Source organism: Seonamhaeicola marinus (assembly GCF_008085455.1).
The window spans coordinates 173,222-230,892 of the sequence record NZ_VSDQ01000409.1 but is presented as its reverse complement, the minus strand read 5'-3'; the positions used below and the strand labels follow the sequence as shown (position 1 = coordinate 230,892).

37 protein-coding genes and 1 tRNA gene (2 of these 38 running past the window's edge) are annotated in these 57,671 nt (G+C 35.3%); 21 read left to right on the top strand and 17 right to left on the bottom strand.

From position 1 onward, the window contains the following. The 3 genes from ftsZ to FUA24_RS06090 form a co-directional block, all read left to right on the top strand. Nucleotides 1-66, top strand: the 3' portion of a protein-coding gene (gene ftsZ, locus FUA24_RS06100; RefSeq protein ID WP_148540606.1) for a cell division protein FtsZ. 1,908 nt of this gene lie to the left of the window's left edge; 66 of the gene's 1,974 nt are visible here — the last part of the coding sequence; the start codon falls outside the window, past its left edge; the stop codon is at nt 64-66. 116 nt (nt 67-182) lie between these two features. After that, nucleotides 183-632 (top strand): GatB/YqeY domain-containing protein, encoded by a 450-nt coding sequence (locus tag FUA24_RS06095; RefSeq protein WP_148540604.1) that lies wholly within the window; start codon nt 183-185, stop codon nt 630-632. A 9-nt stretch (nt 633-641) separates the two neighbouring features. Next, a tRNA-Arg gene (locus tag FUA24_RS06090) sits at nt 642-715 on the top strand. A 66-nt stretch (nt 716-781) separates the two neighbouring features. Here FUA24_RS06090 and FUA24_RS06085 read toward each other — a convergent pair. The 4 genes from FUA24_RS06085 to FUA24_RS06070 all read right to left on the bottom strand — a co-directional run bounded on the left by FUA24_RS06085 (nt 782) and on the right by FUA24_RS06070 (nt 8,692). Beyond that, nucleotides 782-3,145, bottom strand: a complete 2,364-nt coding sequence (locus FUA24_RS06085) for a glycoside hydrolase family 95 protein (protein WP_222861323.1) — start codon at nt 3,143-3,145, stop codon at nt 782-784. A 150-nt stretch (nt 3,146-3,295) separates the two neighbouring features. After that, nucleotides 3,296-6,049, bottom strand: a complete 2,754-nt coding sequence (locus tag FUA24_RS06080) for a glycoside hydrolase family 2 protein (RefSeq protein WP_222861322.1) — start codon at nt 6,047-6,049, stop codon at nt 3,296-3,298. A gap of 856 nt (nt 6,050-6,905) precedes the next feature. After that, complete coding sequence (locus FUA24_RS06075) at nt 6,906-8,141, bottom strand: glycoside hydrolase family 117 protein (RefSeq protein WP_148540601.1); 1,236 nt, start codon at nt 8,139-8,141, stop codon at nt 6,906-6,908. 14 nt (nt 8,142-8,155) lie between these two features. Beyond that, nucleotides 8,156-8,692, bottom strand: coding sequence for a VOC family protein (locus FUA24_RS06070; RefSeq protein ID WP_148540599.1), 537 nt, complete (start codon nt 8,690-8,692; stop codon nt 8,156-8,158). Between the two features lie 286 nt (nt 8,693-8,978). Between FUA24_RS06070 and FUA24_RS06065 the strand changes: the two genes are divergently transcribed. Next, on the top strand, nt 8,979-10,211 hold the full coding sequence (locus FUA24_RS06065; RefSeq protein WP_187388187.1) for an Ig-like domain-containing protein: 1,233 nt from the start codon (nt 8,979-8,981) through the stop codon (nt 10,209-10,211). A 285-nt stretch (nt 10,212-10,496) separates the two neighbouring features. Here FUA24_RS06065 and FUA24_RS06060 read toward each other — a convergent pair whose 3' ends face one another. Then, nucleotides 10,497-11,708, bottom strand: coding sequence for a glycoside hydrolase family 117 protein (locus FUA24_RS06060; protein ID WP_148540596.1), 1,212 nt, complete (start codon nt 11,706-11,708; stop codon nt 10,497-10,499). 367 nt (nt 11,709-12,075) lie between these two features. Here FUA24_RS06060 and FUA24_RS06055 point away from each other — a divergent pair, with 367 nt between their 5' ends. After that, nucleotides 12,076-13,644 (top strand): tetratricopeptide repeat protein, encoded by a 1,569-nt coding sequence (locus FUA24_RS06055; protein ID WP_148540595.1) that lies wholly within the window; start codon nt 12,076-12,078, stop codon nt 13,642-13,644. 71 nt (nt 13,645-13,715) lie between these two features. On the opposite strand, the gene FUA24_RS06050 is transcribed toward FUA24_RS06055, so the two are convergent. The 10 genes from FUA24_RS06050 to FUA24_RS06005 form a co-directional block, all read right to left on the bottom strand. Then, nucleotides 13,716-15,296 (bottom strand): carbohydrate binding domain-containing protein, encoded by a 1,581-nt coding sequence (locus tag FUA24_RS06050; RefSeq protein ID WP_148540593.1) that lies wholly within the window; start codon nt 15,294-15,296, stop codon nt 13,716-13,718. Between the two features lie 12 nt (nt 15,297-15,308). Next, a complete protein-coding gene (locus tag FUA24_RS06045) occupies nt 15,309-17,051 on the bottom strand; it encodes a RagB/SusD family nutrient uptake outer membrane protein (RefSeq protein ID WP_148540591.1) in 1,743 nt (580 codons plus the stop codon). A 13-nt stretch (nt 17,052-17,064) separates the two neighbouring features. Next, nucleotides 17,065-20,151, bottom strand: coding sequence for a SusC/RagA family TonB-linked outer membrane protein (locus FUA24_RS06040; protein WP_148540589.1), 3,087 nt, complete (start codon nt 20,149-20,151; stop codon nt 17,065-17,067). A gap of 529 nt (nt 20,152-20,680) precedes the next feature. Further along, on the bottom strand, nt 20,681-22,057 hold the full coding sequence (locus FUA24_RS06035; protein WP_148540587.1) for an alpha-L-fucosidase: 1,377 nt from the start codon (nt 22,055-22,057) through the stop codon (nt 20,681-20,683). A 47-nt stretch (nt 22,058-22,104) separates the two neighbouring features. Then, entirely contained in the window at nt 22,105-23,541 is a 1,437-nt protein-coding gene (locus tag FUA24_RS06030; RefSeq protein WP_148540584.1) for an alpha-L-fucosidase, read from the bottom strand. Between the two features lie 14 nt (nt 23,542-23,555). Then, nucleotides 23,556-25,100, bottom strand: a complete 1,545-nt coding sequence (locus tag FUA24_RS06025; RefSeq protein ID WP_187388185.1) for an alpha-L-fucosidase — start codon at nt 25,098-25,100, stop codon at nt 23,556-23,558. A 9-nt stretch (nt 25,101-25,109) separates the two neighbouring features. After that, on the bottom strand, nt 25,110-26,477 hold the full coding sequence (locus tag FUA24_RS06020; RefSeq protein WP_148540580.1) for a glycoside hydrolase family 28 protein: 1,368 nt from the start codon (nt 26,475-26,477) through the stop codon (nt 25,110-25,112). Nucleotides 26,478-26,479: 2 nt separating this feature from the next. After that, a complete protein-coding gene (locus FUA24_RS06015; protein WP_148540578.1) occupies nt 26,480-28,150 on the bottom strand; it encodes a sulfatase-like hydrolase/transferase in 1,671 nt (556 codons plus the stop codon). Next, nucleotides 28,151-29,587, bottom strand: coding sequence for a sulfatase-like hydrolase/transferase (locus FUA24_RS06010; protein WP_246146965.1), 1,437 nt, complete (start codon nt 29,585-29,587; stop codon nt 28,151-28,153). A gap of 138 nt (nt 29,588-29,725) precedes the next feature. Beyond that, nucleotides 29,726-30,595, bottom strand: a complete 870-nt coding sequence (locus FUA24_RS06005; RefSeq protein WP_148540576.1) for a helix-turn-helix domain-containing protein — start codon at nt 30,593-30,595, stop codon at nt 29,726-29,728. A 175-nt stretch (nt 30,596-30,770) separates the two neighbouring features. On the opposite strand from FUA24_RS06005, the gene FUA24_RS06000 reads away from it, so the two are divergent. From FUA24_RS06000 to FUA24_RS05925, 16 genes are all read left to right on the top strand, one after another. Next, complete coding sequence (locus FUA24_RS06000; RefSeq protein WP_246146964.1) at nt 30,771-34,010, top strand: PSD1 and planctomycete cytochrome C domain-containing protein; 3,240 nt, start codon at nt 30,771-30,773, stop codon at nt 34,008-34,010. An 11-nt stretch (nt 34,011-34,021) separates the two neighbouring features. Continuing rightward, nucleotides 34,022-35,524, top strand: coding sequence for a DUF1501 domain-containing protein (locus tag FUA24_RS05995; protein WP_148540572.1), 1,503 nt, complete (start codon nt 34,022-34,024; stop codon nt 35,522-35,524). A gap of 10 nt (nt 35,525-35,534) precedes the next feature. Further along, entirely contained in the window at nt 35,535-36,665 is a 1,131-nt protein-coding gene (locus FUA24_RS05990) for a twin-arginine translocation signal domain-containing protein (protein ID WP_148540570.1), read from the top strand. A 19-nt stretch (nt 36,666-36,684) separates the two neighbouring features. Next, nucleotides 36,685-38,070, top strand: coding sequence for a DUF2231 domain-containing protein (locus tag FUA24_RS05985; protein WP_148540568.1), 1,386 nt, complete (start codon nt 36,685-36,687; stop codon nt 38,068-38,070). Nucleotides 38,071-38,361: 291 nt separating this feature from the next. Further along, nucleotides 38,362-39,492 carry a glycoside hydrolase family 117 protein gene (locus FUA24_RS05980; RefSeq protein ID WP_394344191.1) on the top strand — a complete coding sequence of 377 codons (1,131 nt, stop codon included), beginning with the start codon at nt 38,362-38,364 and terminating at the stop codon, nt 39,490-39,492. A 95-nt stretch (nt 39,493-39,587) separates the two neighbouring features. Next, nucleotides 39,588-40,382 (top strand): IclR family transcriptional regulator, encoded by a 795-nt coding sequence (locus tag FUA24_RS05975; RefSeq protein WP_148540564.1) that lies wholly within the window; start codon nt 39,588-39,590, stop codon nt 40,380-40,382. A gap of 358 nt (nt 40,383-40,740) precedes the next feature. Then, nucleotides 40,741-41,757, top strand: coding sequence for a zinc-dependent alcohol dehydrogenase (locus FUA24_RS05970; RefSeq protein WP_148540562.1), 1,017 nt, complete (start codon nt 40,741-40,743; stop codon nt 41,755-41,757). A gap of 42 nt (nt 41,758-41,799) precedes the next feature. Beyond that, nucleotides 41,800-42,564: an SDR family NAD(P)-dependent oxidoreductase gene (locus FUA24_RS05965; protein ID WP_187388203.1), complete on the top strand. Its 765-nt coding sequence runs from the start codon at nt 41,800-41,802 to the stop codon at nt 42,562-42,564. Between the two features lie 14 nt (nt 42,565-42,578). Then, nucleotides 42,579-44,012, top strand: coding sequence for a sulfatase (locus tag FUA24_RS05960; protein WP_148540558.1), 1,434 nt, complete (start codon nt 42,579-42,581; stop codon nt 44,010-44,012). Nucleotides 44,013-44,026: 14 nt separating this feature from the next. After that, a complete protein-coding gene (gene aldA / locus FUA24_RS05955) occupies nt 44,027-45,481 on the top strand; it encodes an aldehyde dehydrogenase (protein WP_148540556.1) in 1,455 nt (484 codons plus the stop codon). Nucleotides 45,482-45,539: 58 nt separating this feature from the next. Next, entirely contained in the window at nt 45,540-47,726 is a 2,187-nt protein-coding gene (locus FUA24_RS05950; protein ID WP_148540553.1) for a glycoside hydrolase family 3 C-terminal domain-containing protein, read from the top strand. Nucleotides 47,727-47,728: 2 nt separating this feature from the next. After that, on the top strand, nt 47,729-48,820 hold the full coding sequence (locus FUA24_RS05945; RefSeq protein ID WP_148540551.1) for a mandelate racemase/muconate lactonizing enzyme family protein: 1,092 nt from the start codon (nt 47,729-47,731) through the stop codon (nt 48,818-48,820). 22 nt (nt 48,821-48,842) lie between these two features. Then, entirely contained in the window at nt 48,843-49,886 is a 1,044-nt protein-coding gene (locus FUA24_RS05940) for an aldose epimerase family protein (protein WP_148540549.1), read from the top strand. A gap of 35 nt (nt 49,887-49,921) precedes the next feature. Further along, nucleotides 49,922-50,941 (top strand): L-rhamnose/proton symporter RhaT, encoded by a 1,020-nt coding sequence (locus FUA24_RS05935; RefSeq protein ID WP_148540547.1) that lies wholly within the window; start codon nt 49,922-49,924, stop codon nt 50,939-50,941. A 257-nt stretch (nt 50,942-51,198) separates the two neighbouring features. Beyond that, nucleotides 51,199-53,394: a DUF7133 domain-containing protein gene (locus FUA24_RS05930; RefSeq protein ID WP_148540545.1), complete on the top strand. Its 2,196-nt coding sequence runs from the start codon at nt 51,199-51,201 to the stop codon at nt 53,392-53,394. Between the two features lie 3 nt (nt 53,395-53,397). Beyond that, nucleotides 53,398-55,209, top strand: coding sequence for a DUF5060 domain-containing protein (locus FUA24_RS05925; RefSeq protein ID WP_148540543.1), 1,812 nt, complete (start codon nt 53,398-53,400; stop codon nt 55,207-55,209). Nucleotides 55,210-55,273: 64 nt separating this feature from the next. Here the strand turns inward: FUA24_RS05925 and FUA24_RS05920 are convergent, their stop codons facing one another. Next, on the bottom strand, nt 55,274-57,388 hold the full coding sequence (locus FUA24_RS05920) for a hypothetical protein (protein WP_148540541.1): 2,115 nt from the start codon (nt 57,386-57,388) through the stop codon (nt 55,274-55,276). Between the two features lie 76 nt (nt 57,389-57,464). Next, nucleotides 57,465-57,671 carry the final stretch of a DUF1593 domain-containing protein gene (locus FUA24_RS05915; protein WP_148540540.1) on the bottom strand. Its footprint extends 1,305 nt past the window's final position, so only the last 207 of its 1,512 coding nucleotides appear in the window; its start codon lies beyond the right edge, outside the window; its stop codon occupies nt 57,465-57,467.

Here is a 57,671-nt window from a genome sequence, read left to right as displayed (position 1 = left end):
ACTGATGATAATGATGATATTCAGTTAAGAAGTAATAATTCTTTTTTACATGATAATGTAGATTAAGACATAAATCAAATTAATTAAAATTTACCCGAAAAGTTTAACTAAGCTTTTCGGGTTTTTTATTCCAAAAAAGTATGTTCTTTGTTATCTTCGCATACTATTAAAATTATAAGATTATGAGTTTACAGCAAGATGTAATGACAGCTTTAAAAGAAGCTATGAAAGCCAAAGATCAAACAGCATTAACGGCTCTAAGAGCTGTAAAATCGGCTATTTTATTGGCAAAAACTGAAAGTGGAGCAGGAGATGAGTTAACAGAGGAACAAGAGCTTAAATTACTTCAGAAACAAGTTAAACAACGTAAAGATAGTGCTGCTGTTTTTATTGAACAAGGAAGAGAAGACTTAGCAGAGCCAGAGTTAGCGGAGGCAGAGGTTATTAGTCAGTTTTTACCTGAGGCTTTGTCTGAAGAAGAAATAGAAAAAGTTGTTGTAGCCACTATTGAACAAACTGGAGCTGAAGGCATGAAGGATATGGGTAAAGTTATGGGAATAGTAAGCAAACAATTGGCAGGACAGGCAGATGGAAAAACAATTTCTAGCATTGTAAAAGCTAAATTAGCTTAAACATAAAAGGGCTGCGTAGTTCAACTGGATAGAATATCAGATTTCGGCTCTGAGGGTTGGGGGTTCGAATCCCTCCGCGGTCACTAAACGGGAATTTTCAAATATCGATTGAAAATTCCCGTTTTTCTGTTTGTAGCCGATTGGGTTATTTATTCTTTTAAATGATGCGCTTGTAAAGGAAAATAATCTTGTCCCTGTTGTGTTTCAAAATAGATGGTTTTGCCTTTGTAGCCAATTTTGCATGTGCCCCCACTTTTAGAGTGCACTTTTACTTCTGTAAGTTCGGCATCCTTCCATTCCATATCTATAACAAAACCGCCTCGTGCACAAAGTCCTTTTACCTCACCTGTTGCCCAAGCATCTGGTAATGCATGGAGCAATCTAATGGTTCCAGACTGGCTCTGAAGCAACATTTCAGAAATACCTTCGGTAGTTCCAAAGTTGGCATCCATTTGAAAAGGTGGATGTAGACCAAATAGATTAGAGGTGGTGCTTTTTGCTAAAACAGTCTGTAAACTTTTATAGGCCTTTTCCGCTTCTCCCAGACGTGCGTACTGGCTTATAAGCCATGCAGCACTCCAACCCGTATGTCCGCCGCCATTCTTTATTCTGAAATCCAATGATTTCTTGGCCGCCATTGCCAATTTTGGTGTTTGTTCTATATCAATTTGATAGCCCGGATGTAGGGCAAACAAATGTGAAATATGTCTATGCCCTGGCTCTACTTCTTCAAAAGCTTGAGCCCACTCCATTAAACGTCCATCATCTCCAATTTTTGGTTTTGCCAGTTGCGCTTGTGCACGCTTTATTGAAGCAACATAGTCATCATCAATTCCCAAAACTACGGAAGCATCGATAAAATTCTTGAACAGTTGCCATATGACCTGTTGATCATGTGCAGGTCCCATGGATATTTGGCAATTACTACCATCTGGGGCTATAAAAGTGTTCTCTGGCGATACTGAAGGCCCTGAGACCAATTCTCCTGTTTTATGATCGGGCACTAACCAATCCATATAAAATTGTGTAGATGCTTTTAAAACAGGATAATTTTGCCTTAAGAAAGTTTTGTCCAAATTAAAGTAATAATGCTCCATAATATGTGTGGTCAACCATGCACCACCACCAACATGCATTCCCCATGAAGCCTTTTCTCCCGGTGCGGTATATCCCCAAATATTGGTTATAGGGTGCACCACCCATCCGTTGGCGTTATAATGTGTCTTGGCTGTTATGGCTCCTGGTTCCTGTAATGAAGCCATCAAATCAAACAATGGCAAATGCATCTCGTTTAAGTTGGTTACTTCGGCCATCCAATAGTTCATTTGAACATTAACATCGGTATGGTAATCCCCATTCCAAGGCGTCTGTATTTTATTGGCCCAAATACCTTGCAAGTTGGCTGGTAAGGTTCCTGGTCTGGAGGAGGATATAAGCAAGTACCTCCCATATTGAAATAATAGTTCCTCTAAACGTAAATCCGACGATTTTGATGTTTTCAGATTTTGAAGCCTTTTATTTGTAGGAACGGTATCCGGTACTTGATCTAGTTTAAGGCTAACGCGTTTAAAATAGCTTTGATAGTCTTTTGTGTGGGCTTCTAAAAGTTGTGCATAGGTTTTTTGTTTTCCGTTCTCTAAACGCTTTGCTGTTAGTTTTTCGTAATCACGCCCTTTATAGCTGGGATAATCTAAAACATAATTGGTAGACGCCGATAATAATAGTAGTACTTCGTCTGCTTGCTGCACTACAATACCATCATCACTATAACTTACCGTGCCATTTTTGTTCAAAGCAGTCAACCGCGCCATATATTCTAGGCCGTTGCCTCCTTTTCCATTATCTAATGCGCCGAACATGACTAATTGATCGTCTTCTACCTTTGTTGTAAAACGTTCTGGTCTGCTTAATGAACTTGTAAAAGAGATGGCTCCTGGTGCATTGGCAGTTAACCTTACTACCATCAATTGGTCTGGTTCGCTAACAAATACGTCCCGTTTGTATTGCACGTTGTTTTTTGTATAACTCACACGAACTATGGCGTCTTCCAGATCCAATTCACGGTAGTAATCCTCATAGTTCCCTTGATTCTCAAAATCTATCCATAAATCTCCTAGAGTTTGAAAACACCCAAAAGGTAATGTGGCCCCTTGGCCTCGCCCAGAGCCTTTGCCCTCACAAATCTGCGTTTCTTGGGTAAACTTTGTTGCTTCTCTATACTTCCCTTTAAAAAGTAATTCTCTAATCTTAGCTTGGGCAGGGTATGCTTTTGGGTTATTGTCATTATTTGGACTACCGGACCACATGCTTTCCTCGTTCAACTGAATTCGTTCTTTATCTACATCTCCAAAAACCATGGCTCCTAAAGCGCCGTTACCCAATGGTAAGGCCTTAAGCCATTCCGGATCGTCTTTCCAGCTATCTGTACCATCCGTAACGGTTGCTTTGGCCGGCTCATTATACCATAGCTTTAAACGACCTGTTTTTGTTTTGTCGTGGACATCTTTATCCATGCATGACATAAACATTAAACTAATAAACACTAATATTTTGCTAAATATGGACGTTGTTTTTAATTGGATCATTGGTAATATATTATTCCCTTCGTTGTATTTGCTCTAATGTTTTCTGTTTTTCAATGGATACGATGTATAGCAAAAAAGTTAGTTCCCCTCAAAATCACGTTGTTGCCTTTCTACCTCTTTTAACTTTAGATTATTAAGTTCTTTTTCTAACGTCTTTATCTTATCTTTTAATACCTGGTTAGAAACATGCTTTGAGTCTTCATTTGTTTTTCTAACGTCTTTATTTTCCTTTCCTATTTCTATATGACTATAATTATCTTTTGAAACTATACTTGAAAACGTGAGCTTTCCGGATAAAGGAATATGTTCTCCATCATGAGCTATATACGCTCTAACTGTTATTTCTCCGGGTACAGTAGTGGCCCTAATAAGAACTGGAGCTGTTCCCCAAGATATTTTACGTGGGTTCGTATATATTGATGCATCTCCAATAATACTTCCCTCTCCACTTACTTCAAAAGTAATGTGGGATTCATTTAAACGCTTAACATTTCCTTCACTGTCTGTTACAGATGCAATAACACGAACAAAATCTGATCCATCAGCAACTAGGGGGACTTCATTGTTTTCTAGTTTTAATTCTATCTTACTAGGTCTTAATGAAGGCATTTTTTTATGGGATACAACTACTTTTCCATCTATTAATCCTTCAGCTATAATGGATGCTTCCTGTTTTTTCCGTGAACGGTGTTTTTCTTTAACATCCATAAAATTAAACACGTCTTCGAATGTTATAATGGGGTGTGGCATTTTTAAATTAAAATCTTTTGCCCTTTTTACAATAGTATCTTTTTCATAGACAATTAACCTTACGGCATCACAATTCGTAAAAACATTCACATCTTTACCGGAAAACGGGGTCATCTCATGTGCAATGTATACCATGGGCGGATTTTTTTCAGAGATATCTCTTTGGCTGGCAAAAAGGTAATACGAATATTTAGGTTGACGATAAAAGTCTGCTATACCACCATAAAAAGGATCTGGATGGTACCCTCTTTGATGGTCAAATGTATGCCAAAGTGCCCCGCCAACATGTTGTGCGGGCGTATTGTATAATGCCTCCCACGAGGTATATACATAGCCTGGGTCGGCATAATGTTCAACCTGAGTTAACTGTGCTTTTTCTCCCCAGCCCCTAAAAGCTCTACTAGGGGAATTATGTGAATTCCAATCATCTACGCAGTCGCCCCATTCTCTTGTAAAAGTGCTTCTTGTTTCTTTGCTGAAATCAAAGCCCAATGCTTTAAGATTCTCTTTTGTTTTAGCATTGTTTTTATTCACGAAGTTGTTAAAAGGATGTGTATAGATTACATCAAAGTATTTTTGACCTTTTGCATGAAAATCACACACAGTAAAAGCACCTTGATATGGATATTCTTGATGAACTGTTTCATGTACTTTTTTTGCAAAATGATCGGGGTAAGATGTTTCATTTAAAATTGGCTCCCACATAAGTACAGAGGGGTGATTCCTATCCCTTCTAACCATATTTCTAATATCCGAAATCACCCTTTCTTCAAAAATGGGATCCGAGTTCCAAAATTGCCAACCTGGAGTAGCCACAATATAAAACAAACCTAAGGCATCGCAAGCCTCCATAAAAGAAGGGTCGGCCGGATAATGGGCTGCCCGTACGATATCATTACCAGATGCCTTGAATATTTTAGCATCTCTCCAATGTGCATTGTTGGGAATAGCAAAACCAACCAAGGCATGATCTTGATGTCTGTTGCCCCCAATTAACTTTCCTGGGTAAGGTTTATTATTAAGAAATAGGCCTTCTTTTCCTTTAAATTCTATAGTTCTAATTCCTATATTTAGAGCCACACCATCGGTCACTTTTCTTTTATTATTAATTAAAATAATTTCTAATCGATAAAGTGTTGGAGACCACGGAGACCATAATCTCGGCTTTTTAACATAGAGCTCTTCTTCAATTAGGTAATCTTTGTTTGCCTGTATTTTAAAAGAAACTGTTTTAGTTGAGACTATTTCTCCTGTATGATTTTTTAAAAGAACTTTTCCTTTTATCTTCTCTAAGCTATTTCCTGCATTCTGTATATCTGCCTTAACATTAATTTTAGCATCTCCGTTCGGTAACAGTGAAACATGTGAAAACACACCACCGCCTGCTAACTTATCTACATCGTTAGGATTGGTAACATAAACTGCATTTGTAGTAACCAACCATACATCTCTATAGATACCTCCAAAATAATTAAAGTCTAATACCTCTTGAGGTTTTCCAGGTGGATAAATAGGGTCATCACTATTATCGGCCAAAACTGCAACAACATTTTTTTTATCAAAATGAATGTATGGGGAGATATCTACGGAAAAAGGTAAAAAGCCACCATAATGCTCGGCAACTATTTTACCATTTATAAACACTTTACTTTTTCCCATGATAGCTTCAAAGTGTAATTTTATCACTTTGTCTTTCATTTCTTTACCAATAACAAAATGTTTCCGGTACCAAGCTTCTCCTTGATAATTATTACAGCCACTTGATTGGTCTGGTATGTATTCTAACCCGTGGGGGCAATTTATAATTCCCCAATTACTATCATTGAAATCTACAGCCTCGGCATTATCTACCGATCCCTTAAAAAAGCGCCAACCTAAATTGAAATTAAATACCTCCCTGCCACTATTTGGAACGCTTAAATAGCCTGCTTTAGAATATTCTACAGGTTCCTTATCCGTATTATTTGCAAATATTTTGTTGGTTGCTGTTGTTATTATGAACAGTAAAATCAGGTATATAGTTTTATTTTTAATCATTTTAGTTTTAGTTATTTTATGCTTTTGTTGAATTTTTTTTTCCATAGTTATTTTTATACTCAGAAGGTAAACAGTTCAATTGATTTTGAAATAATTTTATATCTATTCCTTGCTTGAAAATATAGGCGTAAACGAACTTTTTAAAAATTCCGATCTATTGTACATTCTGATAAATTTGGTCTCATAATTTTATTCTTGTACAGCAATAAAATTTAAATAGGTAAATAATACGTTTTAACATAAGTTTTTACCAAAAGCTACATGTCACTTAATTAAAGTATAATGTCTGCACTTTTCAAATAAAGAGAAGTATGTATAGGCTTCTTTAGTTTAGTTTTTTTTTGATTATTGTGAATAAGTGCAATCTATTCAAATAACGTTTATTTTTTTGTAAAAAAAACAAATGTACCCCTAAGGGAAGGGGTGAGAATTCGTTTTTAATGGGTGAAAAATTCATTTAAAAAAGACTGTTGTTTTTTAGTAAAGATGAAGGGGATTGGCAGTAATAAAAGGGTAAACCAACGCGAACACTATTTTAATGAGGGATACCAACAGCTGGCTTTTGAGGTGCTTTTCCATGGAATAACTTGCACGATAAGACCATGGCACCCTCTTGCTTAGGATGCTAACGAAGGGTGGGTGCTGTTGTGAATCGGACGTAGATTATGGAACAATTGTTCGCTACTAAGATTTAGATATATTCCTTATAATTAATCTGAATCAGGCAATCATTTTGATGATAATTGCAATAGCTTTCCCTTAGAAAGTTAGAACTTTGACCTGCCATGGTCAAGAATAAACTAAAGACATACTAAGCAAAAGACCTACGCTATATAATGTGCTTACTTTTTTAACTGTTATGAATAGCCTTAATAAGCTTAATGGATTAAAAGCATAAGAGCTAGTCTAAAGTAGCTTTCATATATGTCTTAATCTTGTTGTATTGTTCATTTATACGATTACCATGTTCTATAGACAGGTCGCACTCAAAACGTACAAAATGATAATAAGGATGAAGAGCGTGCCCAACACCCCAAGTAATTCCTTGTCCCGGAGTTTTGTCAACATCTGCAAAACTACTAGGTCTAAAGCAACCACCTCCTTTTGGAACAGTTAAACCTTGAATTACGGGATGAAAGTTTATTCCATCTTCAGAAAACAGTATGCTATTTCTTTCAGGTCCTTCTGGCAGTGTAGCACATACCCCATTTCTATATGCCCAAACCATACTCCCATGGCCTCCAATTAAAACAGGATTGTATTTAGATTTAATATAAGGCCCCTCTGGGTGGTTTGAAATAGCAACACCTGTAGCAAGAGGCATATCTGCTTGTTCTTTGTTAAAATCTCCAGGACTAATATTTGGTTGCCATGGTAATCTGCCATTGCTTTTATAATATAAATAATATTGTCCGCCTTTTACAAAGAAAGTAGGCTCATGTATAACCTCGCCATCCCAAGAAGTTTGAGATCCTGGTTCTAAAATAGGAGTATCTAGGGCTTTCCATGGGCCCGTAGGAGCATCTGATACGGACATTCCTAAGACATTAGGGACAAAATCCCCTGAGGTTTTAAATAGTTTAGACCATCTGGCATGGTTTAAACTTTCGGCTGCTTGATAGACTAAATAGTATTTGCCATTAGCTACCAAGATATCTGGGTTAAAAACACTTCTGTGGTCATAGCGTCCTTTGGGGCCTCTAATTACAGCTTTGCCCTGTTCTTCCCACTTATAGCCATCTTTAGACGTTGCAAACCAAATATCACATAAATCCCAATGAAAGGCTCTTGTTGTACTGTTGGCATCAAGAGGGCCAACAACCTGTGCGTTACTCATAGGCTTAGAATACCACATGTAATACAGGCTATCAACTTTTATAATGCTGGAGGGATAATAACGTTCAATACCCTTTTCAAATTCAAAACCTTCAAGCTTAGAATATTTAAAATTAGTATTAAACTCATTATACATTTCATATCTAATTTTTCCTTCTCGAAATCGCTTATAGGATGTGCTTTCAAATGTTTCGGCATGTCCATTAGAACTCGTTTGTTTGTTAGTGTTTTGTGCCGAAAAGGTTGTGCTAAAACTCAAAAGAATAAGGAGCAACGAGATGTTTGTCTTAAATGTCTTCATTTGCCTTTATGTTTTTAATCCCAAGCTGATAACCCTATAATTTCACCATTTGGACCAACAAAAAATGTGTATTTATCTTTTGCATAGTTTTCATTTTCTAATGCATAACCTTCAGCTTTTAACTTATTACCAATAGGAACTATATCGTCCACTTTTAGCATAAAATGATTGTGGTTCGTATTGCCAACAGCCCCAACGGTATGCCAAAATTCTGGAGCTGTTAAAGAGAGTCCAATAGTTAAATCATTAGCTTTTAACTTCAATACTAACATGCCTTCAAGACCGGGACCATGAAGAACTTCGGCTTCACTTAATTTAAAACCCAGAATTTCTCGGTACAGTTTTAAGGTTTTTTCTAGTTCAAGGACATGAACGCATATATATTTTAAATCGGTAACCTTTCCTTTTAGGACTTCGTTGTTCAAACTTTCTTTTTTAAGGGAGTTTTGTCCAGTACTCACGTTCATAACAAAGATGGTTATTAAGGCAAGGAGCAGTTGTTTAAAAATATTTTTTTTTCTAATTAATGGTGTCTTTTGTGTTGGTATCATAATAAATGTGTTTACCCGAAAGTATTACTATTCCTAAATAATCTAATGGTTACCAGCCTATATAAAAACTGAACAGAGTGCTAAAAGAAGAAGGACTAAAGTAACTGAGTTTTGAAATGCTCAAGAAAAACTAAACAAATGGTTTTAGGTGAAAGATTAGAACTGTTTAACCATGATTGTTTTGTAATATTACTTGAATTGATACACAAGGATATTTAAATATTTCACTGCAAAATATCCCCAAAAGCAATTACTAAACACATTTTAAATACTAAAACAATAATTTATGAAAGTTAACTTATTCATTATGTCTACTATGATAAGTATGATGGTTTCATGTTCATCAAGTTCTGGAGATGAACCCTCTGGGCCCACAGCTAACGATGATGTTCTTACTGTTAATGAGAATAGTAGTTCGGGACCAGAAAATCAGGTAGATGTTTCTTTAAATGATCAAATAGGAAGTAACGGAGGAGATACCAACAATTATAGTTTAGTAGGTAATCCTTCTAACGGAAATGTTTCGGAAGTAAGTGATGGTGTATTTGAATATATTCCAAATTCTGGATTCTTTGGTAGTGATAGTTTTAGCTACAGAATTGTTGACAAAGATACTAACGAAGATATGGCAAATGTGGAGGTTACAGTGAATGAAGTTCCTGGTCCTTCTACCGAAGATTTTGAAAACATGGATCCCAATTTACCTTCTTTTGTTTCAATAGATGATACTACCCCGGCAGGAATGCAATGGGTAAAAGTAGAAGCAATGTCTGATGAATTTGATGCTTGGGATTCTGATAAATGGTTTAACTCCTTCTGGAATTACGGGAATACACCTGTTTGGATGCGTGAAGAGAATTCATTTGTAGAAGATGGCAAATTATGTATTAAAGCTACGTTAAGAAATGATCCAGTAAATTGGTTTCAAACGGCACGTGTACATTCTAAAACAAAAATTAGTTATCCCATGTATACAGAATGTAGTATGAAAACGGCTCATATTTCTGCATTTAATACATTTTGGATGAATAATGGTGATATTGATAATAGAGATGAAATAGATATTGTTGAGAACAATTCTAACCCAACACAGGGTTGTATAGATACGTCTTTAAATACTACCAATTTTCCATGGACCACACATTTGTTTCCAACACAAATGAATTCCCAATATTTTATAGCCAAATCTGGTGTAACAGAAAGGCATGAAGATAATTATGATACACGTTGGTTACTACCCGAAAATCCAAAAAAGGATAAGACTTGGAATGAAGATTATCATATAGTCGGTGCTTGGTGGATAGATGCGCGTACAGTGCAATTTTATTTAGATGGAGAAGAAGCGGGAAGAGTGGTGACTAATCAGGATTTTACCAGAGACCTTGAGTTGATTTTTGACTTATGGACTTCTGAAGAATGTTATTTGGGTGGACTGCCAGAACAGAACGAATTAAACGATGATACTAAAAATACGATGCGTATTGATTGGGTTAGAACCTGGAAATTAGAGGCGCAATAGACTGTTTAGTCTGTAATACATCAAACATGAATTTTATCTAGTTAATTGGAAAATTTAGTTTAGTTCAAATTAGTTTTGTTTCAGTTTGGGGGGTATGAATGATTTCATACCCTTTTTTTTTGGTATAATCTCATCCCTATAAATTTTATTCCGAATAAATTAAACCTATTATAACAACCCTTTCAAAGAGTTCTTAAATCAAAAAACTCCCAGATTAAAACTGCTTTTAATCTGGGAGTTTAGTTTAAACCTTTTTGTTTTATATTAAAGGCTATTGAAGCTTTATTATGGAGCTTTTGTTACTCTTCTTGAGGTAAATTTCATTATACTTTGGTAGTTCCAGCTGTTGTAAACATGAGTTAACCCCCAGCGTAGAATTTCGGTAGGTTCTTTTTCAATATTAGCTGTTCTATTTAGTCCAATGGCATGTGCATTAACACTTTGTAATACAGACATTACTTTAAAATTAATACCATCTGGCGACCACTGAATAGTGTTTTTTTCTGGGCCATCAGTTGTAATTAACGAAGCAATTCCTCCATTATATGGCCATACACAAATCTCATGACCACTGTTACTTATAGGGTTATAAGGCGACTTAACATAAGGGCCTAATGGGTTATCTGCAATAGCTACCCCATGGCGAATTTGACGACCTCCAAACGTAATCTCTTCTCCCATCTGCTCACCTTTATAATACAAGTAGAATTTCCCCTTGTATGGAAGAATGCATGGATCATGTACTTTGTGACTATCAAAATCCCCTTTTTTCTCTACCATACTTCTATCTTGTAAGTTATCACCTTTCCAAACACCATTATCAGCTGGACTCAAAATTGGTTCATCTAACTTAGTCCAAGGACCATCGGGAGAGTTTGCCCAAGATAATCCAACTTGATTTTTAACTCTTACGTTATAAGGTGATTTAACTGTTTGATAGCATAAATAATACTTTCCATCATGTTCCATAATTTCTACTGTAAACACAGATCTATCATCATAAGATCCTTTTTCTCCTCTTTTTACAGCAATACCTTCTTCTTTCCAAGTTTCGCCGTCTTCTGATGTAGCATACCAAATATCACATCTATCCCAAGGGAATACTTTTTCATTTTCTATATCGCCTCCAAACCCTTGCGTTTCTCCTGTGCTTTTTGAATACCATACATAGTATTTACCATTATGTTTTATCATAGCAGAAGGATCTCTTCTTACCACGCCATCTTCATATGCTAAATCGCCTTTTAGAGGTTGTAATTGCCCAAATTGTATGAACCACTCGTTACCTAAGTCTGTTGGCCATTTAAGAGCACGTTTAGATGCTGCACTTAGGTGGTTAATATCTGTTATTCCTAAGTGGTCAATTTGTTCCTTAGATATTTGCGCATATTCTAGGTTTTCAGGATTGCTTTTTTTGTCTACCTGTGCCCTGGAGCTACCAGTAGCTAATAAAGCTATAACAGAAAGTGTAATTAATAATTTTGTTTTTGTCATCATTTTAATTAGCGTTTAAATTATAGAAAAATGGTAAAGCGTTACAGCTTTACGTCTCAATTTTTGAGCATTCTATACCATCAAGAATGCCTATATGTCTTGTAAATATTACTGTTGATTATCTCAATTTAGATTCTTGGTTTTTAGGGTGATATAATCACAAATATCAATTTTAAAGTGTAAGAATGGGCTCTTTTTTCATCAACAAAAACTGAACAGGAGGAAAAAAAGCCTCAATTTTAATACACTCTAAAATTTCAAGTAGTATCTTGAAATAGATTAGAATAATTTACTAGCTGTTCAGAATAAGTTCGTAAAGTGTTTAGACTAAAACTATTTAAGATTAAAGAAAATGAAGTGTTGTTTAAGTTTGAAAAGCGTATTAGGTATTATTACTTTTTTTGCATTTTTTGTAATGCATGGGCAAAAGCCCTATGATACAAATAGATTTATTGACAAGTCCAATTTGCATACTACTAAAAAGTTGGATAGTGCGGTGTATTATCTTAATAAAGGTGTAACATATTATAGGGAGCAAAAAGACACTATTAATTTAATTAATACACTTTGCCACCTTTCGTCATTGTACGATAATGTGTTAGATTATGGGAAATCTTACGATGGTTATTGGGATGCTTTAATACTGGCAGATTTATCAAAAGATGAGGTGTCAAAGGCACGAGTTTATCAGGAATTAGGATGGCTGTATAATTCTTATAGGAGGGAAGAAGAGTCGCTCAGATATTTTAACTTGTCTCTTAAGTTGAAGAAAAAATTACTAGAGGAAGGGAAAATAAATAGAGGCTATTTAATCAGTAATTACTTTGCTATTGTTAATTGTTATAGAGTTAATAATGATTTAAGAATGTCTAAGGTATATTTAGATAGTTGTGAGATTCATAGAAATAAGATTGAGCCAAAACAAAAATCATTTTATGTAGAATCGGAGAAGGCCTATTATAAAGCTGCAGTTGGAGGTAACTATAAAGATGCTCATTTTATGCTGAATGAAGCGAAAACATTTTTTCAAGAGGCAGATCCTTCCTATTTAACAGTAATTTATTATTTAATTGCCGAGGTTTATAGGATGGAGAATAAGTTTGATCAGGCTATTAAGTATTACAAAGAATCTCTTAAGTTCTCTGAAATTTATAACAGACATTTAGGGTATAAACAATTTAATTATGAAATTCTATCTGATTTGTATTACAAGAAAGCAAATTATAAGGAAGCATTTTATTTTAAGGAAAAAGGGCAGGAGTTAAACGAGAAAATATTTGGAAGAAGTAGTAGGAATAACAAGCATTTAATAGAAATTAAGGATAAATTTAGATTGCAAAAAGAAAAGGAGAAGACACTTCTTAAAGAAGCCAGAATCGAAAAGCTAGAAAATCAAAAGAGGATAGCTTTTCTACAGAATATTTTAATGGGAGTGGTTGTTGTCTTTTTGTTGCTTTATGGAATTCTCTTTGTTAGAAATTTAAGAAGAAAACATAAGTTAGAAAAGGAAAAAACTAATGAGGTTATGGCTTTAAAGAATAGAGAATTAACAGCCTCTGCCTTACAGTTAATAGAAAAGGAGGAGTTTATTGTAAAACTAAAGGAGAGTATAACCAAAAAAAATGGAGTAGATGTTAATGCTATAAATAGAATGATTAGTAGTTTCCAAAATGCTCCAGGAGGAAATTGGGATGAATTTGATGCTAGGTTTACGTCTATTAATCAGAGTTTTTACAATAACATAAGAAAAAAGTACCCTAAACTAGGACCAACAGATTTAAAAATGTGCGCTTTAATTAAACTAGGATTTTCTTGTAAAGAAATGTCGTCATTAATGGGAATTACAATAGAAAGTGTACATACATCAAGGTATAGACTTAGAAAGAAGTTAGGTATAGATAAGGGTACAAATTTGGTAGATTTTATGTCGGCATTTTAAGTTTGAGTTAAGTCTAAAAAAAAAGAGCTTGTCTATTTAACAAGCTCTTTTCTTATTCAAAACTAACGGGTTTAAGGTCTTAGCTCTACTTCTGCTAAGAACATATCATCTAAATATAATCTGATGGGATCAGCATTATTTTCGTTATTTCCTCTAATCAACCATGTTATTTCTGCATCTGTAGTAGACTTGAAATAGAATTTTTGATATACCCATTGACCGGTTGGGAATGAAGGGTTTAAATTGCTTATGCCTAAATCAGCCATTGACCAGTTAGAGGCATAGAATCGGATATCTGAAGTGGCAGTGCCAGTTGGTGAGTTGCTTAAATCTGCATCAACATACACCCAATAACCTAACTCGTATTCTTGACCAACTATAAGTTGGAAATTTCCACTACCGCCTATAATCATACCTCCATTGGATCTAAATGTAATATCCATACTTTGACTACCGGTTCTTGGGTTATTTGAGTTAATATCTATATCGTATTCACCCCAGTTGCCTCCCCAACCTTGATACGGCCAATCTCCTCCAGAAGATGCCGCCGTAGTTGATTCGAACCCACCGTCAAACGCTGAAGAATCATAAATATTAGTATTGAATGGTATAGATTCAATGTCCGTAAAGGCGTCAGCCGCTACTTGATCAGCAGTTTTAAGATTTCCAGGAGCATAAGAAACAAACGCTAAGTCGTTGTCATACATTCGTTCTGCATCAAGTTCTAATAATACAATGTTGTTTTCATTTTCGTCTAAAATAACATTTGAAATTGCAGGGTTAATGGTATTTCCGTTGTTTTCTAATCTTAAAGAGAAATTATTTCTGTTTAAACTAGTAGGATCCATATCTCTACTAAACTCTAGGGCGACCATTCCTGCTTTTTCATATACACGTTCTAAAACAACAGGATCGGTAGAAGGAATAACCTTTATGATCTTTTTAAAAGAGATTGTATCGGCATCTCGAGGGCGAAATCTTGAAGCTAAGAAATCTAAGTCCCAAGACCCTAGCTTGTTAAATCTCATATCAACCTCATTTAAAGTAGTGTTAATCATTTCTGGCTTACCTCCATTTGAGGTCCAAACAACGTTGTCTTCTTCTCCAACAGCAGTATAAGTAAGCCTAACAGATTTACTTGCCGTAACTTCGTTTTCAGCACCATCTGCCAAAACTAACTCATCTCCAGTAGTATTATCATCATTTATATAGTATAACTTTAAACTAGCTCTTAGAGAATCTAGAACTGTAACTACTATAGTTGTGTCTAATACTCTGCTGTTTATAGGCTCTGTACTGTCATCATTAGGATAAACGTCACCTCCAAAAGTTTGGTTCAATGTAACATCATAAACACCTGGCTTATAAAAGATACCTTTAATAACTTGTTTTGTTGAAGTGCTCATTCCGTTTTCAGCAATAACAGATACGTCTGTGCCTCCTGGCATAGTCCATTTTCTTGATATTACACCTCTGGAAATATCTCCAAAGTCTATGTGTCCATTTACTGAAACGGTATTGTCAAAATCCATTTCAGAGGTAACAATAATTCTGTGATTTGTGTCCATTGTTTCAACAGACAAGTCTTCTCCACAGCCTACAAAAAACAGGCTTACGGCAAAAAGAATACTTAAATATTTTAAATTTTTCATGATAAGCAATTTTTATTGATTATAAATTTCATTAGACTGTATCTCCGTACTTGGTATTGGAAAATAGTCATGCTGTGCGGGATCATAGATACTTTGAGCTACAGTAAAATCTGGTCTAACTTGACCATTTATTACAAATGGTTGCTCAGTTGGGTCTTGAATTGAAGCTAAGTTATTTTGACGCCAAATTTCATCAGCTCTAAGGTCATCAAAAACTTCTTGAACAATACCCCAACGTACTAAATCTTTCCACCTGTGTCCTTCATAACAAAGCTCTAATGGCCTTTCAACACGGCGAATGTGTGTCATTACAGTTTCTGCACTTGGTGCAACAAACGGACGGTCTCCATTAACTTGATTAGGCACAACCTGTTTGCTTACATGTAACTGAGGAAATGTTCCACTATTCATATCCATGTACTGTTGTAAGGTGTAAACTCCAGCTCTGCTTCTTACCATATCTACATATTCTATAGCGGTCATGTAATCTCCACTAGATTCAATAATGGCCTCCGCGTACATTAAAAGTACATCGGCATATCGTATTTGTCTAAAATTAATACCACTACGTCCTTGTGCTGGTTCTGCAGGCAAATGATACCAGTTAGAGTGTTTTTTTACATAAGCACTTTGGCCGCCGCCCCATCCGCCGATTGTGCCGTAAGGTTCAAGATACCAAAGGCCTTCTCCATTTTGTGGGGCAATGGTTCCATACATCCTTCTAGATTGAAGGTTTTCGTCATTGATTGGGTTATCTGGATCTACCTCATCATCAACTAACATTTCATGAAGATTGTACGTAGGAAGTACGGTGTTAAAACCACCAGCACCTAAACGACCTACTTCTGTAGACAACGTAGTTGATTCAGAACCTGTATTAAATGGTGTGTCATCTACAGGGAACCCCGAGTTTCCAGAGTTGATATCAAAAGAGTAATTCACCTCAAGAATTGATTCTTCATTGAATTCATTTTCATGCCAAAAGTTATCCGTGATATCTCTTGTAAGCGCATAAATACCGGAATCAATAACTTGTTTAAATAAACTAGCAGCTTCTGGCCAGTTTTCTTCAAACAAATGCACCTTCCCTAACATAGATGTGGCAGCTCCCCAAGTAATTCTACCAACATTCTCTCCTTGCCATGTTTCTGGTAGATTGTCTACTGCAAACTCTAAGTCCGGTAAGATAATAGTGTTTGTAACCTCTTCAATGCTTGAAAGTGGTTTATTGAAATCTTCTGTAGCACGTGCAATATCCGTATGTATCATTGCACCTCCGTAAGAATGCGCTAATTGCCAATAAAAAAACGCTCTTAAAAAACGAGCCTGTCCTTCAATTACTGCTTTTGTGTCATCGTCCATCACATCTTCACCTACTGTTTCTAGATTTACAATAACTTGATTTGCTCTAAAAATACCAACGTAACATTCTTCCCACTTATCAACTACATGAATACTAGTGTTATTAAATGCAAGGTTTCTAAACGCAAAAGGTCTGTACCAAGATTCTGTACCTCCTATATCTCCTAAAACAAATTCCTGTACTAATTCGGCACCACTAATGGAACGATATTGCAAAGCACCATATACACTACCTAGAGCAGCTTGAAATTGTCCTTCAGTCTTCCAAAACGTCTCAGGTGTTATAAAATTTGGGTTTTGTTCGTCTAAGAAACTGCTTTCGTTACAGCTACTTGTAATAACAAGTAAAAAAAGCAGTGTAAGTTTAAATAAATTGTTTTGTATTTTTTTCATAATATTCATTTTTTTAGAAACTTAATTGTAGTCCCATCATAAACTGACGTGATACAGGGTAATTACCGAAATCTATCCCTCTATTTGATATACCATTACCTCCTACTTCAGGGTCATATCCATTGTATTCGGTAAAAGTGAATGGGTTTAATGAGTTTACATACACTCTAAGTTTCTCAATTCCGATTTTTTGAGTTCCTGGAACCGTATAGCCAATAGAAAGTGTTCTAACTCTTAGATACGTGCCATCTTCTAACCAATAGTCTGATGACGGCTTAATATTGGAATGGCCAGATGTTTGTCTGTATGTTGGAATATTAGAATCCGGATTTTGAGGAGTCCATTGAAATACTTGATCTTGATGACGTCCAAAAGTATACGCAATATTCTTACCTCCATTATAAATTTTGGCACCATTAGAATAAAACATTTGACATGCTAAATCCCAGTTTTTATACTCTAGATTAAAGTTTAATCCGACATCAAAATTAGGAATACCTGATCCCGAATACACCCTGTCATCTTCAGTTAAAGCACCATCTCCGTTAGTGTCTTTATAACGCAAATCTCCTAGTTGAGGCGTACTAATAACACCAGCAGAATTATCTAACAATTGGTATTCTGCCAATTCTTCGGTAGTTTTAATTACCCCATCATTTTGAAACAGGAAAAAAGCATAAGCCTCACGACCTACCTCAAGAAAGGTGGTTGCTTCTCCAGTAGGAACATTTACATTGATAAAGCCATTTGCAAAACCTCTAGTTACACCGTCTAGTTCTGTAACCTCATTTGAATTCTTAGAGAATGCACCAGATATGCTGTATTTAAAATCATCACCAATTTGATCTCTATAGTTTATTCCTATTTCAATCCCTTTATTAACCATGTTTCCAGCATTAACTGGGATTGTATTGTAGGCGCCTTCGGCAAATGGTTGCCACGTACCTGTAGATGGTGCTAAACGTTGATTAATCAACATATCTTCCTTATCATTTTGATATACGTCTGCAGTGATATTTAATTTATTGTTAAAAAGACCTATTTCAATACCGATATTTTTAGAAATGGTAGTTTCCCAAGCCACATCTGGATTACTGTATTGTCTTTGAACTTGACCGAATACAACATCTTCATCAGGGCCAAAAGGATAATTAACTCCAGTTTCAATAATCTGTTGGAATCTATAATCTCCAATATTATTAAACCCTGTTTCAGCCATACTTCCTCTAAGCTTTAAAGAGTTAATACCTTCAATGTTAAACCATTTTTCATCACTTACATTCCAACCGGCAGATACTCCAAAGAAATCAGCATACCTGTTATTTTCTGGAAATCTAGAAGAACCATCTCTTCTATAACTTGCGGTGAGCAGGTATTTGCCATCATAATTATACTGAACCCTTGCTAGCTTACCAGCTATAGTATTTTGAAAATTGTTACCTGTAGGTTTAATTGCTTCCGCTCCATTAGATAATACTTGTACATCATTGGATGCGATATCGTCATATAATACGCCTACGGAAATATTTTTATTTTTGAATTTTTCATAAGAAATAACACCTAAAAGTTCTAAGTTATGCTTACCAAATGATTTCTTATAATTTAGGATGTTTTCAATGGTTTCTCTTGTAGCGAAATTGTAAAATTCCTGTAAAGACGCATTTAGTCTGGATGCAGACTCATTTAATCTTCCAGCTCTATCGATAGCTAAATATTGTGGCTGAAAGAACTTTCTAAAAAAGTTAAATTGATTACGCCCCATATTTAATTTATACTTTAACCCATTTGCAATTTCATATTCAAGGTTAAGAGCCAAACTATAATTATTGTTTTCTCTTTCGTCTACATTGTCTAATTGCCTGGATAGGAAACTGAAAAATACTTCATTATCAACATCCAATACTACCGCATTACCTTGAGACTGTATTTGATTAAATGGTCTGTTATGAGGTGCTTGACCTACGCCATACTGATAAAAATTGAAGGGTTCTTGGTTTCTATTTTCTTGGGTCATACTTATAGATGCAAAAGCTTTGAATTTTCCTTTGTTAAATTGACCCGTTATTCTATTGGTTAACCTATCAAAGTCTGACCCTTTAATTACACCATCTTGTTTAAAGTAATTGGTATTAAAGTTAAAAGTAAGGCTCTCAGTTCCACCAGAAATATTAGCAGAGACATTTTGTACTAGAGCATTATTGCTTGTTACTTCTTCAACAAAATTTGTATCCCAATCTAGTGCATTGGCATCTAAGAAAAATGTGTTTGGTTCACCTCCAGCTGCTTCAGCCGTAGTTTCTCTATTGTAAAGGTAACCTGCTGTATTGGACAACGCTGGTCCTGAAGTAATGTTTTGGATACCAGTATAGGTACTAATATCTACTTTCATTTTACCGGCTTTACCTTTTTTAGTTGTAATTAAAATAACGCCACCAGCTGCTCGTACACCATAAACAGAAGCCGACGCGCCATCCTTCAAGATATCAATAGACTCAATTTGCTCTGGAGCAATATTGGGATTGCTTTCTTGAGGAATATTATCTACAACATACAAAGGCTCCCCTCCATTAAGAGATACCAATCCTCGAATTTGAATATTAGATGCTTCACCAGGACGACCACTGGCAGCCTGAACATTAACACCTGCTACTTTACCTTGTAGCGATGCAAGAATGTCTGGTACTGGAGCTTCCAAAATCTCCTCAGCACTAATTTGGGCAACTGCACCTGTTACCTCTTTCTTTTTTTGACTACCGTAACCAACAACTATAACCTCATCTAATTGCGATAAATTTTCAGCAAGTGAAACGTTAATGGTTGTTTGGTTACCTACAGTGATTTCCTTTGAGCTGTAGCCAATAAAACTAAAAACCAACACGTCATTGACGTTTGCGTTTAGTTGATAGTTACCATCAAAATCTGTAGCTGTTCCAGAGGATGATCCTTTAATGAGAATGGTTACCCCTGGCAATGGAAGACCGCTTTCTGCGGTTACTACACCTTTAATAGTTTTGTCTTGAGCATGAACCCAACCTATTCCTAAAATAAGGAAGAGAAGAAGGGTGTTTACCTTAAGTAATTTTAATTTCTGTCTTTTCATAGTGATGAATTAGTTAGTTAGTTTTTTGATCGCAATGATAATATCGCATCAAAACACATTAAATATTATATTTTTAATAATTAGACAGAGGTAAAACTATCAAATCATGAATCAAAGTAAGGTATGCGCACCCTCAATAAAAACTGAACAGCCATTTTGTAATTCTGAGCATTATTCAGTCTTTTGTTAGTTTTTTGTTGCTAAATGGATACTTTTAAAAGAAAGGCGTTTTGTTTTGGTCTTTTTTAATGTGCAGTTTGTAATAAAAGAGGTGAGCTAGTGAATTCACTAGGAATTAAAGCCCTTTTGACAAGCTTTAAGGGGCTCTTATTAGTAGGTATTTTTGCTATTGTCAATTTTTGCAACTTACTTGTTTAGGTTTTGTTCAGACTGAATGTCTGGTGAATGGCGTCTAAAAAGGGACTTGTTAAATTGAAAATAGAACAGCTAGGTAAAAAAGCCTTTAAAGTAGGAAAATTGACCTAAAAACTCTGTTTTTAGGTCAATGTAATCGTAAAATGAGGTGTGGTTAATACTTTACAAAGGTCAATTCTACAATTTCTGGGATACCTTTTTTTTCTAAAACCTTCAGTCTAAATTTTTGAGCTTTTACTTCTTTAAAAGGATATTTCTCATGAAACGTTGCGGGACCTCCCGTAAATAGATGTACCCATTTATTTTTAAGGAAAACTTCTATTTCATATTTCTGAATAGACTTCTTATACCCTGCATGCATGGAGAAATAGTTGAATGTTTCTTTTTTTCCAAAATCCAATTCAATCCAGGGGTTAGCGTCATTTTTATCGGCTTTCCATGCAGTGAAAAGGTTGAGGTCAAGCAGGTTTCTTTCTGTTATGTTTTTTTCTGATAGGGTACTAGAGGTTGTAACTTTTACATTTTTATGAGGTGGTTGTACTTTGGGTAGTGTTGTACGAGCTTCAGAAAGTTGTATTGCGTTTCCAACTTCTTGTAATCTTGTAATAACGTTTTCATCCATTAAACCTTTATCATTGGGCGCTGCGTTTAATAGGTAATTGCTGTAGTATTGATTGGTGTAGCTTAATTCGTTTACAATATCTTTTACAGGCTTTAATTCTAAGTTTTCAAAGCCTTTTTCCCAAAACCAAGACGGTTGCATTACGGGGCCTTGTTGAGATGGAAATGTGTTGTCATAAGGTATGTGCTGTCCGTGCGTGGCTTCATAATGCACAATTTGAGTATATGCCAAATCGGCTCTGCAGCTATGATTTATAACCAAACAATTAGGTTGAATAGAATGAATATGATCTGCTAAAATGTGATATGGTAATTCTTCAAAATTGGGACCGTTCCCCCAACGTGAGCCCCAACCATCAATCACTATACAATTTATTTCACCATAGTTAGTTAGTAATTCAGTAAGTTGTTCCTTAGTAAATGCTATGTTTTGTTCATTTATATTGCCATGTTGCACGCCGTGATGCCTATCCCAAACAGAAAAGTAAAGACCAACGGTTAAGCCTTCATTTCTAAAAGCATCTACATACTCTTTTACGATATCAATTTTGTTATATGGCTTTTCGGCAGAAGCAATATCATAATTACTCACTTTAGTATCCCATAAACTAAACCCATCATGATGCTTTGTAGTAAACACTCCGTATTTCATACCTGCAGATTTTGCAGCTTTCGCCCATTGGTTACAGTCTAATTCAGAGGGTTTAAACGTTTTAGGGTCATGAAACGGGTAAGCCCATTGTTCGGCATGATATGTTCCCATATTATAATGAATAAACATTCCGAATTTAAGATTTAGAAAATCTAAAACATTTTGATCTGCAGTAGATTGATTACTCTTTTGTGCCCATGAATTTGAGCTAATGATTAAGATTAAGAGCGTAATAAATAGTTGAGATATTCTTTTCATTAAATCTTGAGTTTTACCGTTTAAAGGTAGTTTATTTCAAAGAAACTTTAGTTCTTTTTTGACCGCCCAACTTCTAATTCAGAAATTATAGCACGTTCGCCCACAGCATTTAAAATTTCTAGTTTAATATATCTGGCTTTAGAGTTGTTAAAAGAAATAGTTTTATAAGTAGAATTTGCTTCCCAATGTTCATGAGCTATTTCTTTAAAAGCGTGACGGTCTTCGCTAATATAAAGTTTAGCTTCAGTAAGATTTCCTAATTCTAAAGCTGTTTCTGGTGCTGGTTTACATCTGTGATTAGGAACGATAAGAAGTGTATTGAGGTGCTCTAATTTTCCTAAATCTAAAGTTATGGTTTGTGGGAAACTAGTATTGGACTCCCAATGAAAATGGTCTGTTCCTTCCTGACGAGCGTCAAAAAGATGTTCGGCATTTCCACTGGTTGTATTTATAGACTTTATTGGGATACTTTCTAAGATTTGAGGGGCCTGTTTTGGAAGCTTAGGTCTTAAAGTATCAGGTTGCCATGTTGAACCTATATTTTTTAACAAGTCAATATAAATAGTATCCAAAAGCCCATCTCTATTAGGCATGCAATTGAGCATAAAGTTACAATAGCGTTTTTCGCAAGTGGTGAGCTTGTTCAGAATGGTTTCAATGCCATCGCCTTCAATTAATCCATTTGGAGTTTTTTCACTCCAAAACCAACCATTCCCTTTTACACTGCAGTGTCCCAGAGCTGAGGCCATCTTATTTCCTGGTTTAGGGAAGGCTCCAAATGGCCCTTCAAAATAAGGGATTTCCATATGGTAAGGAGCCTGCAGGTGTGTATGGTCGGTTATTAAACAATCTGGTTGTAGTTTTCTAATTAAAGTTCTTATCTCATGGTATGGAATTTCATGATGTCCAATTTTCCAGTACCACCCATCCATTACAAAGTAGTCTATTTTACCATAATTAGTTAAGAGCTCTGTAATCTGACCTTTTACAAAATCTAATTTATTAGAGGTTATACTGTCTTTATCTATGTTGTGGGTACTATCCCAAATAGAATAGTAGAGTCCAACACCTAAGTTTTTCTTTCTAAAGGCATCAACATATTGTTTTACTATATCTTTTTTATAGGGTGTTGAAGCTACATCATAGGTGGTAAATTTACTATCCCATAAGCAAAAACCTTCATGGTGTTTGGTGGTTAGTAAACCGAACTTCATACCTGCAGATTTTGCCGCTTCAGCCCATTGGTTACAATCTAGTTTCTGAGGATTAAATGCCTCAATTGGATAATTAGCCTCTCCCCATTTGGCACCATAAGACATAATGTTATAGCAAATAAACATTCCAAAACGTTGCGCTATAAAATCACTTTTTAATTGCTGCATGCTTTTGGATTGCTCTGTATGAATGGTGTTTTCCTTTTTTATCGGGTTTTTACATTGTATAAGGGTGCAGCAAATAGTAAAGAGTAGCAGATAGTTTTTCATTGGTTTAGGATGCTTTATTTCATTACTGGAATATTGGAATTAAATTCTAATTTAATAACATATGCAAAATCATGTTTAGGTAGTGATTCTGGTATTTCAAACTCTAAGCCTAACGTAGTCTTTTTAAATTTAAGGTCTTCTCCTGAAGATAAAAGTATTGCCTTTTTAAGATTAGAAAGCTCTAAATTAGATAGACTTTTTACTACTGGCTTCTTAGGGTATCCCAAGAAAGTAATATATAGGGTTTTATTATCCTTGCTTTTGGTAAACCTAATGTCATTGGCAGTGTATTCAACTTGATCTCCATGCATTTTTTCGTTTGGAATTGTTGGACCCTCGCCGTAAATATCCCAAGGTCTTGTGGCGTATACCGCTTCTCCATTTACTTTTAGCCATTTTCCAATTTCCTGAATGGGAATTTTTGCTTCATCAGGAATACTTCCGTCAGCCTTTGGGCCAATATTTAATAAGAGCACCCCATTTTTGGAAATAATATCCATTAGCATATCAATGACCTGATTAGCAGATCGGTATTCTTCATCTGGAGCATAACTCCAACTGCGCAAACCTAAAGAGGTGTCGTTTTGCCAAAGTAACGGTTCAATGTTTTTCATGCCTCCACGTTCTAAATCTAAGACGGCAGAACCTATTGGTAATTTCTTTCTGTTTTTATAATTAACGACTACATTAGGATTTGGAAATACACCTTTTTTCCATTCTATGGCCTTATTATAATAGTGTTCTAAAAAGTTTTTTCTATGTTGTTCGGTAAAGGCATTTAAATTCCAACCCCAATCAAAATAATACAAATCAGGCTGGTATTTATTGGCTAATTCTGTGCTTGTTTTCCACCACCTTTCAACAGCCAAAGTATCTACTTTTCCATTACCATATAGTGCTTGGTTTTCGACTTTTAGACCATCAAAACCATTACGATGATTAAATTCAAAAAATTGCCCGTTCCAAGCGGAGTGGTTTGAAACTCCAAAATGCATACCTCTAGCTTTTACTGCCTTTTTCATTTCTGCGGTAAAATCTCGTTGAGGTCCCATATTAACTGAGTTAAAGGGTTGGTTTTCGGAATCCCACATGCAAAAATTATCATGGTGCATTGCCATAAATACGAAAAATTTGGCACCACCATTAGCAAATAAATCTGCCCATTCATTGGCATCCCATTTATCGGCTTTAAACATGGGGATGAAATCTTTATATCCAAATTCAGAAGGATCGCCAAAATGTTCTTTATGGTACGCAGCAGTTTTTAGACCTCGTTTTTCAAAGCTTTCGCCTTTGTCTCTTCCAGAACCATCATCTACATTATACATCCATCGTCCATACCATTCTGCGGCATGGTCTCCAGCGAAGGAAGGAACAGAGTAAACACCCCAGTGACACCAATACCCGAGTTTAGCGTCTTTATACCATTCAGGAATTTGGTATTGCACTAAAGAAGTGTCTGTTGCTAAAAAGTATTGCGTTTTTGATTTTTTAGAGTTTCTATGTTGTGAGCAAGATGATAATAAAATTATAAGTAATAGAATAAAAGCATTTTTCATAGTCATGTTTTAATCTATTTTCTTTCTGTTAGCATAGATGTTGGATTGATATCCATCAATAACATCATCAAATAGAATTGCTGGCCTTTCATCTTTTGAGATAGTATTAATGTTTACATTATTAATAAAAAGACCTTTTACATGACGTGCATAAATACCATGAGCAGGTAATGTGCCTACCAGGTAAAACTCTGGCCACCATTCTCCTAAGGTATCTAAAGTATATTCTTTAATAGTTTTATTAGCATCTTCTTTTGTTCCTCCACCAGAAACCGTCATTTGGATGTTGTTTAAATGAACATCTCCAATATAATGGTTTGGCATTCCTGTAATAAAAAACGCCGAATTCTTATCTAAACCTCTATTGTCAACGATAAAATCTGAAAATAAAAACCCATGCATTGCCTTCATAGGAAGCATTTCTTGAGGGGCATCTACACCTGCTCTTTGCTGGCAGAAGGTCATAAAAACAGGGCGAGGAACATTTTTCATCACTAAATTAGAAAAAGCCATATTTTTCATTTCGCCACCCTCATTCATTTGGATTTTTAAACCAGAATCTTGTATATCATGAAATGTGCAATTAGATACTGTAACCGACTCAAAGTCTGCTCTAGAAGAAAGGCCAATACGCAAACCTGCCCATTTACTTGTAAATACACAATTACTTACAACAATATCTTTACACGGGTAGTCCGGGTGAGAAGTTTGCAAGCAGATTGAATCATCGCTGGTATCAAATGAGCTATTGCTTACTCTAACATTTGTACAGCCATCAAAATCTAAACCATCACCATTATTATTCACTCTGCTCACTATTTTAATACCTTCAACTACAATTTCATTGCAGTATAACCAGGCAGAGGTCCAAGCAGCAGGGTTTATTAATGAAACACCTTCAATATAAATGTCGTTACATCTTAAAAAGCGAATCATCATAGGTCTACCACCCTTTTTTTTGGTGAAGAACTTTGTATGTCCATTTCCATCAATAGTGCCTTCTCCTTTAATAGCAAAGGATTTGGCATCTTTAGCAAAGATTAGACAACGATCCATGTGCGGTTCGTTCTTGTACATGTTTTTGTGGGTGTCTAATGCATAATCTTCAATATTAGGACTGCCCAACAAAGTAGCCCCGTTTTCTATATAAAGGGTTACATAATCTTTTAAATAGATTGTGCCTATAACTACAGTTTTTCCTGCTGGAATAATAACGTTTCCACCGCCATTTTTTGTGCAGGCATTAATAGCATCCTGAACCGCCTTGGTATCCTTTGTAATGCCATCTGCCTTAGCACCATAATCTAATACGTTAAAATCTTTTGCCAGAGCAAAATATTGCAGCAACATAAAACAAATAGTTAAGACCTTTTTCATTATTATTTACTTTTATATTTTGAAACCGATTCACTGTCTACAGTATATCTGTATACCATAGGTTTACCTTCACCGCGAGCATTAGTAATTTCAGTTTTCCAGACTTTTCTTAAGTCCTTTAAGATTGAAGCATATTGTTTGTCTTTAGCTAAATTCTTTAATTCAGCTGGGTCGTTTTTTAAATTATATAGTTCTTCGTAAACGGGTTGTTCGCCTTCTAAAGATCCGTTAGAAAGGGCTCTGTAAATAGCAATGTCTGGATCATGTACTTTGTATAATAAATCATTTACTTTTAAACCTAATTCCTTAGCTGCGGCTATTTTTTTTAATGCAGGGAACATATCGTTTTTGTAATATCTAATGTATTTCCATTGTTTATCTTGCACAGCTTCAATCTTAGGATTCCCAAACTGAGTAGACCAAAGGTTTTCTGTATAAACATAATCTCTTACTTCATTTTTATCACCTTTAACTAAACCTGATATATCTTTTCCTTGAAAAGTGTTAGGCGTTTGAATGCCGGCCAATGCCAACATAGTGGGCGCTACATCTATACTTTGTACTAAGGCATCACTTTCTAAACCTCTTTGTCTCTTCTTTAAAGAAGGGTTGTAAACTATCATTGGAACATGGGTAGTTTTTTCATAGCACAGTGCCTTTCCGCCTAGTCCTTGTTCTCCCATAAATAAACCATGGTCTGAGGTAAAAATTATAATGGTGTTTTTATCTAGTTTTAAATCTTTTAATTTACTTCTTAAATTGCCAACCATTCTGTCAATACCGGTCATAGCTTGTAATTGACGGGTGTAACGTTCTTTATTATCTTCTGGGGTATCTACGTAGTTGTAACCTGTTTGTCTGTTTTCAACTTTCAATACATCTGCTGGTAATTTAGGTGTTATGATGTCCTTTTTGGCAATGTAATTTGGCGGAAGTGGAATGTCTAAATCACGGTACATGCTTTTATAAATAGCATCATCATCCTTTTTCATTTTCATTGAGCTGGTTCCAGCGCCATGAGGCAAATTGAAGTTTACAGACAGCATAAAAGGCTTGTCTGAAGGTCTACTTTCTAGAAATTTAATAGCGCCTTTTAGCTTTCTTTCGTTAGGGTCTAAAAAGTCATTTACACCCTCGTTAATAACTTCAACTTGCGTATGTGCAATGGCATCATTAAAAATGTCATGTACTTGTTTAGGGTAGAATCTAATATGGCCATGTCCAGCATACCAATAATCAAAACTCTTTTCCATTAAGCCACTGCCGTAACCGCCTTTTCCAATAGGTGCATGATTTTTTCCAATCCAACCTGTATAATAACCAGCATCTCTCATTATCACAGGATAAGACTTTGCCCAAGCCTCATCTGATACACTTGTTCCTGAATTGAAATTTACGGCATGTTTTCTTTCATACTGACTTAGTAAAATTGAAATTCTACTAGGTGTACAAATTGCGCTAGTAATGTGAGCATTGTTAAATAAAGTGCCATCATTGGCTAGCTTATCTAAGTTGGGAGTTTGTACAATATCGTTCCCTGTACATCCCATCATACCATAAGATTGGTCATCTGTTAAAATGAAAATGAAGTTAGGACGTTCTTGTGCCTGTACATTAATAAAGCCTATAGCAATGAATGCTAATACTAAAATGGACTTAAATTGTTTAGTCATTTACTTTTTATTCTTTAATGATTTTTTTCTTGTCTCTTGAAGTCTTTGCTCTTCTTTAATCACATTTTCTGGATGCGGATCCACCCAACCTGGTTCTAAGTTTTTGGCGTCCCAAGCGGCATAGGCTTTTTCTAATTTAGAAACTACTTCGGGATTAGCTTGGGCAATATCGTTTCTTTCTAAAGGATCATTCTTTAGATCAAAAAGTAATGTTTTTGCCTTGTAAGCACTTTTGTAAAGCTTGTAGTTTTCAACTCTAGCTGCATATTCGAAACCTCCAACGGAGCGCCAAAACAGTGCTTCATGTGGTTTAGAATTGCTGTTTTCAATGTGAGGTAAAAGATTAACACCATCTAATTGCGTTTCTTTAGTAATATCTCCCCCTGCTGCATTCAGAATAGTTGGGAAAAGGTCTAAAGAAATTATTGGATTATCATAAACCTGATTGGCTTCAATACCTTCTGGCCAAGAGATAAAGAATGGTACTTTAATGCCACCTTCAAACAACATGCCTTTATGCCCTCTGTTAGGTCTATTGTCGGCATGTTCTTTTCTCCCGCCATTATCACTTAAAAAGGCTATTATTGTATTGTCTTTTATACCATTGGCAACTAAAGTAGAGTCTATTTTACCAACACCAATATCTACACCATTTACCATAGCTGCGTAAACACTTCTTCCTCCGTATTCAATATGTTTAGTGTTTTCTAGGTATTCTTCTGTTGCATGATCTGGGGAGTGAGGTGCATTGTAGGCTAGGTAAATAAAGAAAGGCTTGTCTTTATCTTCGTTAATGAATTTTATAGCTTCTTCGGTAAAGTCATCGGTTAGGTAACTTAACTCGTCTTGAGAAACCTGTTCTCCATTTCTTAATATGGTTTTAATAGGACTTTGTGGATAGCCCCAAAAATTCATATTTCCCCCAGGAAAGCCGAACCAGTGGTCGAACCCTTGCGCGTTTGGTTGCAGATTTGGATGATCTCCAACATGCCATTTACCAATAGCGGCAGTTCTATATCCTTGCTCTTTAAGTGCCTCTGAAATCATTTTTTCAGATAACGGTGTTCCAATAGATTCATCATTCTCACCCTGATAAGGTAAATTACAATCATGTCCAAATCTTGCTTGATACCTTCCTGTTAAGATACCAGCTCTTGAAGGACTACAATAGGGGTGAGAAACATAGCCGTTGGAAAATATAACGCCTTCTTTTGCTAAACGGTCTAAATTATCTGTAGGTATATCTGTAGCACCATTAAAGCCAACATCTGCCCAACCTTGATCGTCGGTTAAAACAATAATAACGTTAGGTTGTTTTTTTGTGTCTGTTTGTTCTGTGCCTGGTTTTTCGGTGGATGTTGTTTTTGGGGTGTTATTGCAGTTTAAAACAAATAACGGAATAACCATTAGTAATGGTTTTTTTAGAAAGGATAGCATAGTAATGTGTTTAGTTGTAACTTAAGTTATATAGCAAATTTAGCTACACCTTAAATATAAGAAAGTTAGTAATAGACATAAGTATATCACAAATGGTTTTAATTCCCCTTTTTTGTGTTAAAAGGCGGATTAGTTTGGCTAAAGGTTTAACTGTTCCTTTCTAAATTTACCAGGGCTTTTTCCTGTGGTTTTTTTAAAAAACCTGGAGAAGTAGGATGGGTTGTGAAACCCTGTTTTTTCTGATATTTTTTGGAGAGAATCGTTGGTGGTTAAGAGGAGTAGTTGGGCTCTTTCTATTCGTTTGGTTAGTATATATTTTAAAGGTCGCATTCCAAAGTTTTGTTGGAATATTCTTGAGAAATGATCGGTGCTCAAGTGACAGTAATTTGCCAAATTTTGAACAGTAAGTTCATGGTGCAAATTCTCAGCTATGTAAATTAAAACCTTTTCTAAGTTGGTTCTTGAGCTGGTTTTAAGTTGATTTGATTTATCTTCAGTAATAAAACGTGATAGTAGAATTGATAAAATACCCTGGGTTTCAAGATAAACGCTTGAATTAACAATTCTATCTTTTTTATTTAAATTATATAATAAAGATTTATTAACATGAGCCTTTGGGTCGCTATTGGTTACAGCCATGTCGGGGTTTAGTTCTAATAGCCTTTTAAAATAATGTACATCTGTAATAGAGGCCTTCGTTTGATATTTGAAATTCTGCAAGTTGTAAATAGATAAGCCTTCTATAGTTTCTTCAAAGAAGCCAGCATAGTATTGTTCATGGTATTCGTCACACTTATATCTATTGTAGGTATAACTGGGAATTAGGTACATATAGCCCGGACGTAAATTAAATTCCATTGAGGAGTGGTATGCCTTTGCATTTCCTGTAGTTACATAAAACAACCGGGTAAATGGACTAATTACATTATTGTAATTCCAAGTTTCATCCAGTTTGGCATAGCCTATGTGCAATAAATTAAGTTTTATAGGGCTCCCGCTTATTGCCATGTTTTCTTTGTTTTAACTGTGTTTTTAAAGGTGTATGTGTTGTAAAGGTAATGATGAAATTTTTAAAAATATCGGAAATGTGCAATTTTTAACCTGATTTGAATATATAATTATTGAAAAAAGTCGTTTATATTTGAAAAAAAATTTCAAGAGCAATTTTTTTATGTTAAAAGGTATGAGAATTTTAGCCCTATTATCTGGGCTTATTTTGGTGTGTTCGTGTGGTCCAGATTTACCTGAGACCGTAGCTATTGAGTACAATAAACTTCCGAAAAAGTTAGATTTTAATCAGCATGTAAAACCAATTTTATCAGATAAATGCTATCTGTGTCATGGGCCTGATAAGAATAATATAAAGGGTGGGCTTCAGTTACATGCAGCTGAAGTAGCGTATGCTGAATTACCTGAAAATCCGGGTAAGGTTGCCATTAAACCGGGTAATCTAGAAAAAAGTGAGTTCTTTCATAGAATGATGACAGACGATCCTAAGTTAATAATGCCAGAACCGAGTTCACATTTAACCTTATCGGATTATGAAAAGGCGGTGCTTGTAAAATGGATTGAAGATGGTGCAGAATATAAAGACCATTGGGCATTTTTAAAGCCAGAAAATCATGAGATACCAAAAGTTAAAAATGAAGGGCAGGTAGCTAACGAAATTGATAATTTTATTCTAGAGGAATTAGAATATCAAAATTTGAAATTATCAGATAAAGCCGATAAAGAAACCTTGTTAAGAAGGGCTTCATTAGATTTAACTGGGTTACCTCCAACTTTAGAGGAAATAGAAGCCTTTGTTAATGATGCATCTCCAAATGCTTTTGAAAAGCAAATTGATAGACTCCTAGCTTCAGAAAAATATGGAGAACAGCGAACTTTAGATTGGATGGATTTAGCGCGGTACGCCGACACGCATGGTTACAGTAATGATAGATTTAGAGATGTATCGCCTTGGCGCGATTGGGTAATTGAGGCGTTTAATGAAAATATGCCATATGACAAATTTATCTTATGGCAAATGGCGGGAGATATGTTGCCTAATGCTACTAAAGAACAAAAATTAGCCACTACCTTTAATAGATTACATCCTCAAAACTTAGAAGGAGGTATTATTGATGAAGAATTTCGTTCTGAATACGTTTCGGATAGAACTCATGTTATGGGGCAAGGCTTTTTAGGATTAACCATGGAATGTGCCAAATGTCATGATCATAAATATGATCCTATTTCTCAGAAAAACTATTATGAAATGTACAGTTTCTTTAATAATGTTGATGAAACAGGTTTGATTCCATGGGATTTAGCAACACCCGTTCCAGCAATGCTTTTACCAACTGAAGAACAGGAGAAGGTTATTGCGTATTTAGAAACTATTGTAGATGAAACAAAAGAGAATCTTGATGTTGTAGAAACAAAAGAAAAAGCAAAAGCAGATAAATGGTTATTTAGTGAAGGCTATAAATCTATTCCTTCAAATAGAAAGCCACAAAATTTAGTTGCTGAGTTCAATTTTGATAACGGCAAACTTGTTAATGCTGTTGGCGGAAATGGTAAAAACAATGTGAGAATGCGTCAGCAATTTGCTAATAATGAACCTGCTATATTTAAAAAAGGTTCTAAAGGTAAAGGGCTTTCTATGAATGGTGATACGTGGTTAGATTTGGATAAAATTGGTATTTATCAAAGAAATCAGCCATTCTCAATAGGAATAGATGTTTTTATTCCAAAAGATTTAGAAACGGGCGTTATTTTTCATAAAATGAATAGCCCAGAACTTCATAGTTTTAGAGGGTATCATTTAAAACTTCAGGATAATAAATTGGAGGCGCTACTGGCTCATGTGTATCCAGACAATGCTATTGTAGTGGAGTCCTTAGAAGATATGCCTAAAGAAAAGTGGGTGCAATTAACCATGACATATGATGGTTCTAGTAAAGCCAGCGGTGTATCTATTTATATGGATGGTAAAAAATTAAAAACTAAAACTCAATTTGATAATTTATACAAAGACATTATTTTCCACGGATTAAGATTGTATGGTAAACAAAGTCCTAAACTTGAACCAGGTCTTCGTATTGGCGCCGTTTGGAGAGGTAAAGGTATTGGAGGTTCTGTTGTAGATAACTTATTGGTTTTTAACAAAGAACTGAGTGGTGTTGAGGTAATGCAAATTGCAGATTCTGGTACTCTAGATAAATTAAAGAAAAAATCAGTTGATGAATTATCAAAAGAAGATAAAGACAGATTTGTACAATATTATTTATCTGCTAACTCAAAAGGGTATAATAAGGCATTAAGAGATTTAGAAAAAGATAGGTTGGCCTTAGTTGATAGCATTGATAATGTTAAGCAAATTATGGTGATGAAAGAGCGAGAAACACCAAGGCAAGCTTATATACTGGATAGAGGGCAATACGATTCTCCAACAGATTCAGTATTTCCTAACACGCCAGATCATATATTTGGGTTCCCTGAAGATCTTCCTAGAAATAGAATAGGTTTAGCGCAATGGATAACTAATCCTGATAACCCCTTAACGGCCAGAGTAACCGTAAATAGGTATTGGCAGAATATTTTTGGGCGTGGAATAGTAAAAACTGCTGAAGATTTTGGTAATCAAGGGGAATTACCAACGCACCCAAAACTATTAGACTGGTTGGCAATTAAATTTGTTGAGTCAGGATGGGATGTTAAGGCGTTGCACAAATTAATTATGATGTCTAACACTTATCAGCAAAGTAGTTTAGCAAGTAATGAACTCATGGAAATTGATGGTGAGAATAAATTACTGGCAAGAGGACCTGCAAAGCGTTTATCTGGCGAAATGTTACGAGACAATGCATTGTTTGCTTCTGGTTTATTAAGTGAAACCATTGGAGGAGAAAGTGTTTATCCGTATCAACCGCCTGGTTTATGGCGTATAAGTGGTGGTACTTATACACAAGGTGAAGGAGAGGAACTGTATCGAAGAAGTATGTATACCATATGGAGACGTACAGTGCCGCATCCAACTATAGCCACTTTTGATGCACCTACAAGAGATTTGTGTACAACAAGAAGGCAAGAAACTAATACACCTTTACAAGCATTAGTACTATTAAACGATCCGACTTTTGTTGAGGCGGCCAGAGTTTTGGGTAAAAAGATGATAGCTTATGATAGCCTAGATGAAGGTATTTCAAAAACCTATAAAAAATTAACCGGAAGAAGTATAAAACCAGAAGAATTAAAGGTTCTTGCGGAATTGCAGAAATCTGAATTTGAAAAGTTTCAAACAAATAATGCTAAAGCAAAGGGGTGGATAAGTATTGGAGAGCATAAAATAGACCCAGAAGATGATGTGGCTTTAGTGGCAGCAAATGCGGTGGTGGCATCAACCATAATTAATTCTGATGCATTTATAACAAAACGATAAAATAGTTCATTATGTGTGATCATCATGATATATTAAGATCTGACAATAAAGATCTTCAAAGTATTGAAAAACAGATTGACAGAAGGCATTTTTTAAAGAAAACGTCTTTGGGTATTGGTGCGCTAGCATTAGGCAGTTTACTTAATACTGAAAAAGCTTGGAGTTCTATTGGAAACTCAAGTGAAGGTGTTAATGCCTTTACTAGAAATAAATTAGGCTTACCTCACCATTTACCAAAGGCTAAACGAATTATTTATTTGTTTCAGAGTGGCGGACCTTCTCAATTAGATTTATTTGACTATAAACCTAAATTGGTTGATATGTTTGGTAAGGATTTGCCAGAATCTGTAATAGGTGGACAGCGTTTAACAGGTATGAGTGGAAGTCAAAGTACTTTGCCAGTAGCACCTTCGTTGTTTAAATTTAAACAGTATGGCGAGTCTAGAGCATGGGTAAGTGAGATTATGCCACATCTAACCGAAGTGGTGGACGATTTGTGTTTTGTTAAATCAATGCAGACCGATCAAATTAATCATACCCCAGCTGTAACTTTCATGCAAACAGGGCATCAATTACCTGGTCGCCCTTCTATTGGATCATGGTTAAGTTATGGTTTAGGATCAGATAATGATAATTTACCAACCTTTATCACACTAATTTCTAAAAACGGAAAAGGGCAACCATTAAAAGCAGGTTTATGGGGTAATGGATTTTTACCAACAGAACATCAAGGTGTACAATTTCGATCTGGAAAAGACCCTGTACTATACTTAAATAACCCTGATAATTACGATGGTAATGACAGAAAGAAAATGTTGGATTATTTAGACAAACTAAACTCTATTCAACATGATGCTTACGGAGATCCAGAAATTCAAGCAAGAATGACCCAGTATGAAATGGCGTTTAGAATGCAAACGTCTATTCCGGAGGTTACTGATACATCTGATGAACCAGAACATATATTTGATATGTATGGAAAAGATAGTAGAGATCCGGGAACCTATGCAGCAAACTGTTTAATGGCCAGAAAACTGCTAGAAAAAGGGGTTAAGTTCGTTCAATTATATCACCAAGGTTGGGATCAACATATTGGCTGTCCAGGAGGAGTTAAAAACAAAGCAAGACAAACAGACCAAGCTACAGCTGCTTTAATTAAAGATTTAAAACAACGCGGTATGTTAGATGATACACTTGTTGTTTGGGGTGGTGAATTTGGTAGAACGGTTTACTCTCAAGGGCAGTTAACAAAAAAGAATTATGGTAGAGATCACCATCCTAAAGCTTTCACAATGTGGATGGCAGGAGCTGGAGTAAAACCTGGGTTTACGTATGGTGAGACCGATGATTTTAGTTATAACGTAACTAAAGATCCTGTTCATGTGCATGATTTTCATGCCACTTTATTACATTTATTTGGGGTAGATCATGAACGCTTAACCTTTAAACATCAAGGTAGGCGTTACAGACTAACAGATGTGCATGGTCACCTAGTTAAAGATATCCTAACCTAAAACGTAAATTATGTCTACAAGAAGAAATTTTTTAAAGAAAACAGGACTTGCAAGTGCAGCTTTGGCGGCATCTTCATCGGCTTTTGGAGCTACAATAATAACAAAAAAGGAAAGTCCAGCTCATTTACTTAATGAAACTGATACAATCTTAGGTCAAGGGGATTATAGATATAAGCTTACTAAAAATTGGGCTCAAATGAGCTCAACAAGAATTCCTTTGCTTAATTGTCATGAGATGGTTATGGATAGTAAAGGGCGCTTAATAATGATAGGAGATCATCCACAAAACAATATCTTGATTTTTGATAGGTCTGGTAAATTATTGGACTATTGGGGAACTGCTTATCAAGGAGGTCATGGTTTGACTTTGCATGATGAAGGAGGTGAAGATATGTTGTATATAGCTGATTCTGGTTGGGCACTTGGTAAAAACAATAAGATGATTAAACATAATGGGCGTGTCGCAAAAACAACTGTAGATGGAAAAGTGTTGTTTGATATTGGTCATCCCATGACTATTGGTGTGTATAAGCCAGGTGAAGATTTTTGTCCTACGGAAACAGCAATTGGACCTAATGGCGATATTTATGTAGCAGATGGTTACGGACAAAGTAGAATCATTCAATACGATTTAAACGGAAGATATATCCGTCATTGGGGAGGAAGTGATAATCCAGACCCGAACTACAGATTAAAAAGTGCTCATGGTGTGGCAATAGATTATAGAGAACCAGGAAACCCAATGGTGGTTTGTACATCGCGTTCAGAGCAGTGTTTTAAATATTTTACTCTAGATGGTAAATATGTTAAAACTATTAAGATGCCTAACATGTCTGTCTGTAGAGCGGTTTTTGATGATAATAATCTATATGCCGGCGTATGCTGGTCTCAGCCTAAGGTTGGTAAAACTAATTGGAGAGATCATACAGGTTTTGTAACGATAATGGAAGGCGATAAAGTGGTGTCTAATCCAGGAGGAACCGAACCTGTTTATAAAGATGGTGAGCTTCAAAAGTCGTTTCAAATAGATGAAAAACCTATTTTGCATGGACATGATGTGTGTATTGATGAAGATAAAAATGTATACATCTGCCAGTGGAATGCAAATCATTCGGCACCTTACAAATTAACACGTATATAAAGAATTTACCTATTATTTTATGAGTGAAACATCAGACTTTGTCTTGTTTTTAGGGAGGTTTCATCCTTTAGTTGTACATCTTCCTATCGGGTTTTTATTTTTCGCCTTTATGCTAGAACTTCTTGGAAGGAAAGAAAAGTATAAGGGATTAACAAATGCCATTCCATTTGCATTGTTAAGTGGTTTTGTATCTGCGCTTGTGGCGTGTATCCTTGGTTATATGTTGTCTTTAAGTGGCGATTATGACGAAGATATGTTGGATGGTCATTTTTGGTTCGGAGTCTTTACTACGTTTCTGGCTTTTATAGCTTGGTTGATAAGGATTGGGAAAATCAACTTACCTGAGAAAAATAAAATCAAAGCAAATATTTCTGCTCTTGCTGTCATTGTAGTATTATTAAGTGTTACTGGGCACTATGGTGGAAATCTTACCCATGGTAGTGATTACTTAACCAAGTATATGCCATTTAACAAAAAGGAAAAGAAAACATTAGCAGCGGTTGAAAAATTAGAAGATGCGGGAGTTTATGACTATTTAGTAGAGCCAATATTAGATGCAAAATGTACAAGTTGTCATAACGAAAGCAAGAAAAAAGGTGGCTTATCTCTAATAGACTCTTTGGCTATTATGAAAGGAGGTAAAGGGGGTGATGCTTTAATTGCTGGTAATTCGGCTAAATCTGAAATAGTAAAAAGGGTTTTGCTAGATCCACATCATGATGATTTTATGCCGCCTGAAGGAAAAACACCGTTAACAGATGAGGAAATTGAAATTCTAAAATATTGGATAGATGATGCTTCGGCTGGGTTTAGTACAAAAGTAGCTAGTGTAGAAACTTCAGAAAACGTCGCTAAAATTGCCTCAACTATGTTAGGCTTAGAAGGCGGTCATCATTCTACAGATAAAATTCCAACCTTAGGTAAGGTAGATGAAGCCGCTCTCCAAGAAGTCGTAAATGCCGGATTTAGGGTGTCAGAATTGGTGTTTGATTCTAATATTTATGCCGTAGAATTACCTGCAAAAACAATTACAACGTCTAATATTGCCGAATTAGATGTTAAACTACAAGCATTATCTAAGATAAAAGACAATGTATTGTGGTTGTACCTTGAGGATAATCAGGTCAAAGATGAGCAAATTAAAATCATTTCTCAGTTTAAAAATCTTAAGAAATTAAAACTCAACAAAAACTCAATTTCTGATTCTGGAGTATCTCAAATCTCAGATTTAGAATTAGAAAGTATAAATCTTTACAGTACGAATATTTCTAAAGAAAGTCTTAGTGAACTTTTAAAGATAAAGACGCTAAAGCGTGCATATATATGGGATACGGCTATTTCTAAAGAAGATGTTGAAGGGCTTAATTTAGAAAAAGGGGCGCCAGATTTTGTTGTTGGCCTATAATTGTTTTGAACATTTGTTCTGTTGTTTTAATTATATGTTCTGTTGGAGAAAAGTAACTATAGATATTTTTGGAAAGTATAGTTTTTGTCAAGTCTAGTTAAGGTTGATTTTACTTGTGTTCTACTTAGATTTGTTGCAATGGCTTTAATGTTAAATCAACTAAACTTATTTAAGAGATAAATGAAAAATGTAGTAAATTCAATAGCAATTTTATTATTAATGTTAACTATGACAGGGTGCAATTCAACGAGTACAAAAGAAAAAGCTCCTGACAATTCAAAAGAAGAATCAATGAAAATATCTGAAGAACAATTAGATCATTTAGGAATTACCGATGTAAACCATTTAAGTGCGGCCTCAAAGAGAGCATTAAAATGGCCAATGGATCTTGGTAATGAATGGTTTATTGAGTTTGGGAAACTTCAACCTTTAAAAGGGGACTTGGCATATGAAGAGGGTGTGGTAAGAAGAGATCCTTCAGCTATGATTAAGCATAATGGTAAGTATTACGTTTGGTACTCTAGAAGCACTGGAGAGACGCAAGGGTTTGGAGGCGATATAGAAAATGAAAAAGTATTCCCTTGGGATAGATGTGATATTTGGTATGCTACATCAGAAGATGGTTGGACTTGGAAAGAAGAAGGTATTGCTGTAAAGAGAGGAGAAAAGGGAGCTTATGATGATAGATCTGTGTTTACAGTAGAAATTATGGAACATGATGGAAAGTATTATTTATGCTATCAAACAGTTAAATCACCTTATAACGTAAGAGTTAAAAATCAAGTAGGATTATCTTGGGCAAACTCTCCCGATGGTCCTTGGACTAAGTTAGATAAACCAATTTTGAGTCCAGCTGATAATGGTGTTTGGAAAGGTGATAACTTACAAGATAGAAGTATGGTAGAGAAAAAAGGTGATTTTGATAGTCACAAAGTACATGATCCATGTATTATTCCATACAAAGGGAAATTCTACTTGTATTATAAAGGTGAGCAGATGGGAGAAGAGATTACGTTTGGAGGTCGTCAAATTCGTCATGGGGTAGCTATTGCAGATAACCCATTAGGACCTTATGTTAAGTCGCCTTATAATCCTATAAGTAACAGCGGTCATGAGATTTGTGTATGGCCATATAATGGAGGAATTGCTTCGTTAATTACAACTGATGGACCTGAAAAAAATACTATTCAGTGGTCGCCAGATGGAATTAATTTTGAAATAATGTCAGTATTAAAAAGTGTAGATGCTCATGCTATTGGATTAAATAGAACGGCTGATACAGAAAAGGAGCCAACCGAAATATTGCGTTGGGGACTAACACATGTTTACAATAGCTGGCATTATCAAAGTATTATGCGTTTTTCTTCTAAAAGAAGAACTGCGCATACAGCTCCTGGTGAAGTCAAAGGAAGTAAAAAATAGAAGTAATTAGTTTGTTGTTGATCGGCTGCGATGTTTCGTGGCCGATTTTTTTATTTATAAACTAATGTTATTTTTGTCTTTCTACACAAGAAGATATGAGTAAAGATACAATTGAGGTTAAGCCAAATTACAATGTTCCAAATTTGGAACGTGGATTGCTAATTATTGAATTACTTGCTAATCATACGCAAGGTTTAACAATGGCTGAAATTGTTGATGCTCTTGAGGTGTCTAAAACAAGTGCTTTTAGAATAATTAATACCTTAATTTCAAAAAACTATCTTCAGAAAAATGAGACCACCAAAAAGATAACGCTTTCCAGAAAAATGGTGACCTTGGGTATTTCATCAATGAATGAACAGAGCATTGTTGAGTTATCTATAGATGTAATGCGTGCGCTTAGAGACGAGTTAAAAGAATCTGTAATGCTAGGGGTTATTTTAGGGTCTAAAAAAGGGACAATCTTAGAGCAAGTATCGTCTTCGTATCCGGTAAAGTTATTTGTAGAAAGGGGAACGCAGTTTAATTTACACAGTTCTGTTGGAGGTAAAACGATTTTGGCTTACCTGCCAGATGAAGAGGCTGATACTATTATTAAGCAAATGAACCTTGCACAGTATACCAAAAATACCATTACTTCAAAAATTGCATTTAGAGAGCAATTAAAGGAAGTTAAGGAAAATGGGTATGCCATAGATAATGGTGAGGATATTCAAGGTATTCATTGTATAGGAGCGCCTGTATTTAATGAATATGGTTATCCAGTTGCTTCTCTATGGATTACAGCACCTCATGGTAGATTACCTCACGAGGAGTTTGATGAAAAGGGACGTATTGTTGCGAGGTATGCTCAAGAGATTTCTGCCAAATTAGGGTATGTTGAAGCCTGAATAGAGGTGTTTTAAGGTCTTTCTTATAACTTTATTTACTTTCATTTTTTTATAATTTTTAGTTAAGCTAAGTTTCTGTTTTTAAGCTCTAAAAGGTCGGTTAATAACTTTTGGGAGCTAAACTATTCCTGTGAATATATTTTATTGTATATTTGTTTCAAATATCAAACTTGTTTCTTATTTGAAACTTTTTAATCTAGTAAAATAATTCATTTGTATATGAATTAATTTTTTATATTTGAAAGTAAATGTGTTGTGTGAAAATGTATTAATCTTAATACTAATTATGTGAGCGTTAATATAGGATTGCACAATACTTTAAAAATAATTTCAAAAAACAGTTTAAATTAAATTAGAAATGATAGCAACGCAATACGAAGGAAATAAAACATTTTCAGTCGTAGAAAAAGAGATTGAAGCTCCAGCTCAGGGTGAAGTAAGGATTAAAGTAGCCTATTCAGGAGTTTGTGGAACAGATGTGCATATCTACCACGGTATGATGGATCAAAGAGTGGCAATGCCGCAAACAATTGGACATGAAATGTCTGGTGTTATTGATGCGGTTGGGCCTGGTGTTGAGGGGTTTGCAGAAGGAGATAAGGTGGTAGTTCGTCCTTTGGATGATAGAAAAGCTAAACCATCAGATAAAGGATTTAATCACATTTGTGAGGAGTTAAACTTTATAGGTATTGATAGTCCTGGTTCTATGCAACAATACTGGAATGTTCCAGCATTTACTTTGCATAAACTTAAGGAGCATACAGATTTAAAATTGGCAGCACTAATTGAGCCTTTATCTGTTGCAACACACGATGTTCGTTTAAGTGGTTTACAAGCTAACGAAACAGCTGTTGTTTTAGGAGGAGGGCCTATCGGACTTCTAGTGGCTATGGTGGCTAAAGAGGTTGGAGCACAAGTTATAATTTCAGAAGTTAATCAAACAAGAATAGATAAAGCTAAATCTATGGGGTTAGAAGCTGTTAACCCTATGGAAGTAGATTTAGTGGAATACGTGAAAAGTAAAACTGAAGGAAGGTTAGCAGATGTTGTTTTTGAAGTTGCAGGTGTACAACCAGCATTAGATATCATGACAGAAGTTGCTGGTATTAGAGGCAGAATTGTTATGGTAGCTATTCATGGACAACCTAAACCTGTGAATTTATTCAAATTCTTCTGGAAAGAGTTAAAATTAATTGGTGCGCGTGTTTATGAAAAAGAAGATTATGAAAAATCGATTTCTTTAATCACAGCAAATGAATTACCATTTGAAGACATGATAACAGACGTTCAGCCTTTATCAAACATTCAGAAAGTATTCGAAAACATTGATAACAACCCTGATGGAATGAAAGTTCTAATGGATTGTCAGCTTTAAAACAACAACAAACTATATAATTTAACACAGAACAAAATGAGTATTTTAAACAAATTCAGTTTAGAAGGAAAAACAGCTTTAGTAACAGGATGTAAACGCGGTATTGGTAAAGCAATGGCTATAGGTTTAGCTGAAGCGGGTGCAAATGTAATTGGTGTTTCAGCGTCTTTAGAATTAGAAGGAAGTGAAGTATCTAAAGAAGTAGAAGCTAGAGGGAAGAACTTTAGTGCTTACCAATGTGATTTCTCTAATAGAGAATCACTATATGAGTTTATAAAAGCTGTTAAAGCAGATCATCCACAAATAGATATTTTGGTTAATAATGCAGGTACTATATTAAGAACACCAGCAGCAGATCACCCAGATGAAATGTGGGATAAAGTGATTGAGGTTAACCAAAACGCTCAATTTATTTTAACTAGAGAAATAGGAAAAGAAATGGTGGCTAGAGAAAGTGGTAAAATCATTTTTACAGCATCATTATTAACGTTCCAAGGTGGTATTACTGTGCCAGGTTATGCTGCTAGTAAAGGAGCAATTGGTCAATTAACTATGGCGTTTGCTAATGAATGGGCAGGCAAAGGAGTTAACGTAAATGCTATTGCACCAGGATATATTTCAACAGATAATACAGAAGCGTTAAGAAATGATCCTGTTAGAGCAGAATCTATCTTATCTAGAATACCAGCAAACCGTTGGGGTAATCCAGAAGACTTTGCAGGACCAACTGTGTTTTTAGCTTCTGAAGCTGCAGCTTATATGAATGGATCTATCGTACTAGTTGACGGTGGATGGATGGGAAGATAATTTCATTACACAAAATGAACATTAAAACAACTATAAACTATTCTAAACTACTGCTATTACTTTTGGTGATTACTTTTTGTAGTCACCAAAGGCTAATGGCACAACAGCCTAATATTCTCTTTATTTTATCTGATGATGCAGGGTATGCTGATTTTGGATTTCAAGGGAGTAAAGATTTTAAAACACCCCATTTGGATGCCTTGGCTAAAAGTGGTGTAAAATTTACACAAGGCTATGTTTCTGCCGCTGTTTGCGGGCCATCTAGAGCTGGTTTCTTAACTGGAAAATATCAGCAAAAATTTGGGTTTGAGGAAAATAATGTAAAAGGTTACATGAGTTCATCTTCCAAATATATGAGTGATCAAATGGGGTTGCCTCATGATCAAGTTACAGTAGCAGATTATTTAAAAAAGCTAGGTTATAGAACGGCTATTTTTGGAAAATGGCATATGGGGCATGCAGATGAATTTCACCCTAGTAAAAGAGGTTTTGATGAATTTGTTGGTTTTAGAAGTGGAGCAAGAAGTTATTATGCATACACGGAAGACCATCCAAATGACGATGAATCTAAATTTCTGGAATATGGTTTTGGGAATTATCAGGAAAGAGAAGGAGAGTATATGACCGATGTTCTTGCTAATGAAACCATAAAATTTATAGAAAAAACGAAGAAAACAAGTGCACCCTTTTTTGCGTATTTGTCTTTTAATGCTGTTCATACACCAATGGAAGCTCGTAAAGACGATTTAGAAAAAGTACCATCTCACCTTACAGGTAGAAGAAGAACATTGGCGGCCATGACTATTGGAATGGATAGGGCTATAGGCAGAGTACTAGATAAGATAGATGAACTAGGCTTAAGAGAAAATACAATTATTGTATTTGCAAATGATAATGGAGGGCCTTCCGATACTAATCACTCTAGTAATGCCCCATTAAGTGGTACAAAGGCAAATCATCTTGAAGGTGGTATTCGCATACCTTTCTTAATGTCATGGAAAGGACATTTAAAACCAAAATCAGTATACAAAAATCCAATTTCAACACTAGATATGTTGCCAACTTTTGTAACTGCAGCAGGAGGAGATGTATCAAAAATTGAAGGATTAGATGGTGTTGACTTGATGCCTTTTGTGAAAGGAGAGAATAAAGCTAAGCCGCATGAAACCTTATACTGGAAAAAAGAGACCAGAGCAGCTATTCGTCATAATGAATGGAAGCTACTTCGTTTTCCGGATAGACCAGCGGAACTTTATAACATAGAAGAAGACATTTCAGAAGTGAACGATTTAGCAGCTGAAAAGCCAGAATTAGTTCGCGAGTTATATAAAAAGTTATTTGAGTGGGAGCTCACTTTAGACCGTCCGTTATGGCAGCTAAAACGTTTGTATGAAGGTAAAGCGGCCGTGAGAATGGACAATCATAGAAAACCAAAACTTAAAAAATAAATTAACTAAATATTATGGGGCAAGTAAAAGAATACCAATTATTTATTAACGGAGAGTGGAAAACCTCTACATCTGGAGAAACTATTGATATTATAAGTCCTTCAACTGAAGAAGTAGTAGCTAAGGTACAAAATGGTACGCCAGAAGAAGCTATTGAGGCTTTAAAAGCAGCTGAGGCGGCTCAAAAAGAATGGAAAAAATTACCAGCAAGAACTAGAGCAGATTATATGTTTGCACTTGCTGATGAAATTGATGCTAATAATGAACGTTTAGCAGTATTGTTAACAAAAGAACAAGGTAAACTTTTAAAAGTAGCACGTTTTGAAGTTCAAGTTACAGCATCATTTATAAGGTATGCAGCCGAAGGAGCACGCAGAATTGAAGGTGATATTATTCCATCGGATAATCCAAATGAGCAAATCTGGATTCAGAAAATACCAAAAGGTGTTGTTGTGGCAATTACGGCTTGGAACTTCCCATTAGCTTTAGCAGGACGTAAATTAGGACCAGCATTAGTGGCAGGTAATTCAATAGTAATTAAACCTACTTCCGAAACACCAATCGCTACTCTAGAATTAGGAGATTTAGCTAATAAAGTAGGCATACCAAAAGGTGTTATTAATATTTTAACAGGACCAGGTAGAGCAATGGGTAATGCTTTAGTGGAAAGCCCAATAACTAAAATGATAACAATGACTGGTTCTACACCAGTAGGACAATCAATTGCTCGTGCTGCAGCAGATAATTTAACTCATGTTCAATTAGAACTAGGAGGTAAAGCACCATTTATTGCATTTGCCGATGCAGATATTGATGCTGCTGTTGAATCAGCATTACATTCTCGTTTTGATAACTGCGGACAAGTTTGTACGTGTAACGAACGTATGTATATACACGAAGATATTTACGATGTATTCATGGAGAAATTCTTAGCTAAAGTTGCTGAGATCAAGGTGGGAGACCCAATGTTAGAAGAAACAGATATGGGGCCAAAAGTAAATGCTTCAGAATTAAAGCATATGGAACATCTAGTAGAGGTTTCTGTTAAAGAAGGTGCTACTATTGCTGCTGGAGGTAAAAAACCAGAAGGAAAGGAATTTGAAAAAGGTTACTGGTTTGAACCAACGGTTTTAACCAATGTTTCTCAAGATATGACTATTGTACATGAGGAATCTTTCGGACCAATATTACCGGTACTAAAGTTTAAAACTTTTGATGAAGTTATTGGGTATGCTAATGATTGTGAATACGGATTAGCAGCTATGGTATTTACCAATGATATGAATACCATCATGAAGTGTAACGATGAATTAGAGTATGGAGAAATCTATATAAATAGAGGTCATGGAGAGCAACATCAAGGGTTCCATAACGGGTATAAATTATCTGGTTCTGGAGGTGAAGATGGAAAATATGGCTTTGAGCAATATTTAGAAAAGAAAACATTTTACATAAAGCACACTGTTTAATTTAGTTTGTCAATGCAGGTTCGAGTTATAGCTATAATTCGAGCCTGTTTAGTTTTTAATGAAAAAAGTAGTAATCATTTGGGTATTGAGTATAACATGTAACATGTTCGCTCAAAAAGAGTTTAAGTGGTTTGACGAATCTATTGCTTTTGAAGCACGTGCAGATTTGTTAATTCAGGCTATGACACTAGACGAAAAGTGTAGTCAGTTTACGTCTAGCTCACCTGCTATTGAACGATTGGGCGTACCAGAATACGACTGGTGGAACGAATCGTTACATGGTGTTGCTAGAAATGGTAAGGCTACTATTTTTCCGCAAGGAATAGCTATGGGAGCCACTTTTAATCCTGGATTGATTAAACAAGTTGCTTCTGCTATAACCGATGAAGCTAGAGCTAAATTTCAGGTATCCCTATCAATAAATAATAGAGGGAAATATGCAGGTTTAACTTTTTGGTCTCCAAATGTAAACCTATTTAGAGATCCTCGCTGGGGCCGCGGGCAAGAAACCTATGGAGAAGACCCGTATTTAATGTCTAAAATAGGAGTAGCCTATGTTCAAGGAATTCAAGGAGATCATCCTAAATATTTAAAAGCCGCAGCTTGTGCTAAACATTTTGGGGTGCACTCCGGTCCAGAAGAATTACGTCATAGTTTCAACGCAATACCCTCTAAGTTAGATTTATATGAGACCTATTTCCCAGCTTTTGAAGCTCTGGTAACAGAGGGCAAAGTAGAAGGGGTCATGGGAGCTTACAATGCTGTTTTTGGTGAACCTGCAACATCAAGTATGTTCCTAATGGATGAGACCCTAAAGAAGAAATGGGGGTTTAATGGGTACATAGTATCAGATTGTGGCGCATTAGGAGATATTCTTAAAGGTCATAAAAAAGCTAAATCTGCCGAAGAAGCATCGGCTTTAGCATTGTTAGCAGGTGTAAACTTAAATTGCGGATGGGTTTATAAAAGTGGATTAAAAAAAGCTGTAGATAAAGGATTAATTAAAGAAGAATTAGTAGACCAACGTTTAAAACAATTGTATTTAACACGGTTTAAACTTGGCTTTTTTGATAAAATAGAAAGTAATCCATACAACAGTTTAGGAACGGAGGTTATTAACTCTCAAAAGCATAAAGATTTAGCTAGAAAAGTGGCACAACAATCTATTGTTTTACTTAAAAACGAAAATAATGTACTGCCACTAAAAAAAGATATTAAGTCATTGTATGTTACTGGGGCATTTTCGTCTTCAACTAATATTTTAATGGCCAACTATTATGGGATGTCTTCAGATTTAGTTACGGTTTTAGAAGGTGTAACAGAAAAGGTATCGTTAGGAACCTCTCTAAACTATAGACAAGGTGTGTTGCCCTTTACGGCAAACTTAAATCCTAAGAATTGGGCACCAAACGTTGCTAAAGAAGTAGAGGCTACAATTTTAGTGGCTGGTATTTCCAATGAAATTGAAGGAGAAGAAGTAGATGCTATAGCTTCAGAATCTAAAGGCGATAGAAAACATTTACGTTTACCACAAAGTCAGATAGACTATATTAAAGAAATAAACAAAAAGAAAAAAGGACCTTTAATTTTAGTAATAGGAACCGGTAGTGCGGTTTCTCTGGAAGAAGTGGAACCTTTGGTAGATGCTATTGTTTTAATGTGGTATCCTGGGGAGCAAGGCGGAAATGCTGTTGCAGATGTGTTGTTTGGAGATGTTTCTCCATCAGGACATTTGCCCGTAACATTTCCAAAGAATGTAGAACAATTACCTCCTTTTGTTGATTATAATATGAAAGGAAGAACCTATAAGTACATGGAAAAAGAGCCAATGTACCCATTTGGTTTTGGTTTAAGTTACGGAGAAACAAGTTTAGAAAACCCTATTGTTAATTCTAATAAACTAAAGAAGAATAAAGAAGATTTTGAGGTGTCTATAGACATTAGCAATAAAAGTAATTTGAATTTAGAAGATGTTGTACAAGCTTATTTAGTTCCAGAAGATACTAAAGGTTACCTGCCTTTTTATGCTTTGAAGGCATTCAAAAGAATTGCATTAAAGCCAGGAGAAAAGCAAAGTGTAAAATTTTTGATTTCTAATAAGAGCTTTTTTCAAACCAATTTAGACGGCGAAAAAGAATGGATAAAAGGCAACTACAAAATTGTAATTAGTAATGCCTTACCAAGTAAAAGAAGTAAAGATTTAGGAGCGGCTACACCTGTAGAGCTTCCCATAATATTAAGATAAAAATGAGTACAAAAATTTCAAAAGTAGATGCACGTTTATTTGAAGTGCCATTACCAGAGGTGATGTCTGATGCAAAACATGGAGATCATTATCATTTTGAGTTAGTCACAGTAACCATTACCCTCGAAGATGGAAGCGAGGGTACTGGTTACACGTATACTGGAGGAAAAGGAGGAAGAGCCATAAAAGCTATGGTAGATTATGATTTTGGTGTATTAGTTGGAAAGGATGGAACCGATATTGATGGTATTTATGATTTTCTAGAATGGCACATTCATTATGTTGGTAGAGGAGGTATAGCATCTTTTGCTATTTCTGCTGTAGATATAGCACTATGGGATATTAAATGTAAAAAAGCCGGTCTACCGTTATGGAAAATGGCAGGTGGTGTTGATAATACTTGTAAAGCGTATTGTGGTGGTATAGATTTAATGTATCCAATAGAAAAGTTATTGGGCAACATGCAAAACTACCTAGACAGAGGATATAAAGCTGTAAAAATTAAGATTGGAAGAGAAAATCTAGAAGAAGATTTAGAGCGAATTAAAGCAGTAAGAGAATTTGTTGGTCCAGATGTTAAGTTTATGGTAGATGCCAATTACTCCATGGATGTAGAAAAGGCTATTAAAGCAATAGAAGGATTTAAGCAATATGATATCACTTGGTTTGAAGAACCTATCATTCCTGATAATTATAAAGGTTTTGGAGAAATAGTTGATAGGACTGGTTTTCCTTTAGCTATGGGAGAAAATCTACATACTATTCATGAGTTTGAATATGCTATGGATCAGGCTAAATTATCTTTTGTACAACCAGATGCTTCAAATTGTGGAGGTGTAACGGGTTGGTTAGCTGCTGCAAGATTAGCAGATAAACATGGAGTTCCTGCATGTTCTCATGGTATGCAAGAGTTACATGTTAGCTTGGTGTCTGCACAACCAAATGCTGGTTGGCTAGAAGTACATAGTTTTCCAATAGATGAATATACAACAAGGCCTCTTGTAGTTGAAAACTACAGAGCAGTAGCGCCAGATTATCCTGGTGTTGGTGTGATTTTTAATTGGGAAAAATTAGCACCATTTGAGAAGAAATAAAAACTAAACTAAATTAAGACATATGAGTACTACTAAATCTAATTTTGGAGAATTCAATAATCAAAATATTGAGCTGTTTACCTTGTCAAATGATAAGGGTATGACTGTGAAAATAACTAATTATGGTGCAACTATTACATCCTTAAAAGTACCTGTAGATGATGAAATCCGTGAAGTGGCTTGTGGATTTGATACCCTAGAAGGTTATTTTGGAGAAGATTACAAGAATAATTCGCCTTACTTTGGATGCACGGTAGGACGTTACTGCTCGCAAATTAAGGATGCAAAATTTTCTTTAAATGGTGAGGAGTATAAGTTGGCAGATAATTGCGGACCAAACAACTTGCATGGTGGTGCCGTTGGTTATGATAAAAAAGTTTGGGTTGCTAAAGAAGTTGATGTTAATGGGGCTGCCGCTGCTCTCGAAATGACACTGGCTAGTGAAAGTTTAGAAGAAGGCTTTCCTGGAAATGTAGATGTAACGGTTGTATTTAGTATTACTAATGATAATGAATTACATATTAATTACAATGCAAAACCAGATGCCGATACGCCATTGTCTTTAACCAATCATACCTATTTTAATTTAAGTGGATTTTCTCAAAGTATAGAAAATCATACCGCTCAGGTAAATACAAATAAGCGTTTAGAAACTGATGATACTGGTGCCGCTACTGGAGTAATTTTGGATTTGGAAGGTAAAGCAGATGATTTAAGAAACCCTAAACGAATTGCCGATGTGCATCAAGCCATGGGCGATGGTTTTGAACACTTTTATGTGTTTGATAATGCAACATCAGATTTAATCCAAACAGCTTCAATTACAAACCCATCAAAAGATTTAACTTTAGATGTATTCACAACAGAACCTTGTATGTTGTTATATACAGGAAAGTATACTTCTGATGATTTAAAGCGTGAAGATGGAACACCGTTTGGAAAATACAGAGCATTTTGTTGTGAAACACACCGTTATCCAAATGGTCCGAACATTGAAAATTCACCAGGATCGATAACAAAAGCGGGTGATACTTTTGAAAGTACAACAATTTTCAAATTTAAATAAGAGAACAAATTATACTAACTAAAAACTAATTAATTATGATTACAGGTGTTTTATTTGCCATTTTAGCCGGTTTATTATTAGGGTTATATGCATTACCAGAAAAATTTACCAAAGATTATGCTTTTGAGAATACATGGAGTATGTTTTTTGCTATCAATACATTTGTAGTTCCAAACGTAGCTGCATTTTTATTAATTGATGGCTTTTCGGATATTTTAGGAGCCATACCATCAGATGTATTAATTGGTATGATTGTATCAAGTGTTGCTTGGGGTATTGGAGCCATGATGTGGGGTAAAGCAATTAATTATATTGGATTGTCTCTTGGGTTTTCAATATTTATTGGAACTATTATCTTGGTTGGTTCTCTAATACCATTCTTTGTAAACGGTGTTCCTGCAACCAATATATTCTTAACAATTCTTGCTGGTTTATTAGTCGTACTTGTTGGTGTTATGGCTAACGGTAGAGCAGGGATTATTCGTCAACAAGATGAAGAAGGAGATGAAGCCAACACTGAAAAGAAAAGTGGTTCTATGATAACAGGGATTCTTATTGCTGTTATTGGAGGATTATTGGCTACTGGATTTAGTTTTGCTAATTCTTATGGTGCTGAAATTATAGATCAAGCTTCTCAAGCACAAGGAAACCCTTCATGGAAAAGTGCCATTGCTGTAATGTATGTTATTTATATGGCAGGAGGTGTTGCCATTGCTATTTATTTTGCGCAGCAATTAACAGCTAAAAAATTATGGGGTAAGTTTAAAACACCACACTTAGGTAAAAACTTAATGTTAACAACCATTATGGGGATATTCAATTTTGCAGCTTCAGTAGTATTTGCATATGCAGCCTTCAAATTAGGAGAATTAGGAGGTAGTATTGGGTACGCAATCTTTAATACTGCTTGCGTTGTAACTGCTATTGTAAGTGGATTGATAACCAAAGAATGGGTAAAAGCTTCCGCGAAGGCTAAAAACTTTTTATACTTAGGTTTAACATGTATGGTCGTGGGTATCATTATTGTTGCCTATTCTAATAGTTTAGCAGCTTAAAGGGAGATATATTATGTCTTTAAAAGCGCGTTGATCATTTCAACGCGCTTTTTTTTGTTAAGCTTTTGTATAGTCGAAAATAAAGGCCAAAATAGGGTGTAAATAGGTCATTGCTCACTTGGTTTTGTCTTTTTTTTTAAGTTTGAAATAATGAATTTACCAGGAGTTAAAAGAATCATTTGTATTCTAATAAAAGTAAAATCTTATAAAAAGGAAGATGGGAATACTGTATTTTGCCGAAAACTAAAAAGAGTTACATGAGACTGATTAAACTATTCCCTTTAATTTTTACAATGGTTCTTTTTACAATAACCAGTTGTAAAAAAGAAACAGAAAAACAATATACAGATGTTATCTATAAGAAGCCTCCTTTGGTAAAGATTCCCAAGGTAGATTTTTTATCACCCGAAGAAAGTATCAAAACCATGTATTTACCTGAGGGGTATAGTATTGAATTGGTTGCCAGTGAACCCATGATTAATGAGCCCGTTGCTATGGAATGGGATGGTAATGGTAAGTTATATGTAGCAGAAATGCTAACATATATGCAAGATGTAGATGGTACTAATGAAAATGAACCTTGGAGTCGTGTCTCTGTATTAGAAGATACTAATGGAGATGGCAGAATGGATAAAAGTACGGTGTTTATTGATAGTTTAATATTGCCTAGAATAATTATGCCCTTAGATGATAGGGTAATTATTGGAGAAACCTATAACAGGCATATGTGGAGTTATAGAGATACAGATGGTGATAATGTGGCAGATGAAAAGATTAAACTATTGGATGCACCTAAACGAGATAATGGGAACTTAGAACATCAAACAGCAAGTATTCTTTGGAATATAGATAACTATATGTATTTGTCTAAAGGTTCTGTGCGCTATAGATTTACTCATAATAAAATTGAAACAGATACATTACTAGATGCCCCAAGTGGACAATGGGGACTTACTCAAGATGAAAGTGGACAAATGTATTATTCGAGTGCAGGAGGGGAGAATCCAGCTTTAGGATTTCAACGTCATCCGGCTTACGGAACACTTGAATTAGAAGGCCAAAAAGAAAAGAGTTTTGACTCCGTATGGCCCATTATTGGGACCCCAGATGTACAGGGAGGATTAAAACGTTTAAGAGAAGACGGTACTTTAAATCATTTTACGGCTAGTTGCGGACAAGCCATTTTTCTTGGAGATAAATTGCCTATGTACGGCGATTTATTTATCCCAGAACCCGTTGGAAGATTAATTAGACGTGCAAAAATTGATCGTGTAGACGGAAAAACAATTTTAAGTAATACTTATAAAGAAACAGAGTTTTTAGCCTCTACCGACGCTAATTTTAGACCTGTTGATATGAAAACCGGGCCAGATGGGTGTTTATACGTAGTGGATATGTATAGAGGCATTATTCAAGAGGGTAACTGGACTAGAAAAGGAAGTTTTTTAAGGCCAGTAATAGAAAAAATGGGCTTTGATAAAAATATTGGTAAAGGTAGAATTTATAGAATTGTTCATAACGAAATGACACCATCTAAACCAATTAAGCTTTTAGATAAAACGGCTGAAGAATTAATTCCGTTTTTAAGTCATGATAATGGTTGGTATCGTATCAACGCACAAAAATTAATCATATTAAAAGGAGATACATCTGTAGTTTCAAAATTAAAGGGTAGTGCTACTTCAGCTAAAAGTGCTTTAGGAAGATTACATGCGCTTTGGACTTTGGAAGGCTTAGATGCTATTACTGAAAGTATGGTTATTGAAGCTTTAAAAGATACTGACGATAGGGTTAAACAAGCTGCTTTACGATTAGGAGAACCTTTTATAAAACAAAACAATGAAACGGTTTCGGAGGCTATGGCAGCGTTAAAAGATGATGAAAATATTGATATACCACTTCAATTGATACATTCTTTTTCTACCCATAAAACACCAGAAACTAAGGCGGTAACTCAGCATATTATGGATAACCATTCAGAAAATAAAGTGATTGCTTTAGTTGGAGCAGAGGCTTTAAAAGAAGAACCTCCAATTTTAGAACAACTAAGAAAAAAGCATATTCTGCAAAGCAGTAGAGTTAAGAAAGCCATAATAGAGGGGTATAAGAATTACCAAAGTATTTGTGCGGCTTGTCACGGTAAGGATGGAAAAGGTATTGGTGATTTGGCACCGTCATTAGTGGGATCTCCTAGGGTAACTGGAAATCAGGAAATTGTTTCAAAAATTCTACTTAATGGACTTACAGGACCAATTGATGGAAAGGAATATTCTGGGGTTATGGTAGGTATGAAACATCAAGATGATAAATGGTTGGCAAGTGTATTAACTTATATAAGAACAGAACTAAATAATGCCAGACCTATTCCAGAATGGCGACTTAAAAACATCAAAAATAAAATAGGAGAAAGAGACTCGTATTGGACTATTGAAGAACTATATAAAAAGAAATAAATCATGTTTACAAAAAAGAACACCTTAGTTGTTTTACTAGCTTTAGCTTTTTTGTTTCAGCTATCTGAAGCTCAAAATGTAAAAGGCGAATTAAAAAAATGGCATAAAGTCACTTTAGATTTTGAAGGGCCAGAAACTTCAGAAGATGCTGAAGAAAATCCGTTTTTAAATTACAAATTAGATGTAACTTTTAAACATAGTAATTCTGGAAAATCATATGTTATTCCTGGGTATTTTGCAGCCGATGGAGATGCAGGAAATACAGGAGCAACCTCTGGAAATATATGGCGTGTCCATTTTTCTCCAGATGAGGTGGGTGAATGGACCTATAAAGTTCGATTTGTAAAGCATAAATGGGCGGCAGTTCGTGTATCCAAAAAGTTGAAACCTGCTGGTTTTATGGATGGTAAGGAAGGCAGCATTAATATCGCTGAAACAGATAAAACAGGACGCGATATGCGAGCTAAAGGACGTTTGGAATATGTTGGAGAACGTTATCTGAAATTTGCAGGAAATGGTGAATACTTTTTAAAGTGTGGTGCAGATGCACCTGAAAACTTTTTAGCTTATGAAGAGTTTGATGGAACCTTTCATAATGATGGTATTAAAGATGATTTGGTGAAATCTTGGGAAGCTCATGAGCAAGATTGGAAAGAAGGAGACCCAACATGGAAAGATGGTAAGGGGAAAGATTTAATTGGAGCAGTCAATTATTTAGCTTCAAAGGGCATGAATGTGTTTTCTTTTATAACCATGAATATTCAAGGTGATGATAAAAATGTATTCCCATATGTAGATTATAACACTTATGACAGATTTGATGTTTCTAAACTAGATCAATGGGAGACGGTTTTCTCTCATGGCGAAAAATTAGGAATGTTTCTTCATTTTAAGACCTTAGAAGCTGAAAATCAAGGGTTATTAGATAATGGTGGTGTTGGACTTTATACGAAGCTGTATTACCGAGAATTAATAGCGCGTTTTGGTCATCATTTGGCATTAAACTGGAATTTATGTGAGGAAACTGGAGATTGGCAAAACCCTCCAAGAACCTTTCCTGTAGATGTGCAAGGAAGGTTAACATTGGCGCATTATGTAAATGCAATAGATCCTTATAATCATCATATTGTTATCCATAATGGAAATTGGTTTACAGGTGTTTACGGGAAAAACAGCAAATTTACAGGGGCGTCTTTACAAACAAATAAGGCAGATTTTAGGAATGTACATAAAAGTGTATTAAGAATACTAAAAGAGGCTGAAGCAGAAGGGAAAACATGGGCTGTGGCTTGTGATGAACCTGGAGATGCCCAGCATTCTTTGGTTCCAGACAAAGACAACCCAGAACACAACGATGCCAGAAAGAATGGTTTATGGGGAGCAATGATGGCTGGTGCTTGGGGAACCGAGTGGTATTTTGGGTATAAACATGATCATTCAGACTTAACATGTCAAGACTATCGATCAAGAGATTTGTTTTGGGATCAAGGAAAAATATGTTTAGACTTTTTTAAGGATAATAAGGTGCCAGTTTGGGAAATGACTTCTAATGATGCCTTGGTGTCTTCTGAAGGGGATTATGTTTTAGCTAACGAAGGTAAAGATTACATTGTGTTTTTAAAGAATGGTGGCGAATCTACGCTTGATTTAAAAGATAATGCAGGAGAGTATACTGTCGTTTGGTATAACCCAAGAAAAGGAGGGAAACTTCAAAAAGGTAAGGTAAAAGCTATTAAAGGTTCAGGTAAGCAATCTTTAGGGCTACCTCCAAAAGATAAGGACAAAGATTGGGTAGTTTATGTGCAGAAGCAATAAATAAATCCAACCCAAAAAGAATCCCGTTATTAGTTTTAATAACGGGATTTTTTGTTTAGCAACACTAGTCTTTTTTAGCGACTAGAATATCATTTTCTGCATCCTTAATATGTTTTCGCCATGAAAATGCTTTATCAAATTGATTTGGCATTACAGGTACGTTGTAACGTTCCATTGCTTCGGTTAAACTTTTCCAGTGTTGTAACCCTTTTTCTAAGTGGTTAATTGCCTCGGTTTGTTGCGTTTTATCACCTTTTAATTTATACGTTTGTAAAGCAACTGCACCTTTAAGTTTAGATGCAAAATATAGTCCATAATGACCCCAAGCCTCAATATCACTTAGTTCAATCTGTAACAATTTATTTTCAGGGTGCTCTGCTTTTAACGCATTGGCTATTGCTATAGCTTCCTTGCTTTCTTTTTCTGCAATATCAGCCAATTCGATTGGAGTTATCTGAGCGTCTTCAAAATTACCGGCAACAAAATCTTTTATGTTTACATAACTTGAATCTAGAACCGGATGATTAATAAACTGTTCAATGTCTATAAATTTACCGCGTTTAGCTTTAAAACCTTCTGTATATAATGTTCCGTCAGATCTACCTTGAAAAAAGCTTGCCAAACGATTAGCATTCATAGAACCCAATTTCCAACCTTTTATTAATTCTGAGGCTTCTGTTATGTTGAATTTTTGTTTTAGCGCATCTTCAAAATAGGCGTCTGGAGTATCGGAATCATAAAGTAAATTTCCCCAAACTTTGTAGAATAGCCACTGTCTCTCAAAGGCATAATTCCATGTACGATGTTCTTCTTTGGTAATATAATCTTTTGCCGGAATATAAGTCTCCGAACCAATAATTGTTCCTCCAATATAATCCTGACTATTGTTATTTATAAAATCTCTAATAAAATCGGGTTGCGCCCAACGTAAAGCAAAGAAATCCTCATTTCTAACGGTGTAAACACCTTTGTAATTTTTAGGTTTAGGATTCCAATAGGTGTCTGTTAAGATACCACCATGTACAATACAAAGCTTTGGAGAAGAATGCCCATGAGACCAATTGAATTTAAAACCTAGGTACACATCGTTTTCTAATCCTATGTTTTCAATGGCTTCTCTGGTTAAAATTTCGGTAGATTTACTAACAGTGCCATGACTTGTTAAACCTGCGGATAAAGGAGCTCTGTAGAATAATTTCGCCTCTCTATCGGCGTCTTTTAAGGCTTTAACAAAAGTTCTATTAATCCAATCCCTGCGTTCTTCCGAAGTCATGCCTCCCATACGTTCTCCCAATGTAATACCAACTCCAGTTAGGTTTGGATATTCGTTTATGGTTTTGGTAACCATTTCTCTAGTGTATTCCTCAAGAAGTGCATTAGTTTCTCCTTCTCCCCAAAAAGTTCCAAAACCGCTGCCCTTTTTGTATTCTCCAATATTGTAAGCCTTACTAAATTCATCTGAAACAAATATGTTCCAGTTAAAAACATAGGTGTCTATTCCACGATCTTTAGCCATTTTAAAGATGCCTCTGTGGAAGGCTTGCCATTCTTTGAATTCTTCATCTGTAAAGGATTTAGATTTAGGAAACTTTTCAGATTCTACCATATACATATAGGGATGTAAATTCCATAATGAAAGTACATTGAACTTATTTTCTACCATCATATCGAGAAAAGATTCCCAAAATTTTAGGTCTTTACAGGTGTCATGATGAAGCGCAAGGTTTTCTCCTTTTCTATACGAATACCAGGGTAAATTAAATTTAATAGCCCTAAATCCGTAGTGTGCATTAACAGTTTTAGGGGTAAGTTCATGCCATGATTTTCCTATTCTTAACTGTTCCCTAATATGCTGTAAGCCATATAAAAAACCACGTGTATTATATGCCGATAGTGTAGATTGGCCTTCATTAATACTTAACTCAAAACTATCATTTTCTTTATCCTTGGCATTATTTTTAAATATTAATTGAGCTTCTGCAGAATTTTCAACTACGTTCATTGCTAAACCATAATTTTGAAGAGCTTCTTCAAGTTTTGTAATGCCGTATTGAATTTCAGACTTTGTGGTTTCATCAACAAAAATATTGATTGTTTTGGGTGTTTCCTTGCATGACAAAACAAGGAAAACTATCAATATAATAGTCCAGGGTTTAATGTTTTTAAGTTTAGTTTTCATTTTTATTAGTTTGTGGTTTTTATTTAGAATAGTCTATCACGTTTCCAGTTGTGCATGTAGGGAATGAATAACATACTTACTGACCAGTAATTACATTATCTACATCTATTACAATGCGTCTGTAATCAAATAAAGACGCAATTTTATTTGCATCTTTAACCTCTAAAATAAGATGGATTTGACTACCCACTGCACCAGTTGGAATACGTAATTTAGTTTTTGACGTATGCGCATTTTCAATATAAACTTCACCCGAATAGGTTCCCGCTTCTTGGTAAATCCA

What these genes read in the sequence shown, in the direction of transcription:
- FUA24_RS06095 (WP_148540604.1), top strand. Translation starts at nt 183, where the DNA reads ATGAGTTTACAGCAAGATGTAATGACAGCTTTAAAAGAAGCTATGAAA.
- FUA24_RS06085 (WP_222861323.1), bottom strand. Translation starts at nt 3,145, where the DNA reads ATGGATAAAGATGTCCACGACAAAACAAAAACAGGTCGTTTAAAGCTA.
- FUA24_RS06080 (WP_222861322.1), bottom strand. Translation starts at nt 6,049, where the DNA reads ATGGAAAAAAAAATTCAACAAAAGCATAAAATAACTAAAACTAAAATG.
- FUA24_RS06075 (WP_148540601.1), bottom strand. Translation starts at nt 8,141, where the DNA reads ATGAAGACATTTAAGACAAACATCTCGTTGCTCCTTATTCTTTTGAGT.
- FUA24_RS06070 (WP_148540599.1), bottom strand. Translation starts at nt 8,692, where the DNA reads ATGATACCAACACAAAAGACACCATTAATTAGAAAAAAAAATATTTTT.
- FUA24_RS06065 (WP_187388187.1), top strand. Translation starts at nt 8,979, where the DNA reads ATGAAAGTTAACTTATTCATTATGTCTACTATGATAAGTATGATGGTT.
- FUA24_RS06060 (WP_148540596.1), bottom strand. Translation starts at nt 11,708, where the DNA reads ATGATGACAAAAACAAAATTATTAATTACACTTTCTGTTATAGCTTTA.
- FUA24_RS06050 (WP_148540593.1), bottom strand. Translation starts at nt 15,296, where the DNA reads ATGAAAAATTTAAAATATTTAAGTATTCTTTTTGCCGTAAGCCTGTTT.
- FUA24_RS06045 (WP_148540591.1), bottom strand. Translation starts at nt 17,051, where the DNA reads ATGAAAAAAATACAAAACAATTTATTTAAACTTACACTGCTTTTTTTA.
- FUA24_RS06040 (WP_148540589.1), bottom strand. Translation starts at nt 20,151, where the DNA reads ATGAAAAGACAGAAATTAAAATTACTTAAGGTAAACACCCTTCTTCTC.
- FUA24_RS06035 (WP_148540587.1), bottom strand. Translation starts at nt 22,057, where the DNA reads ATGAAAAGAATATCTCAACTATTTATTACGCTCTTAATCTTAATCATT.
- FUA24_RS06030 (WP_148540584.1), bottom strand. Translation starts at nt 23,541, where the DNA reads ATGAAAAACTATCTGCTACTCTTTACTATTTGCTGCACCCTTATACAA.
- FUA24_RS06025 (WP_187388185.1), bottom strand. Translation starts at nt 25,100, where the DNA reads ATGAAAAATGCTTTTATTCTATTACTTATAATTTTATTATCATCTTGC.
- FUA24_RS06020 (WP_148540580.1), bottom strand. Translation starts at nt 26,477, where the DNA reads ATGAAAAAGGTCTTAACTATTTGTTTTATGTTGCTGCAATATTTTGCT.
- FUA24_RS06015 (WP_148540578.1), bottom strand. Translation starts at nt 28,150, where the DNA reads ATGACTAAACAATTTAAGTCCATTTTAGTATTAGCATTCATTGCTATA.
- FUA24_RS06010 (WP_246146965.1), bottom strand. Translation starts at nt 29,587, where the DNA reads ATGCTATCCTTTCTAAAAAAACCATTACTAATGGTTATTCCGTTATTT.
- FUA24_RS06005 (WP_148540576.1), bottom strand. Translation starts at nt 30,595, where the DNA reads ATGGCAATAAGCGGGAGCCCTATAAAACTTAATTTATTGCACATAGGC.
- FUA24_RS06000 (WP_246146964.1), top strand. Translation starts at nt 30,771, where the DNA reads ATGAGAATTTTAGCCCTATTATCTGGGCTTATTTTGGTGTGTTCGTGT.
- FUA24_RS05995 (WP_148540572.1), top strand. Translation starts at nt 34,022, where the DNA reads ATGTGTGATCATCATGATATATTAAGATCTGACAATAAAGATCTTCAA.
- FUA24_RS05990 (WP_148540570.1), top strand. Translation starts at nt 35,535, where the DNA reads ATGTCTACAAGAAGAAATTTTTTAAAGAAAACAGGACTTGCAAGTGCA.
- FUA24_RS05985 (WP_148540568.1), top strand. Translation starts at nt 36,685, where the DNA reads ATGAGTGAAACATCAGACTTTGTCTTGTTTTTAGGGAGGTTTCATCCT.
- FUA24_RS05980 (WP_394344191.1), top strand. Translation starts at nt 38,362, where the DNA reads ATGAAAATATCTGAAGAACAATTAGATCATTTAGGAATTACCGATGTA.
- FUA24_RS05975 (WP_148540564.1), top strand. Translation starts at nt 39,588, where the DNA reads ATGAGTAAAGATACAATTGAGGTTAAGCCAAATTACAATGTTCCAAAT.
- FUA24_RS05970 (WP_148540562.1), top strand. Translation starts at nt 40,741, where the DNA reads ATGATAGCAACGCAATACGAAGGAAATAAAACATTTTCAGTCGTAGAA.
- FUA24_RS05960 (WP_148540558.1), top strand. Translation starts at nt 42,579, where the DNA reads ATGAACATTAAAACAACTATAAACTATTCTAAACTACTGCTATTACTT.
- aldA (WP_148540556.1), top strand. Translation starts at nt 44,027, where the DNA reads ATGGGGCAAGTAAAAGAATACCAATTATTTATTAACGGAGAGTGGAAA.
- FUA24_RS05950 (WP_148540553.1), top strand. Translation starts at nt 45,540, where the DNA reads ATGAAAAAAGTAGTAATCATTTGGGTATTGAGTATAACATGTAACATG.
- FUA24_RS05945 (WP_148540551.1), top strand. Translation starts at nt 47,729, where the DNA reads ATGAGTACAAAAATTTCAAAAGTAGATGCACGTTTATTTGAAGTGCCA.
- FUA24_RS05940 (WP_148540549.1), top strand. Translation starts at nt 48,843, where the DNA reads ATGAGTACTACTAAATCTAATTTTGGAGAATTCAATAATCAAAATATT.
- FUA24_RS05935 (WP_148540547.1), top strand. Translation starts at nt 49,922, where the DNA reads ATGATTACAGGTGTTTTATTTGCCATTTTAGCCGGTTTATTATTAGGG.
- FUA24_RS05930 (WP_148540545.1), top strand. Translation starts at nt 51,199, where the DNA reads ATGAGACTGATTAAACTATTCCCTTTAATTTTTACAATGGTTCTTTTT.
- FUA24_RS05925 (WP_148540543.1), top strand. Translation starts at nt 53,398, where the DNA reads ATGTTTACAAAAAAGAACACCTTAGTTGTTTTACTAGCTTTAGCTTTT.
- FUA24_RS05920 (WP_148540541.1), bottom strand. Translation starts at nt 57,388, where the DNA reads ATGAAAACTAAACTTAAAAACATTAAACCCTGGACTATTATATTGATA.